The organism is Propionimicrobium sp. PCR01-08-3 (assembly GCF_030286045.1).
GTDB lineage: Bacteria > Actinomycetota > Actinomycetes > Propionibacteriales > Propionibacteriaceae > Brooklawnia.
Map to the genome: position 1 here is coordinate 1 of NZ_CP127391.1, position 40,493 is coordinate 40,493.

Consider the following 40,493-nt stretch of genomic DNA (forward strand, 5'->3'; position numbering starts at 1 on the left):
ATGGTCGCAACTACCGCCGACCTCTCGGGCATTCTGCCCAACCAAATCGCTGACGGAATGGTCGAAAAGGTGAAGTACGGCTCCACCATCGCCGCTCTGTCTGCGTCCGAAGCGATGCGCTTCGGAAACGTGAACATCGTCACCTTCGATGCTGACCCTAAGGCGCAATTCGTCGAGGAGCGCGGTGCAAAGGCGTCGCAGGACATCAAGCCCGAGTTTGTGACCGCCGTCCCTCATAAGACGCAGGTCACCTACCGCACCTCGGATGAATTCCTTTGGGCGGACGACGACTACAAGATCGGGATCCTCCAGAAGTTCTCGGAGAAGGCATCACGAGCCCTGGCTCGTGCACTTGATTTCGGCGCATACCACCGAATCAACCCTCTCAGCGGCACCGCGATCACCGCGTGGACCAATTACCTCGGTGCGACGACTATGCGCGTCACTGCTGGCAGCGATCCCGACAAGGAGATCGAGGCGGCGGCCGGGTTGGTCATCAATTCGGACGTGCTGCCGACTGGTGTGGCTATGGACCCGTCCTACGCCTGGCAAATCGCCACTGCCCGTTACCCAGACGACCGGAAGAAGTTCCCTGATTTCGGACTGTCGGTTGACGTAACCCAGTTCCAGGGACTGCGCGCGTCGGTGTCCAACACTGTGTCGGGCAAGCCGGACTCGGCCGACACCGGAGTTCGCGCCATCGTGGGCGACTTCAATCAGGGCATCCGTTGGGGCATCCAGAAGCAGATCCCTTTCACCGTGATTCCGTACGGCGACCCGGACAACTCCGGTCAGGACCTCAAGGGCCATAACGAGGTCGCGCTGCGCGCAGAAATCCTCTACGCCTGGTACGTCTTCGTGGACCGCTTCGCGATCGTCAGCAGCAACACCGGCAGCTAATCGATCCACCCAAAACAGGCACCCTGGCGCGATAGGACGCCAGGGTGCCCCTACGTGAGGCAGGGCAATGCGCATCCAGGTTGACGGCGTCGATTATGCGCCGGCACGTCCACGCAAGATCGGTGTGGCAATCACCACCCGCAATCGCCGCGACGCGTACAGTAAGTCGCTCGCGGCCTGGATTAAGCATCTGCCCATCGGCGTGACCTTGGTCGTGGTTGACGACGCGAGCGAGGTGCCCGTCGATGTGCCGATCTGGGCCACGCTAATCCGCTTCTCCGAGAATCGGGGCGTGGCCGCGGCCAAGAATGCCGGTATCGCGGCGCTCATGGATGCCGGTTGCACCGATCTCTTTCTTGCCGACGACGACACCTACCCTCTCGTAGATGGCTGGGCCGAGCCGTACCTGTCGAGCCCTGAGCCGATCGCCTGCTACATGTGGGGCGATCCGGTTTATCAGGACGACGACGTGCTCGGCTATTCGTGGCCGCACGGTTGCCTCGTCTACGCCGAGCGTTCGGTTATTGACCGCATCGGCGGCTGGTGGGGTGCCGGCGTCTGGGGCGGCGAGGATTCCGATTTTCTGCGCCGTGCCCACAACGCCGGTTTGTCGCGCTGCGAGTTCCAGGACGTGCACCATGGCCGCATCTTCGAGGCTCTGGACGAGCACGGCAGCGTGGAGTCTTCAGTATCTGAGGATGTGCGCCGTGTCTGGCGCGCAGACCTACTGGAGGCACGCAAAGACTCTGCAGAGTTTGTTCCCTACCGCGAGCATGTGGCGACGGAAGCCAGCCCGGTTTTGAGCGTGCTGGTGCCGTCCGTAGCATCACGGCGAGACACTTTCCTGCCCTCAATTCTCGATCAGCTCTACGGCCAGCACGAGGCACTGTCCGATGTCGACCGGAGCCGGATCGAGATCCTGACTCTCGTCGATGCGAAGGGCGTCTCGCTCGGGCAGAAGCGCAACGACATGATCAACCTCGCGCGCGGCCGCTACGTCGTGTTCGTTGACGACGATGACCGGCTCGAAGACGACTATCTCGTAGCCCTACTTGAGGCTGCCAATTCCGGCGCCGACGTGATCACTTTCCACGTCTCGGTCTCCACTGATGGCGGAAGCCCGACCGTCTGCAAATACGGGCTCGAATATGAGCATAACGAGAACATCGCGAACGAATTCCACCGCATCCCGAACCACATCTGCATGGTCCGCCGGGATCTCGCTTCAAGGTCGCCGTTCCCGGACAAGAGTTTCGGCGAGGACTCGGAGTACGCAGCACGGCTAAGGCCCCTGCTGCTGTCCGAGCACAAGATCGATCGCGTCCTCTACCACTACGACTATGTGCCGTCGCAATCCGAAACACGGGTCGTCAACGAGGCGCAGTCCCGTATCGGGAACGCGACCCGGAAGCCAACCGCCGACCTGGTGATCCTGTCGAAGGCCGACACCGCAAAGTTGCGCGAGATGACGCAGCACACCATCGACACGGCCCGCGAGAATGCTGGACGCAATCCCGATCCGCTCGTGATCAACGTGATCGTCATTGAACAGACTGAGGGCGTCCGCTATCGGGGCGCGACGACCGTCCACATGCCAGGACCATTCGCTTACAACAAGTTCATGAACAACGGAGCCAGGCGAGGTTTCGCCCCCTGGGTCGTGTTCGCCAACAATGACCTGGAGTTCGAGCCCGACTGGCTCGCGGAGCTTCTCGCAGCCGACCATGAGCTTGTTTCCCCGGTCAATCCGGGCGACGACCGTCAGCGCGGCTTCACCGTCAACGAGTCCGGCTGGACGAACGGTCGGCATTTCTGTGGCTGGTGTTTCATGATGAAACGCAGCCTGTGGGAGGAACTACACGGGCTGGACGAGGACTTCATTTTTTGGTGCGCAGACGACGTTGTCATTGAGCAGGCGCGGGCTGTCGGCGTGAAACCCATGCTGGTGTCGGCCGCGAGGGTGAAACATCTGACGTCGAAAACGGCAGGCACCAGCGTCCCCGACGAGCTGACGTGGGGAATGGTCCGCCTGTTTGAGGACAAGTACGGCGTGAAGAAGTTCGAGAACGACTCCCGATATACGGCATGGAAGCGGGCGAACCCGAGATGAGAATCGCTGTCGGCGTGGTCGCGGTTTTATCCCGCTTAGAGCAGGCGATGCGGCTGTCAACCGAGGTGGGCGCCGAGGTTCTGCAGGTCGACGACGGCGGATATGGCGAGCGCGTCAATCATCAGGAAACCCTCAGAAGGCTGGCTGGGACGGGCGCTGACGTGCTGGTGATGCTGGAGGATGACGCGATCCCCTGCACTGGTTTCCGGAGCGCCCTGGACGACTATTTGGTGGCCAGGATGCGCCCGGAGATCGTGTCCCTGTATTTGGGTACCGGTCGTTGGGCGGGTACATCGCCGAGCGTTCAGGGTCCGAGAGTCCAGGCCCTGATTGATCGCGCTGACGCCCGCGGCGATAGGTGGATTTTCGCTGACGCGTTATGGCATGCGGTCGGTTTGGCGATCCCTCAGTGCATTGCCGGATCACTACTCGATTACTTGGCAGGCGACCCGTCGCCGACCGATGAGGCGATCACTCATTGGGCCCGGAAGCGCGGCGAAAAGATCGCGTATACGCATCCGAGCCTGGTCGACCATCGGGACGATGAGCGTGTGGTGGACCAGCCGGAGGACTTCGTCCCACGGCATGCGATCCGATTCAGGGGGTAACCGATGGAGCCGTTCGCGACAGCCGACTATTACACGTCCAACGGTTTTGGCGCGCCGTTCGATCATCTGGACGCCATGCTGGCCAGGGCGTCCCGGATCGTCCGGGCCGAAACTACGGCGCGCGGCTACGACATCGACCAGCTGATTGCGGATGGGAGGGTGGACCACAATCTGGTGGCCGACATTGTGTGCGACATGGTCGCCTACGCGCAGGCCGGCCCCGGTGTTGGCGTCAACAGCATTCAGCAAACCACCGGGCCGTTCCAGAAAACCTTCCAGTACGCCACGTCGGTCGGCTCGTTGAGTTTCACGAAAGTGCATTGGAAGCGTCTCGGCCTGGGTGGTCAGGGCGCGTTTGAGGTTGACCTACTGAAGGGTTCGCGTGATGGATGAGTGGATGGTTCCGGTTGTCCGGTTGCGTGAATCTGAGCCCGAGCATGACGACTACGGCGACCCGATTATCGGGTCTGGGGCAATCTCGTCCACACCCCTACCTGACGCCCTGTTTGCGCCCGGCGGCACCTCGGAGCCGGTCGAGCCGGGAGCAACCCCGGTCATCACCCAGCCAACCGTCTACTGGCCGGATAAACGTCCGGATGTGGTAGCCACCGACGTGCTGGTCATTGACGGCACCAAATACACGGTGGAGGGAAAGCCAGCAGATTGGCCGATGGGCCTATCGGTGACGTTGAAGGCTGTGGAGGCGAAAACATGGCGAAAGTGAATGTGGAACTGAACCACGCGAAGATCGCCCAGTTTTTGAAGGGCACCGATGTGACCAGCGCGGTCCGCTCGGCCGGGAACACGGTGAAGGGCCGTTGCGGTGACGGTTTCGAGGCCGATGTGTCCACGAAGGGGGATCGTTCCCGCGCCTATGTGCGCGCGGTCTCTGCGAAGGCGAAGCTGAAGCAGGCCAAGGATCACGCGATCGAGAAGGCTGTGGGTGAAGGCCTATGAAGCCACCCGATCTGAAGAAGCTCATTTCCGCGTATCTTGCGGACGCGATCGGGGTCCGGGTGGTGTCGACACGGCCGGAGAATGAACCCGAGTTTGTTCGGGTGATCGCTACGGGCGGGCAGGGCCGATCGAATCGGGTTCAGCAGCACGTCCAGTTCACGATCGACTCGTATTCCATCTCGACGCAGAACGCCTGGCAGGTGGCTAACTCGGTAGATGAGGCCATGCACAGCCTGCCGCAATCAGATGTTCCCGTCTCTCACGTGCAGGGGTCCACGCCGGCCGACAATCCGGATCCTGACACGGCTTCACCCAGATATTCGGCCACCTATCAACTCACAACTCTTTGCCGTTAAGGAGGCAGACCAATGGCTGTTGATGTAAGCAATGTTCATATTTTTGGTTCGGATGATGATGCGCTCTATTTGGGCCCGTACACCGTCGACCTGGATTCGCTCACCTTGGATTCTGAGGTTCCCGATACTCTCACCGAGTGCGGGTGGCTGTCGGATGATGGGGCGGCGTTGGGGATGGATGATTCGGTGAAGTCGATTACCGGGCATCAGGGCCACGCCGAGGTCACCCAGTTCATGGATGAGTCCAAAACTTCGCTGACGGCGACCGTGCTGGAAACCAAGCTCGACATCATTTTGTGGAATCTGTCCGCGACCGCGGAACGGGTGGGCGAGTACGCGCGGATCCATGCGAAGAAGAACCGCAAGATTGAGAAGCTGTGCGGTGTTTGGGACACGTTTGATACGGAGCATCCCGGCGTGCAGTATCGGTACATTTTCCCGCTGCTTGCGCTGGGTGAGCGCTCCGATGTTGCGTTCAAGGCGGGCGAAATCTCGGCCTGGGCTCACAACCTGGGTGTGTTGAAGGACTTCGACGTGCTCACGAACGCGCCGCAGATCCTGGATGCCTTGAACACCACGGGCAGCTAGCTAGTCTGCCTGGCCCTGTCGTTTCTCTCGCACGGCAGGGCCGGGCCCAAACCCCTAAGCGAGAGACCACCACAACATTTCATGCGAGAGGAAAAACGATCATGACTGAGAAGAAGACCACTGCGAAGGAAGCCGCGAAAGCTGCCGGGGCGAAAATGCCCGCCGATCATGCGGCGAAGGTTGAAGCGTCCGAGGATGAGTTCGTGGAGATCACCTACGACGGGTTCGATCTTCGGTTTGAGAGGGACGCGGTGAACGATTTCGAGCTGCTGGAGCAGGCCAACGCCGGCGCGCCGTTCGCCATGTTCAATCTGATTGTCGGGGATCAGAAGGCTTCCGTGTTGAAGCATTTGAAGGGCGACAACAAGCGGCTCGGCATGGATGTTGTGAACGAGTGGCTCAACGGCCTGTTTGAGGCCATTCAAGCGGGAAACTGATCAGCCTGCCCGGGCTTCTGGCGGAGTTCGGGCAGGAGATCGAAGCCGACCTGCAACGCGTCTACGGCGTGGACATGCTCGACCTGTATCGGGGACGGATGACCCCACGCAAAGCGTGGGTGCTCATCTCCCAGCTTCCGCCGGGATCGAACCTGGCGCGTGCTGTCGGCGGGAACGGCTACTGGTCCCATGAAGAAGTAGCCATCCACGAGGAAGGCTGGGCGATCCGCTCCTCACTGGCAGGGAAGAAGATCCCGCAACCCAAGCCGCCCGAGGTCGGCTGGCGGGACAAGCAACGCGAACAACAAGAACGATTCGTCCGGAAAGCCGAGGCGCTGCAGCAGCGCAGCACTTAACAGCTACTTCGAGAGTGTGTACGTGATGTAGCCGTTGTTTTGGCCAGTCCAAGTCTGGTCAGCAACCTCGCTGATGACCTCCCAGCCATCGGCCTTGAATTTGGCCAGCTTCTTGGCGTCATTACCGCCACCCAGCCTCTTGCCCATAAACAACCGAACAACTTTGGTCTTCTGCTTACCCATGACCCACATCCTAACTGGCTGCGGGTTTTTTCATGCCCGGGAGGTGTCATGGCTCTCGATCTCGGTACGGCCTGGATTCAGATTTCTCCCAGCATGAAGGGCGTTCGCGCCTCGGTTGAGAAGGAGCTTGGTGGGGTCAACACCACCAAGATGACTTCCAGCATTTCGGGTGCGTTCACGAGTGTGGCGAAGATCGGCGGCGCCGCGCTGGCCACGGTGGGTGGGGCTGTTGCTGGTCTGGCCGCGAAGGGCGGCATTGACCGTGCGCTGAGTATCGAGAATGCGCAGGCCAAGCTGACCGGCTTGGGTCACGACGCCAACTCGGTGTCCGGGATCATGAAGTCGGCCCTGGACTCGGTGAAGGGTACCGCTTACGGGCTCGGTGACGCCGCGACCGTCGCCGCGTCTTTGTCGGCTGCCGGCGTCCAGTCGGGCGAGCATATGACCAATGTGCTGAAGACTGTCGCCGACACCGCCCAGATTTCGGGCCGCTCTCTCACCGACATCGGCACGATCTTCGGGTCTGTCGCCGCCCGCGGCAAGCTGCAGGGCGACGACATGCTCCAGCTCATGAGCTCGGGCGTGCCCGTTCTCCAGTTCTTGTCGGATCAGCTGGGTGTCACCTCGGCGGACGTGTCCGACATGGTGTCGAAGGGTCAGATCGACTTCGAGACGTTCGCGGCCGCGATGGAGGCAGGTCTGGGCGGCGCTGCACTCGCTGGCGGCGACACGTTTGTTGGCGCGATGGCGAACGTTCAAGCAGCCTTGAGCCGTTTGGGTGCCGCTGGGGCCACACCTGCCCTCGAAGCGATCCGTGTCGTGGGTGTCGCGCTCATCCCGGTCATTGATGGGTTGACGACAGCCCTTCAACCCTTGTTTGACAGCTTCAGTGAGTCCGCCCTGGCCGGTGCGGAACGCTTGGCTGGCGGGCTGGAGCGCGTTAGTAACACGATATCCGGCGGCCAGGTGAACATCTCTGGGTTTACGGGCGTATTCGCGGGCCTTGCACCGGTAATTGGTGCGGCGGCTTCAGCACTCGCCCCGCTGCTCAAGGGGATACCGATTCTCGGGCCTGAGTTCGCCAAGCTTGGTGGCCCTGTCGGCCTGGTTGTCGGCCTGTTCGCGTCCATGGTCGCCAGCTCTGAGCCGCTGCGTAGTGCGCTTGGTGAACTGTTGCAGGCTGCAGGACCCGCCCTGTCGTCCGCCTTCCAGATTGTTGGAAGCGTGGCCACGCAGATGGGTGGGGCGTTCGGGCAGGTTGGTGACGCGATCGCCCCGTTCGTTCAGGCGATCGCCGATGCTCTGCCCGGCGTCCTGAACGCGTTGATGCCTGCTTTGGGTGCGGTGCTCGGGATTCTGCCGATGCTGGTGTCTGTCGGCGCCGATCTTGCTTCCTCGGTGATGCCGCTGCTGGTTACTGGTATCACGCTGGCGTCGAGTGTGATCACCGCGATCCTGCCGGTGATCGAATCGTTCGCGAACTGGATTTCGCAGAACACGGGCCTGGTGAGCACGCTCGCTGCCGGCCTGCTCGTCGGGGTTGGGGCGTTTAAGGCTTTCTCCGGGATTACCTCGATTATCTCCACGGTCACGGGTGTGGTGTCGAAGCTCGGTTTGGCTATCAAGGCTGTCACCGCGGCGATGGCCGCGAACCCTGTCGGTCTGGCTATCGCCGCTATCGCTGCCCTGGTTGCTGGCCTGATCTGGGCCTACAACAATGTGGAGCCGTTCCGCAATCTTGTGCAGAACGTGTTCGGGGCGATACGGGACGCGATCGGCGCTGTCGTCAATTGGGTGACCGGCACGGTGATCCCCGCATTCCAGACTGCTTGGAATGCGATCGGCACCGCCATGTCGTGGCTGAACGACAACATTATTCAGCCGGTGTGGACTGCCATCAAGACGGCGATCGCTATCGCAGTGACCGCTGTTGTGGTGATCATCCAGTTTTGGAAGACCGTCATTGAGACGGTTCTCGCCCCGGTGTTCGACTGGCTGTGGCACATCATTATCGAGCCGGTATGGAATGGTATTCAGACGGTTATCGGCGCCGTGGTGGGCTGGTTCCAAAACACTGCATTCCCGATCATTCAGACTGTTGTGAACGCCATATCGACGGCGTTCACGTGGGTGCGGGATCAGATTTCTGCCGTCTGGTCGTGGATTCAGTACAACATTATTCAGCCGGTAATCGACTGGCTGGTCGGGGTCGTCGTCAATTCATTTACATTCTGGCGCGACACGATAGTTGGCGTCTTCAACACCGTGCGCGACGGGATCGGTCTCGCCTGGGATTGGATCCGCTACAACATCGTGCAGCCGGTCGTGGATTGGTTCCAAGGCACGATCGTCCCGGCCTTCACGGGATTCAAGGATAACGTCGTCGGCGCCTTTGAGGCGATGCGTGACGGTATTGATACTGCGTGGACTGCCATCAAGGGCATCGCTGCGAAGCCGGTTGAGTTTGTGATCAACCGGGTGGTTGCACCCCTGGTGGAGACCTATAACGATGTTGCTGGAGTCTTTGGTGTTGACGCTGTCACGGTGCCGCATTTTGAGGCCGACTATTGGTCTGGTGGCTACACAGGGCCTGGCGGCAAGTATCAGCCGGCGGGCACGGTGCATGCGGGCGAGATTGTCTGGTCTCAGGATGACATCGCTGCCCATGGTGGCGTCAAGGCGGTCGAGTCGATGCGGCTGTGGCGCGGGTATGCGAACGGCGGCGTCGTGGTTCCGGTCGACGGGTACACCGTCTCGTCGGGGTATGGCTACCGTAACGGGCCGTTCTATGGCGCGGAGATGCATGACGGCATCGATATGGCGGTCCCGTCGGGGACGCCGGTCAAGGCAGCCGCCTCGGGCATGGTTGTTCGTGCTGGTTGGAATGGTGGCTACGGCAACTACGTCGAGATCAACTCGGGTGCTTTCAGCACCTTCTACGGGCACCTGTCGTCGATCATTGCTTCGGCAGGCCAGCAGATAGCCGCCGGGGCGATCCTCGGTCTCGTCGGATCTACCGGCGCATCCACGGGCCCGCACCTGCATTTCGGCGCGAAGGACGCCTCCGGTGCGTCAATGGACCCGAACCAGCTTTTGGATGGTGCGATTTCGGGTGGCGGGTTCGACGTGCTCGGCATCATCGACAAGATCAAGGGATTCCTCGGCATCATGGACGAGCTGTCCAACAATCCGTTCACCAGCATGGTGAAGGGTGCCGGAACGAGCCTGATCAACGCGGCCGTGGACTGGGTGCAATCGAAGATTGCTTCGATCTTCAGCTTCAGTGGTTCGGACGGCAGTTTCGATAATTGGTGGTCGGCTGCGATAGCTGTTGCCGGAGCCAATTACGCGCAGTATCGGGATGCGGCTCAGATTGTGGCGCAGAACGAGTCGGGCATGAATCCGAATGCTGCCAACGATTGGGATTCAAATGCGGCGGCGGGTATTCCGTCGAAGGGGCTGATGCAGTTTATCCAGCCGACGTTTGATGCGTACGCCTGGCCGGGACACAACAATTGGCTGAATCCGGTCGATCAGATTCTCGCATTCTTCCGGTATTCGCAGGCACGCTATGGCGGGCCGAACAATGTGCCGGGTGTTGTCTCGGTTCGCAATGGCGGCGGATATGTCGGGTACGCGACCGGCACCAATAATGCGCGCCGGGGTCTCGCATGGGTGGGTGAGAACGGCCCGGAGCTGGTGGATTTCGAGGGCGGGGAGCGCGTCTACGACGCCGATGAATCCAAGCGTTTGGGCCGCGGGACCACCGTCGTATTTTCGCCCACCTACAAGGAGGACGATCGCAGCGTTCGCCGCGATCTCGACGACCTGCTGTGGGGTTTGCGAGAGGTGGTTTAGGTGTATTCGATCAAAGTGACCGACGGGCTGGGGGTCGTCCTGCATGCGTCCGCGAATCATACGGACTTGCAGGACGGCGTCCTGACCGATGCCGCCGGGCTCGACGGGACAAGCTCAGAGCTGACCAAGGAGGATCTTCTTGGTGACGGCGCCGCAATCGGAAACATGCGGCGCCCTGGCCGTGAGGTCACGCTTGAGGGGACCTTGGTCGGGTCTGAAGATCAGGTTAAGTCTGCGCTCGCGCGCATACCGGGCCTTTTCAGCGACAAGCAGCTCGGCACGCTTGAGGAGGATCGCGACGGAGCCGTTCGCACGTGCCAGGTTGTCTTGGACGGCCAGCCGAAGGTGTCCGCCGTGTTCAACGACGAGGAGTCTGTCGCAGATTGGCAGCTCCCCCTTTTCGCCCCCGACCCTCACCTTTACGGCTCCCCGCGTCAAACATTGCTGCATCCGGTGGGCTCTGGTGTGGGTTTGCAATACCCTCTGTTTGCGCCGAAGGTCACCACCCGCGAGTCCCGCCGGAATCTGATGGTCTACCCGCGCACCACGGCGTCGCGTGCGGTTGGTGATGCGTCTGTCAGTGCGGGAGCGAGCCAGAACGGTTGGGGCGTCGCTGCAACTCGTGCCATCGTCGTTGCAGACGGTGGTGTGCCGTCCGGCTCTGGGTATGTGTCGCAAATCCGCCCGTCAGGCGCAGGTAGGGCGGCAACAGGTTTGCATTTGGCTATAACCGACCCGTCCGCGTTCGGGGCGGCTGAGGGTGTGACGTATACGGGGTCGATCTACGTCCGTACGTCGATTGATATCTCCATACGAGCGGCGCTGCGCTTCTTGAAGCAGACCGCCCCAGTGGTCGGCAATCTGAAGCAAGAGTACGGCGACCCTCAGCTGGTGCGGGCTGGGCAGTGGGTGCGGCTTTCGGTGTCAAGTAATGCACCCGCGACTACCACTAATGCGCAAGTGTTTTTGTACGCAGCCGCCGTGACCGACTTCCCTGCTGGTACCACTCTGGACCTGGACGCCTGCCTGATCGAGCAGTCGGATGTGCTTGGTGACTATTTCGACGGTGCGAAGGCGTCCACTCCCGAGCATCGTTACGCCTGGGCTGGCACACCGGATGCGTCGGAGTCGATCGAGTTTGAGGTGACGCGCGGCCCCTCGATCCTGAGTTTCGGCGCCGCCCGCAATGTGCAGCGTCAACTCACCAACGACGGCAACGCGACCGCCTACCCGACGTTCACCGTTGAGGTGGATGACGGCTCCGGCTTCCGGCTGACCGACGGCGAGCATGTGGTCGAGTGGGTCGGCGCCTGCTCAAAAACGGTGCCGGTGACGGTCGATATGGGCGGCACAGTGACGGTCAACGGGCTCGATCGCAGTGTGCAGCTGTCGCGTGCCGACTGGTTTGGTGTACCCCCGCACGGTTCGATCACGGTCCGTTTGGAGACGTTGCAGGGCGGCACCGGTAGCGCGCTTGCCACGGTACGAGACACCTGGATTTAGGAGAGAGACATGGGATATCCGCTTGGGCTCGCACCGATCGAGACTGCATCCGGCGACATCCGGGGCACCACCCCGGACGGGATGCAGCGGCTGCTCGGATCACGCTGGGGCAACCCTGGCATCATTGCGGGCTGCCAGGTTGTCGGCGGCAATGACATGTTGTGGCACTACAAGGCCGGCGCTGTGGTTGTGTCCACCGGTGTCGGGCTCGCTGTGGAGGTGCCGCTGGAGTCGGGCACGATCGCTGCGCTTCCGGCCCCTGCGACCGGTTCACGCCGGGACTACATCTATGTCACGGCCACAACAGGCACCAATGGCGATCTGGTCGGTCAGGTGCGGATCGGGTCGGAGATGGCCACGCCGGGCACCACTATCGCGTCCGCGCTCGTGCCTGCCGGTGCGACATCGACCGCGCAGATGGGGGTCGACAAAGCGCAGCGTTTCGCTTTGCCTGTTACGGCGTCGACCGGCAAGATCGCCGAATGGAGAGACGACTACGGCCAGGACGTGCCTTACGACGGGCCGGAGTGGACCGCTTTTCAGGGCACCCTGCCGATCTTCCCGACCGACCGGGAGTTAGAGCTGCGCATCACGCAGTCCATCTCGACCGCCCGATACAACGACCCGTACAAGTGGGATCGGGGCATCTACAAGCACCGCATCAAACTCAACGGAGTCTCGAAGTTTGATTTCGCGGCCGAGTACACGGACGCGTGGGAACCTAAGACATTCATTCTCCCGCTCCAGGTGGCCGCGAACACGCAGAACACGATCACCTACACGGAGGTGTTCGCGTGGGGCTCGAAGCCGTACCGGTTTGTTTCCGGGGTTGATGCCGGCATCCAGATTTGGGATAAGGGCGCAATCCAGTGAGCTGGTCGGTGCATCTGATTGAGACGCTCACCGGGCAGGTGGTGGCCAGGATCGGTCCGACCGCTGCGACGTGGTCGGATGGTCCGCTGAACGGAATCCCCGAGTGCAAAGCGACCGTCCCGAAGTACGGTCTGCCGCGGCGTCGTGTGGACGGCGGTGATCTGCCGGACGTGCTGCGCGAATACTGGGAACGCTCAATCTTCCCGTGGTCCAACGGTCTGCTGGTCTGCTACGACGGGCAGCCGCTCACTGCCGGGCCGATCACCGCACCCCCGGCCGAGAAGCTGCTCACGGTCGACCTGTCCGCTCAGGGCATTGAGGCGCTGCTCAATCAGTGGATCGTGCTCGACAAAAACTATCCGGATGGTGAGGCTCTCGCGAAGGGCGGCAACGTCAAACTGTCGGCCGGCAACCTCTCCAGACTCGCCTGGCTGTACGTGCAGCAGAGCATCCAGCGCAACGGATACCTACCGATCGTGGACGGCATGCCGGACGCTGACGGAACCGCGAACTACCGGGACATGGAGCCCTGGAATTTGCAGAACAACGGGCTGTGGAAACGGCTCACGGAGATGACCGAGGTCATCAACGGCCCGGACATCGCTTTCCGCCCGGAGTGGATGCCGGGCGAGGAGGGCTCCCGTATCCGGTGGCGCATGGTTGCCGGATCGACGGTCAGCCCGTATATCGGGCAGGAGCGGATGCCGCGCATCGACATGACGGCGCCGCACTCCACTATCACCAGCGTCGGCCCCAAGGTTGCGTGGACGCCCTCCACGCGTGTCTACGGCTACGGGTCGGGTGAGGGTGCCGGGCAGATTATCGCGATCGCGACCGCTGAGGATTCGATCCGGTATCGGTTGCCGGTTCTTGAGTCGGTGATGGCTGACGGTGGCGTCGATAACGCCGAGCTGGTGCAGCAGCACACGGACGCCGACGTCGCAGCGAAAGCCAAGCCCACGGTGCAGGTGCCGATCAGTCTCGCCTGCGATGATCCGTCGGCTGGCGTCTCACGCTGGTGGACGGGTGACGCGTGCATGCTCGTGCCGGACACCCGCTGGTGGTCGATCCCCAAGGCTACGAAGCCGTGGCGGTGCATTAACCGCTCGGGCACGGTCGGCGCATCCACGTACACGGTCGAACTTCAGGAGGACTGATGGTGCAGCGCGTCAATTTGAATCCTGATACGCGTGAGGTGGCTCGTCGTCTGGCCTCGCGTATCTCGAAGGCGCAGGCTAAGCAGACCGCGCCCGCCGGCGTGAAGGACCTCGGCAAGCGCGGCGACATGGTGTGGACGGTGCCGACCGGCCAGGTTGATGCTGACGGTAACGAGATTGTTATTGACCGGACGGTCAAAAACGAGGCCGAGCGCCTGACTGTTGTTTCGGAGAAGGCGGAGCAGATCGCCTCTGAGGTCGCGACGATCACTGACGACGTGCAGGCCGCACAGTCCGCAGCCGATCAGGCCGCTCAGGACGCGCTGAGAGCCCTCCAGGAGGGCATTGTGCAGGTGGTTACCGAGTGGGCGGTTTCGAGCTCCGAGACGACCGCACCCACCACCGGCTGGTCAACAACCACACCGGTTCGCACTGCGGGCACCTTCATTTGGGAGCGCGTTACTACCGAGAAGGGCGACGGCACTTCTTCGGTTTCGGCGCCGGTGCTTCTGACGGGCAACGCGGGCGCCCCTGGCGATGATGGGGCTCCGGGGCGCGGGATCGTTTCCTCGGCGGTGGCCTATCAGGCCTCAACCTCAGGCACTGTTGTGCCCTCTGGCACCTGGCAGACCGTGATCCCGGCTGTCGGCGCCTCGCAATTCTTGTGGACACGCACCATCATCACCTACACGGACAACTCCACGACGAACAGTTACTCAGTCGGGAAGATCGGTTCAGATGGAGCTCCAGGTACTCCAGGTACTCCGGGGGCTCCGGGAGCTCCGGGTAAAGACGGAGCTGGAGTGTCCTCCATCACGCCCTACTACATCCTGACAGGTGCTGGAGCTGGGGCCCCGGCAAAGCCCACGGCCAATCCTCCGGGAGGCTCTTGGACGATCACGGAGCCTGCCTACACCACAAGCACAGCTTTGTGGTCCGCACCCCTCACAGTGAAGACGGACGGAACGTTCAGCTGGGGAGATGTGAGCAAGGTCTCTTCTTACACTGCTGCAAGCCAGGCAATGGAGGTCGCCAACCTTGCGGATGCCTCAGCTAAGGGTTTGATCAAGTTCTCCACAACCGACCCTGGCCAAGCTGTTGGCCGGATCTGGGGAGTCACCAACTCATCCGGTCAGCTCATTGGGCTGAAGTATTCCAACGGGACTGCTTGGTCGAGCTACACCATCATGGCTGATCAGATCCTTGTTCCTGGCAGCGCCGGTACGGTATCCATTGCCGATGGGGCTATCACGGCCCCCAAGGTGACCGCAAGTGAAGCTCTACTGGAAAAGCTATTGGTGCGCAAGATTACTGCAGGCGAGATCGACGTGCAAGACCTGCTGCTGTCGGGGCAATTCAAAACCGCTGGTTTCGATGAGGGTCAAGGCGTCCTCATCGACCAGGGTGGCGTGGTGGCGAAGGGGACGGACGCCGACGGCAACGAGAGTTTGGCGATTCTCGGTTCGGACGGCGCCCTCACCGCGGTCGGAGCTAATCTGGTCGGCGGCTCTCTGACGATCAATGCGGAGGACGGCGACGCCACACACTTCGAGGAGGGTTTCGAGTCTGGGGTAATATCCACCGCGTTCAAGCAGCCTAATCGTTGGCTGGAGGTAATTGAGTCGGGATTCTCGGCACCAGGAGTTAGCTCAACAGCACATACTGGCACCAAAAGCCTTACCATGAGCCACAAGCGCACGGTAGGCAATTCCCTCGGGTCGGGGTCATATATTCGGAATGAATCCAAGATTCAAATCGAACTGACCGGTCTCAACTCGTCCCTATCTTCTTATCTCTTGTCTTTCTGGCTATATATTCCGAACTATAAGACGTATGGGGATTTAAGGGCTGTTGAGTCAAAGATTCAGGTGCTGAATTGGAGCCAAGAGTCAGGCAATTTCTATTACCCGTCTACCTCGCTGAGTTTGAGTGGCAGTAGTCTCAGTGATCTTGGCACCGGTTGGGTCCATATCGAGAATGTAAAACTCGTGGCCGCCAACACCCTCCGGGTGATCATCAAAGCCGAATTAAGCCTTGATAATACCAGCACTCCGGCATTGCCCTGCTATCTCGACGATGTGGTGATAGACGGCAACTTTGGTCAAAGCTCGGTTAGAATATCGAGCGCCGATGGTGCTAATATTGTGTGGACCGACGAGGTTGGCGCACAGATTGGCAAGCTGGGCGTGAATCCCGCCTTGGGTACCATCAAAATGACCACGCCGCGACTAGATACCAGCCAAGATGTGGGGCTAGGCGGCAAACTGTATATAGGCAATAACAGCTCGATGTTGTTCGCCAGCCCATCTCAGGTTGGTGATTTACCTGATGGCACGGACCTGAATTATAAGACGGAGCGCGGTTGGTTCGTCACTACCGAAAATCCGGTTGGGATTGCCAATTCTCCTGTGTCCGGCGGGTTCATGCTGCGGGTGGAGCTGTTGTCGCCAACGACTTTTATTACTCCAAGATCAGGGTTTTTGCAAACGTTGGTCACGCCCGACGGTGTCACCTATATCCGAAGCAAGAAGCTGACCGAGTGGGGCAAATGGGGGATTGTCGCCGCCAATCTCACAGATTGGAAAATAGTCCCATCAGCGGTCGGCATATTCGTCGAGGACATCCAAGTGTGCAAGACCGGCAATCTTGTTTCCCTGCGGGGCAGGTCGCCGTCCCGCACATGGGCAGCGGGCTGGACGAAAGTGGGGACCATTCCAGCCGGATATAGACCAGCCGCAGGCCACCAGGTAGCAGTCGACGTGTGCGAGAACTTCGGAAACATCGGATGTAACGCAGCCATCTTCCCGGACGACGACAACTCGCTGTATGTGTGGACCGGCGGCGGTACCGGGACGCTCGTCTTCGGTGGCTCGTGGATAGCGGAGGCGTAAATGATCCCCATGGAGCCGCCCGTCGTCGGCCTGATCAACGATGCCGCCGCCATCCTGGTCGCCCTGGGCGCGCTCCTGGTAGCCGCGCTCGTGATGCTCGGCAAGGTCCACGCGCAGGGCAGAGAAATCCGCGACCAGGTGTCCAACACACACCAAACCAACCTGCGAGACGACCTCGACAAAGTCAAAGACATCGCGGGTGAGGTCACGAAGCTCGGGCCGCAGATGCACGAGATCACCGAGCAAATCCGGGCGATAGCCGGGCGTACAGCCAGCATCGAGGGCAAGGTTCAGTCGATGGCTGACGTCCAGTCGTCGCAGGGCCACCAACTCGGCGACATCAAGCGCGACCTGTCGGACGAGCGAGCAGAGCGCCGCCAAGATTCGGAGCGCATTCAGACCATCGACAGTAACGCCCGGGACGAGCATCAACGCATGTGGCGAGCGATCGGCCGCAAACGCACCAACTGAATATCCGACCAACCCGAGCCCGCCACGTGCGGGCTTTTTTCATGCCCGGAGGCCGCATGCACGCACTGATCATCATCTGCGTCTGCCAATCAATCCTGCTCATCGTCGCCGGCCTCACCATCGCCTACGACATCCATCTCAACCACAAGGAGCAATAACCATGGACTGGCTCAATCTCGAACCCGACGAATACAAGCTGCTGAATGTTCACTACAGCCCCGGCCGTGAGGGTCACGCCATCGACAAGGTGGTAATCCACCACAACGGCGGCAGCCTCTCGATCCAGCAAATCTGGGACGTCTGGCAGACCCGTGAAGCCTCCGCGCATTACCAGGTGGACGTGAACGGGCGCATCGGACAGCTCGTCAACGACTCAGACACCGCGTGGCACGCCGGCGACTGGGGAACCAACCTGACCTCAATCGGTATCGAGCACGCAAACCTGCCCGGCTCGATGGCCATCTCCGATGCCACATACGAGGCGGGCACGCACCTCACGGCTGCGATCTGCCGCCACTACGGACTCGGCCTGCCGACCTGGGGGCAAAACCTGTTCCCTCACCGCAATTTCACAAGCACGTCGTGTCCCGGTGAGATCTGGACCAAGTGGCGCGACTGGTATCAGGAGCGGGCCCGCTGGTACTACAACAACCTCAGCGCGGACACGGGCAGCGCGCCTGCGGTAGCCGCCCCAGCGAGCGGCGGCGCCGTCAGCTTCCCCGCCTACCCGTTCGACCCGAACGGCTGGGACCGGCTAGGCGATATCGAGGGACCGGACCAGGTGCACGGCGGCGACGCCCGATACGACGGCGACAACGTCCGGGCCGCTATCCAGGCCGTCCAGCGCTGGCTCATCATCCACGGATACGCCGAAGTCGACCACGACGACGGATGGGCCGACGGCATCTTCGAGCAGCCCACCATCGACGCCGTGAAGCGTTTCCAGGCGGACTGCATGCCCGGCACCACTTATCCCGGCGAGGTTTGGGCAGACGACTACGCATACATGGCCAGCCATAACAACTAAAAGGAGCAATATGGACGCAACTCAAGCGCTCACCGTCATCATCTCGCTGGCGCTCGTCCCCGCCCTCGTGTGGGGGTTAGCTAAATCTAAGTTGACCGGCGACCAAAAGCGGCTCATCGTGCTGATCGTCGCGATCCTGCTCGGCGTCATCCAGGCCGTCATCACCGGCATCATTGTGCTGCCCGACGCCTGGCTGGACGCCATCGTCCGCGGCCTGATCATGCTCGCCGGCGTCGTCACCACCTCGCAAGCCATGTACGTGCTGCTGCGGGGCAAGCTGGGCGGCGACAGCGGGGACGATACTGACGCACCCGAGGCTCCTGAACGCGCGCTCATCGAGTGATTTGATAGTTGAGGCCCACCATCGCATCTAGCGGTGGTGGGCCTCATTTTTTTGCGTCTACCCTGCGACCCTCACAATCAGCGGGCGCACCTTCGCCCGACTCGCAGCCAGCGCAGCTGCGATCTGCTGTACCTCATGCGGCGTATCCTCCAGCTCGGGGTGCGCCGCCACCAGCGTGTCGTCCGACATGTGCACGATCAGCGGCGCGCTATAAACTTGCTTATATCGACACGCGACCAGTCAATTTTTCGATTTCTGAGCATCGCCGCCGGGGAGTCCTTGCGGCGCGTCTCGTATGCGTCTGGAAGTAACCCGTTCCTGATGGCGTCTTGACGGTTCTCTTGGCAGGTCCCCCACCTTAAATTTACAAGTCGGTTATCTGTCTTTACGTCGTTATAGTGCAAAGCCATGCATCCATCCGGACGCGGGCCGACGAATGCCTCTAACACCAACTGGTGCACTTTGCGCGACTTTGACGTTCCGTCTCTGCAAAGGTGTACCTGCTGGTGCGTGGAATGCCCTGACTTATGCGGCTTGAGAACTCGGCCGACTTTCTTGGCGCCTTGCTTTGTGACTCGATCCAGTGATCTAACTCGGCCGAGATCGGACACCTCATATAACCCCTCGTATTCAACAACGGGCAACCACAATTCTCCCATTTTCAGAACCGCTTTCACTCGCCGTAGAACTTGAACCACACGTGCCCGCCAAACTCCCAGCGGACCCGAAACGCGATAGCCCTCCAAAACGACGCAGGTAGACCAGTTTCAGCACAATCCGCATCCACACGTGGAACCTCGACAGTCGGCCAAGCCGACTTGTCCAAGTCCTCAACATCATCAATGTCGTCCAGGCCGATCTGCCCAAGCGCCGAACTGATCATGTCGTCAGCCGACTGCTCAGCCGAAACTTCGAGGCTCGCCAACTCCAAGCCGCGACGCTCAGGCACAGGCGCGTCCCCATCTTCCCAGCGCCGTATGGCCCGCTCAGACTCAAGCCCCCAATGGTTCGCGAGCCAGCCAGTTGACAAGCCGAGGCTTTCACGGATCGTCTTAAACTCTGCACCATTCATTTTCTTGTGCTCCTTATCGGGTCCACTCGGCATCTTCCCAGGCTTGATCGACGCGAGATTCGATCAACCGTGCGATGCCTTTGGTCGTCTCGTCGGCGCGCATCCAAGCGTTGAAGTCGGCCTTGATCGCGGCGACCGCTTTCGCCTGATCAGCGCTGATGCCGTCGAGTACCTGGGCGATAGTTTCGGGCGAGTAGTACTCGATCCGGTTGGCGAAAGTTGAGCTGTGATGCCATTCACCGAGATTCAGGTTGAGGGCGAGCGCCTCGGCCTTGGTTAGCCCGTGCTTCGCGACTTTGGGAAGCTGACTCCAGGGCATCCGCCCATCAATCTCGGCCCACTTGGCGCGACGGCTCTTGCTGTTTCCGGTGCTGTACGTGCTGGCCATGATCTGTGCCTTTCGGTCTCGGGTATGTCCTGCCGGACTGCCCTTCGTCTTGCTGACATCTCTATTGTAATACCTAAGTTAGGTACCAAGCAACCCCAACCCCCCCTTTTCCCGAACTACTTTCCACGGGCGGGTGGAGGGGTGGGGAGTTCGGGGGCACATCGAGGGCACACTTCCTTGCGCTCGCTTGGCTCTCGTTACGCTCCATTGCGCTACATCGGGCATAGTCAGACCCCACTTACCTGGTACACCGCGTGGGACTCGAACCCACAACCCGCTGATTAAGAGTCAGCTGTTTTACCCCGTTTGACTAGGGGTTTGATACCCTGAGGGCACATATAAGGGCACATCGTCAAAAAGGGCTAGTCAGGATGGCACGCATAGATCGCTGGTACACAGTGCAGGTGGTGGGTGGCAAGCGCCGCAAAGTCCGTACGGCGCAGTACGGCAAAGGCTTGCAGTGGGAGGCGCGGTGGCGCGACTCCGCTGGCGTGCAGCGGAAGAAGCGCTTCCAGTACGCCGACGACGCAGACGACTGGCTCGCCGAGCAGCGCATGTCGCCGAAGGCGCAGGCCGCGAAAACCACCCTCGCCGACCTCTGGGATCCATGGATCGCCGGAAAAGACGCCCTCAAGCCGAAGACCCGCGCAGGCTACGAGTCGAGCTGGCACACACACATCGAGCCCGAGCTGGGCGCCCGGCTCGTATCCACACTGACGGCCCGCGAGATCCGAGACTGGTACCGTCGCATCGGATCTACGGACGCCCGACGCTGTGCGCTGGTAGTCATCAAGGGCATGCTCAAGCTCGCAGTGGAGGACGGCATGCTGCCCGCCAATCCGGCCGCCAACCTATCGGGCGGGCAGTCGGTGAAGCGCCGCGTCGAGTCCCTGGAGCCCGATCAGGTGGACGCGCTGGCGAAGGCGTGCGTCGAGGTCGGCATCGAGGCTGAGTTTTGGACGCTGCTGGCGGTCGGGCTGCGGCTCGGCGAGATGGCCTCGCTCGCGCCGAGGAACGTCGCCAAGGCGGGCTCAGGCTACGTGCTACACATCGAACGCACCGTGCAGCGCATCGGCGGGCAGACGATCTACGGATCGCCGAAGTCGGGCCATCCGCGCGACGTGCCCTGCCCGGCTTGGGTCGCCGAGCGATTCCGAACCTCGGGGCCGCTGTGTCTGCCCGGCTCCGAAGGCGAGCCTTGGGTGTCGGAGACCTGGCGCACACCATGGGAGCAGGCCCGGAGAGCCGCCGGACTGCCCGAGCTGCACACGCACGACCTGCGGCACGTCTTCGCTGCCCGGCAGATCGAGGCCGGCACCGATTTCAAGACTCTCCAAGCCGTCATGGGGCACTCGAAGCTGTCTATAACTTTGGACTTATACGGCTCCATGGCCAGGCCGGACCTCTCGAAGGTCGCGGACATCACCGGCCGATCATGATCACCGTTCGGGCATGACTAAACCCCCGGCCCAACTCGGGCCGGGGGTTGTTTTCGTCTAGTCGTTGTCGGGGCTGACGACCACGTTGCCATAAACGATCGCGCTGATGCGATCCGCTGGGGCAGGCAGGCCAGGAAAATGTCAGAGGATCGTGCAAGAGTATCGAACATGAGTTCGGATAAGTGGTCACACCTCACGGTCAGCAACCTCGGCACACTCGCCCGCCTGCTGGGTATGCCAGCGTCAACGCTTCTCGATTGCGTGCTCAGCGGCATCGAAAATCTCATGCGGACTGACTCCCAGCACTCGGCATAAGTCCATGAACGCGGGCATGGGGATGTCACGTTTTGCGTTTAGGTAGTTCAGCACACTCGTGCGCCCCAGCCCTGACAATGAGGTCAACTGCTCAACCGTGATTTGACGCCGGGCGCGCTGCGCCCGAAGCTCGGCCGCCACGGCCGCATTGAATGAATCTCCATACTCGGTCATACACGTAATGTACACCTATGCAGACTAAAGGTCTACAAAACGATTCAAAAAGTTGTTCTGATTGGGTTGCTTGGTCCGCACATGTGTACTAGAGTGCTCGTATGCACACCAACCAAGAGACCGGCGCGAAGGTCGCAGAGGCGATCCGCCGGGCAGATCGCACCCAAGCTTGGGTCGCCGACAAGGCCGGTATTTCTACCGGCACCCTACGAAAGAAGTTGCGCGGCGGTACGTCGTTTACCGTCGCTGAATTGCGCGACATCGCCGAGGCCCTGAATGTCTCGCCGAGCTCCCTGCTACCCGTTGAATTCGCGGAATCGCGGGCTGCGGCATGACCATCGCGCTCGACGAAAACGGCATCGTCCGACACACGGTGGAGCTGGCCGCACTGTGCGAGATCGAGCAGATCAGCCGCAACACCGCGTATCTGCTGATCCGCCAGGGCGTTCTCCCGGTGCATCGCAAGAACCCGGCCGAGCGGCGCTCGCCGTATCTCGTCTCCCCCGCCGAGCACCGCGCGTATCAGCGCAACGTCTCGGCCGCATGAAAGCGGCGCCCACCTGAGCCAACAGATGAGCGCCGAGAGCACAAATAACTCACGGAAAGCATAACAGATGACCATCACATTCGTAGGCGGCGACAACAGATCGCCGTTCGACCAGATCAAGAAGACCCGCCCGGACGGCTCTGAGTACTGGAGCGCTCGGGAACTGGCTCCGGTTATGGGCTACTCAGCATGGCGCAACCTCGAGGTGCCGATCAACCGAGCTATCTCGTCGGCAATCAACCAAGGAATCGACGTAGCAACCAATTTTGCGGGATCCCGCAAAATTACCGCCACAAAGCCGCAAGAGGATTACGAGCTGTCCCGCTTTGCGGCGTACCTAGTCGCTATGAACGGCGATCCGAACAAGCCGGAAGTAGCAGGCGCTCAGGCGTACTTCGCAGTCCGCACCCGCGAGGCTGAGGTCGCAAAGCCAGCCCTCGACCTCTCGTCCCTGGACAGCATCAGCGCGATCCTGGACGCCGGGAAAGCCGCACTCAATCGTGCGCAGGCTGCCGAACGGCGGGCGCTTGCCCTCGAAGGCCCAGCCGCCCAGGCGCAAACCATGCGGGAAGCGGACGGACTGCGCACCATCTCCGACCTCGCCAACGATCTCAAAGTCCACGCGCAATCGAACTACCCGGGCGTGAAGGTCCTCCGCGATGACATCTTCGACCTCGCCGGACGGTGCGGGCTGATCATCCGGGGCAACACCGTCCGAAACAACCAGCCGACCGCGCAAGCCATCGAGGCGGGCTGGGTCAAGCCGAAAGACCACGAGTACCAAACCAAGCACCACGGCGTGCGCGCCACCTACTATGCGCGCCTCACTCCACGCGGATACGCCCGGCTCTGGGATGCCGCAATAGCCAACCTTCGCACCTATGGCCAGGTGCTCGCACCACGGAAAGAGATCGCCTGATGAACCGCCTATATAAAGCCGCGTACGTGATCGACGAAGAGCAGATCTGGGACGACGACATCGAAATGTACGGCGACGGGTACATCTTCCGCGTGGACGCCAACCCGACGACCGAAGCCGAGGGCGCCCCTGAGGGTTGGGACGAGTACTGCGAAGACAAATGGGGCGAACCACACGAATTCTTCATCCCCTCCGATCGCCCGATCTACCGCTCTCGCTCAGCCGCTCAGGACCGCGTGAACCTCATCAACCGGTGGGGAGGACACGCCGTGCTCATGGAGTGCACGCCCGAGTGGACGACTGTCGCGCAGGCGAACGCCTGGCGGAAACTCGATCGACTGGCCGACCGCATGCTGACCGCGCAAAAGAAGGTCGACGCCCTACACGCGCAGTACAGCGAGATTGCGAGAGGGGCTGCGCTATGACCGGGCTCACACCAATGCTCGCCCTGCTGGGTGCGGCAATCATCATCGCCGTCTGCGTGATCGCGACGGTCGCCATCGGATCGAGGCGGCCATGAAACGCATCCTCATCATCTCCGCAGCCTCGGTCGCAGCCGCCACTGTCGGCGCGCTCGGCCTGTCTATCGCGCTGCTCGTGGTGCTCGTTTTCGATTGCACCGCACACCTGCTTATCACTGATCCACGGAGGAGCGTCTCATGAGCCAGATCACCGTCCACAATCAGTCCGAGCTGGACGCGGCACTCGCCCGCGAGGACATCAAAAAAATCATCATCAACTCACCAGCTGACGTCTGGCTGACGCTCGGATCAAACGGCGCCGGGTCGTCCCGCGTCGTGGCTCGGGACTCGTCCCACGTCGTGGCCTGGGGGTTGTCCCGCGTCGTGGCTCGGGAGTCGTCCCGCATCGAGGTGACTGCGCCGGTCAACTCGATCCGCCCTATCGACCCCACAAAATGCAAGTCTCCGACCGTGCACGTGCTGCGCGAGGTTGACATCGATGGAGAGCCGGTGCAGGCATGAGTGACACACAGCTAGCCCAGATCGCTGCCGCGCTAGAGGCGCTCGTTCAGATGATCCGGGCAGAGATCGACAGGCTGGATGACTCGGACATCATCTACATCAACTGCGAGGGGTGCGGAAAGCAGACCGACGCCGCCGACCTGATCACCGAGGGCTGGCGCGGAGATGAGGACGGCTACATCTGCGCCGAGTGCGCCTCGGTCGAGGACGTGATCGAACGCCAGGTTGACGAGATGATCGAGGAGCGCGTGCTGGGGGTCGAACGATGAACCGCGACACTCCCCGCCACGATGACCACTGCCCGATCTGCCACGGCCGCGGCTACTACCTCGTCGAAATCGACCCCGACAGCGGCCCGGATTATGACCCGTGCCCCATCGCCGAGCAGGTCGAGAGCGATCGCACGCGAGAGCTGGTGGCGGCATGATCGTCACGAAGCCCGGAATTTACAACGACTTCGACGAGGCCGAATATCACAGCGACCCCATCGTCGACGGCTCGCTGTCCGCATCGGGCGCGAAACTGTTGCTCGACCCTCACTGCCCCGCGCACTACTACTACGACCGGACGCACCCGAGTAAGCGCACCAAGGCTCTTGATGCCGGATCTATTGCTCACGGCATGATCCTCGGCACCGGCGCGAAAGCGATCGCGTACCCGGAGAGCGTGCTGTCGTGCAATGGTGCGGCAGGGACCAAGGCGGCGAAAGAGTTCAAAGAGACGCACGAGGCGGACGGCTACATCGTGGTCAAGCAGGCCGAGCTCGACGAGATCACCGCCATGGTCGAGTCGGTGCGCAATCATCCGGTGGCTGGCGGATTCTTCCAAGCGGGCACCGGTAAGGCTGAGCAGTCGCTGTTCTGGAAAGACACCGCGCACGGCATCTGGCGCAGAGCTCGCCTCGACTGGCTGCCGACCATCAAGGAGGGCACCCGGTCAATCACCATCGCTGACCTGAAAACGGCGCGCACAGCCAACCCTCGCGACTGGCTGAGACATGCGGTCGACTTTGGATATGCGATGCAGGCAGCGAACTACATCGACGGCGTCAGGTCGCTGACCGGCATTGAATCGGTGCGGTTCGTGTTCGTGATCGTCGAAAAGGATCCGCCGTACGTGCCGGTCGTGATCGAGCTGGACGACGAGTCACTTCAAGCCGGCGCTGAGCTCATGAACAGGGCAGCCGACGTGTTCGCCCGCTGCAAATCAACCAACACCTGGCCCGGATACTGCGACGACCAGATCGTCACCGGCTCACTACCCGGCTGGTATCTCGACCACATCTACGACGACGCAATTGAGGTGTGACATGGACATGACCGACACCATCGCCCCGAAATCCGATCAAATGGACTTCGAGGACTTAGTTGGAGGCGAGCGGACGTTCACCATCACTGGAGTCCGTAAGGGGCCGTCATCTGATCAACCGGTGCAGATCGACCTGGAGGGCTTCGATCGGCCCTGGAGGCCAGCAAAGACCGTCCGCCGGATCCTGGTGCACGCATGGGGCACCGACGCGACGAAGTACGTCGGCAAGCGCGTCACGTTGTTTGGTGACCCGACCGTCAAGTGGGCCGGGAAGCCGGTGGGCGGCATTCGGGTGAAGGCGCTGTCGGGTATCGAAAAGTCGCTCACAGTGAATCTCACGGTCACTCGCGGCAAGCGTGAGCCGTTCACTGTCGACCCTCTTCCAGACGCCCCACAGCCTCGCTCAGACGGCCTGGCGGACGAGCGCATCGCCGAATGCACGGACACTGAGCTACTGCGCGACTGGTGGCGGCTGCATCCGGGTAAGCGCGACGCAATCAACGCCCGCGTGGCCGAGCTGCAGAACGCCGAGCAGGTCGACATCGAGACCGGCGAGATCCCGATGGACGACGGCCCGATGTTCCCGGAGGCGTCGTGAGCTGGGCAAGGTGGCGCGACTCGCCCTTGTGTGGATTCGACGTCGAGACAACCGGCACACACCCAGAGCAGGCGCACATCGTCACCGCGACGGTCGGCATCGCTCAGGGCAGTGATTGGCAGCCGACGAGCTGGCTACTAAAGACCGATCGGCCCATCCCTGACGAGGCTCAGCGCGTCCATGGCATCAGTACCGAGCAGGCGAACCGTGACGGCAGGGATCGAGCCGAGGTGGTCGCGGAGATCGCTGGCATGATCAGCGCGGCCTGGCTCGCCGGTGCCGCGGTCGTGGCTTATAACGCGGCATTCGATCTGACCGTCCTCGACCGGGAGCTTCGGCGGCTGAATCTCGGCTCGCTACGGCTCGGCGGCATGGTGATCGATCCGCTGATTGTCGATAAAGCCACCGATCGTTACCGCAAAGGCAGCCGCAAGCTCGCTGACGTCTGCGCGCACTACGGCATCACGCTGGACAACGCACACGACGCCGGAGCGGACGCTCTCGCAGCGGCACGTCTCGCCTGGACGCTCGCACCTCGGCTGCCGACCCGGACGGACGACCGGCTGGCATCCATCGATCTCGGCATGACGCAGCAGCGCGATTGGAGCCGTGAACAGCGGCTCGGATTGGCCGACCACTTCCGCACCAAAGATGACGAGCAAGTCGCCCGCGAAATCGAATCACATCTCGAATGGCCTATTTGGCCTGTGCAAGAAACCCTCACCGAAAAGGAATTAGTGGCATGACTAGGGATGAGATTGTGCCGAAATTAGCTGGCTTGATCGAGGCGACCGAACTAATGAACGGCATGCACGAGGAGGCAATAGCGAAAGACTGCGCCACGTTTATGGACGACCTTCGCAATTACTCGTCTCGCGCATATCAGGACTCGCACGGGAGACAAACCGCACTCGTGTACAGCATGGCCGGGACACAGAAAGCGACCATCAAACAACTACGAGCCCTACTGGACACAATCGAACAAAAGGAGGATGCATAATGCCTAGCCGCACCTACATCAACCCGCAAACCGGGGAGATTCACGAAGATATCAATCCGAGACAATTTGACGAAGTGCTCAGGGAACTGGGTGAAGGAAGCACCGTTTCCGAGTTATCTGAGAACTTCTGGGACCTGATTCAGCGGGTGCAGGAAACCGCGAAAGCCGGAACGTTGACACTATCTCTGCATGTCGCTTTCGATAAGCAGAACCGCATCACCGTAAAGGATGAAGTCAAGGTCAAACTGCCCGAATTCTCGCGCCCCGAAACAAGGTTCTTCCTCGACGGCCAAGGTAATGCCAGCCGCCGCGATCCGAACCAACCACTATTGCCGAGCCTCGATGACCGGCGCAACCAAAAGGAGCGAAACGCATGAGCTACCGCAATCCCGAAACCATTGAATTCGAAGACAACGCCTACGCGATGCCGAATCCGACGCCAACACTGATCGCCTCGCTCGCACAGCAGGCCGCGAACCCGCGACTGCTGGAGGAGGGTGTCTACAGCGTCCTCGACGCAGACGGCGCAGTGCAGATCGTCGAGACTAGCGGCTACCAGCATGATCGCAAAGAATCCGAATCACCGGCACCTCGTCGAATCAAGCGCACCATGATCGTGCGCGACGTGGAGTCGCTGCTCGACGCGATCGCTTCCAGCACCAACACAGAAAAGACTGAGCAGTCCATCGGGGAAGGCAGGGGCTGGTTGGAGGTGTGGGCCGACATTGACCGGCGGACCGTCACGGCGATCACCGATGGCGTGGACGGCTGGCGTGAGCATCGAATCCGGCTGGAGCTGCGGCACTCCGCCGAGTGGGAGGACTGGGTAGATATTGACGGGAAACTGCTGGATCAGGTGCCGTTCAGCGAGTTCGTCGAGGACCACATGTCTTCGATCGCTCATCCGGACGGCGCTCAGTTACTCGACATCTGTCAGACGCTGCAGGCTCACACCGGGGTCGCATTCAAGCAGCAATCCATCCTCGCCAATGGGCAGCGAGCTTTCCAGTGGGAAGAGACTGTCGAAGCCAAGGCTGGCCAGAAGGGCGACCTCAGCATCCCCAACGAACTGACCTTGGCGCTGAGGCCATTCCAAGGCAGTGAGCCGGTCGCGATCACCGCACGATTCCGATTCCGTCCCGCCTCGGACGGTCTGCGGCTAGGCGTTCGCCTGGTCGAAACGCCTCGGATCGTCGAGGAAGCGTTCGACGACATGGTGGCCGAGGTGTCCGCCAGCATCCCCGTCGCTGTGCGCTTCGGACGCCCCGAAGCCTAACCCCACTACCCGCGCCCGACTGCCGACAACCCCCGGCAGTCGGGCGCACCCTCAAACGAAAGACCCGCTCATGAAAACCGTCGTCCTCACTTACGTTCCTTGCCAGACCCTTAATCCAGACATCTGGTTTCCGAACCCCGCAGATGTCGAGGTTCGTCAGGCCGCAATCAACCTGTGCCACGCCTGCCCCATGCTCGCCGCCTGCCGGAAAGCCACCGATGACCTCGAAGATCGTATCGGCCCGCAATTAGGAATCTGGGCGGGGCAAACCAGATACCAACGCAGACAGCGCACCGGCCGCGTGAAATTCGCCAACGCCTGCGTCGACTGCGGTGCCCGAATATCGCGTGCACGAGCCGCCGAGAGCTATTGCAAAGGCTGCGCCGAGCGGCACCACGTCTACACCCCGAAACAATCCACACACCGCCTGAAAGGACAAAGTCGATGAAAGCACTCGACGACATTGAGGCCAGCTGGACGCGGGTCACCACCATGGATGACCACGGCACACCCGAATACGCGGAGGCAGTCGATGAGTCGGTACGTGACGTACCGCAGCTGGTGAAGGCACTGCGGGCGGTGCTGGAGCTGCATGTCAGTGATGGTGAGTCCCAGGGCTATACGCCTGATGGCTACAGGGTAATCCCCAGCGCATGCAGTCAGTGCGGCACGCCGGGAGAGTATGGGATTCCCTGGCCGTGCGCCACGGTGCGCGCCATCGAATCTGCCCTCGCTCCCCGCCCGCAGATCACCAACGAGCAGGTAGAGGCGGGCGCTGAGGGTCTTTGGTGGTCGCTGAGTGAGGTCCACAACGCAGCTTGGGAAGACCTGCGTGACAGCACGCGGGCGATGTACCGCAGGCAGGCCCGTGCCGCGCTTGAGGCTGCTGCGGAGGTGCAGAGATGAGCCGGCTCGGTGGCGTGGTCGGCCATGTCTACCTCGAAGTCGGCACCGCGCGACTAGACCTCGGGAATATTGATATCCCGATAGAGGCGGCATGCGAGGCGCACAACGGCGATCTCGTGATCCATATGGCCCCGAACCTGCGCGAGGTTCGCGAGTGTATCGAGACCATTTTCAGGCAATCCGTCAAGGACGAGGAGGCAGGACTATGAGCAAGCTCCGCGTCTACAAGCAGGGCGTCGCGATCATCGTAATTGGCACACAGGACACCTACGAGGCCTGTCTCGCCGCTGGCCTTAGCCCCGAAATTCACCGATGGGGCTCCACCGAATGGGGCATGTACGCGAGACGCAAGTACGGCTGGACGGCGTACGACAACGACCAACACCCGAAGGATGCCCGGCCCGGTGTTCGATTCAACGGACCAGTTAGAGCACGCGACGACGCAGAGGTACATCGATGAGCGGACACGCGATATTTGCGATCGGCGGCAATGAGTCCGGCAAAACCGTCTACTGCACCTGTGGGGCCAACATTCACGAGCCGTCTAATACGCCGATGCTGAGCGCATGGTCTAAACACGTTGAGCAGGTGGTGCGCGAGGAGGTTATGCGGGAAGCTGGCGTCTCTGTGCACGCCGAGCAGGCCGCGATGTCAGCCGACGTGTCATGTCGTTTAGTGCGCGAGGACAAGATCAGGGAGCTGATCGCGCAAGAGATCGAGTCTGAGCGCGGCGCCGGAAACGCCTTTCGCGACGCGACTATCGACCGCGCCGCCGCTATCGCGAGGGGGGAGTGGTCGTGAATAACGAGTATCTGATCCTAGATGAGGCACCCTGTCTCTCTATCAACAACCCTGATTGTGATGCGTGCTGCGTCGAGGTGGACTCCGACGGAGATGGATACATCTGTCCCTCGTGCGGCACCTTCTGGGGATATAGCTGTGGGGACGGAGAAGCCGGAGAACTACTGGAGGAGTGGGCCGGCGAGGTGCCTGAAGGGCCGCGAGTCTCGAATGGAGACGCGTGGCTAGTTGCGCGCTTCCGGGGTGAGGAGCGAGTCGCTGAGGCTGAGCGGGTCAATGCCATGCGAGACCGGAAGGCTGAGTCGTGAACTACTGGCATGGCGGTATTCGCCCGAAAGACGGTCTGCTCACACCCCAGCCGATGGCTCGCTGTGGCGAGCCCGGTGACGGCTACGTATACATCACCACCGACCGGGATCTCGCGGCGACCTACGCAGCTACCCTGCCCGGCTCATGGGTGATGGAAGTGGAGCCGGTCGGCGAGGTCGAGCGCGACCCCGGGAGCATCCTCGCCACATCATTCCGGTGTAGATCGGCGCGGGTGCTGTGGTCGTACTCGATCTCCAATGCAGAGCGGGAGCAGCGCGTCCGGTCGGTCGGGAGGTTCGCGTGATTCAGACGTTGACGCTCGCTATTCCGTCCAGCGACTGGATGACGAGTAACCAAAGGCTCCATTGGGCGGAGAAGGCGCGCAGGACGCGAGCTGTACGCCTAATGGCCGCGTGGGCGGCACGGCGTCAGGGATTAGCCCCGATGCGATGCCCTGTGCACGTGACAGTCACCGTACAGCCCCGAACCAAGATCCGGTTCGATCCGGGGAACGTGAGTCCGATATCGAAAGCGGCTCTCGACGGACTGACGGACGCAAAGATTTGGCCCGACGACTCGGCCCAATTTGTGATCGGTCCGGATCACCGAGCCGGCCAGCCGGACCCCGAACTGCGACCCGGCTGGCACCGAATAATCATCGACATCGAGGAGATCAACCAATGAGCATCCAAACCATCATCGTCGGCAACCTAACCGGCGATGTTTCTCTGCGGTTCACGCCAGCAGGCCAGGCGGTGGCGAACTTCACCATCGCACAAACCGACCGGAAGTTTGATCGGCAGACCAACGAATGGACAGACGGCGACACCTCGTATCTGGACTGCACGATCTGGCAGCGCCCGGCCGAGAACGCCGCCGAGACCCTGCGCAAGGGAATGCGGGTGGTCGCAACCGGCCGTTTGCTCCAGCGCAACTACGAGGACCGCCAGGGAAACAAGCGGTCCAAGTTCGAGCTCCAGATAGACGAGGTAGGCCCGTCGCTGAAAACGCAGGTCGGCGAGATCCGCAAGGCTGGCTCAGCCCGTCCTCAGACCCAGCAGGCACCCGCGCAGTATCCGGGTAACGATCCGTGGGCGGACACCAAACCCGTCGACGCACCGCCGTTCTGAGGGGGCCGGATATGGACTGGTTTGTGCAGGTGTTTTCGTCGCCGTTCGCAATGGTGGCGCTCTATGCCTGCTGCTACATCCTCGGGCGCCATCGTGGATACCAGCGAGGGCACGAGGCGGCAGAGAGGTCTTATGCGAGGCGCGAGTCGTTGACGCTCAACGTAGGTGACGCAGTACTCTGCGCGCTCGAAAACGACAACGTTGCCGCCGTCACGGTCACCAGAAGCGACCAGGACCAGGAGTTCACTGTCTGGCCGGAAAGGTTGCCGTCGTGAACGAGGTAGACCTACCTTCAAAGGACGATAGGCCGGGCATTCTGATTGCACATGAGATGCCGGACCATCCGAAGATTGCACCGCTATCTGATGCCGCGTTTCGTCTACTGATTAAGGCGTGGGCGTACTGCTCGCGGCTCGAAACAGACGGGCGTATCCCGAACGTCATATGGCAGAGCATGGGCCCGGCGAAAGCACGTAAGGAATTGCTCGCCCCGCCGGTCGCCATGCCTGACAAGACGCCACTAGTAATTCAGCGCGAAGGACATGTCGAATGCCATGACTACCTGGCGCATCAGCGATCCTCGGGCGAAATTGAGGCGATCAAGAGCAGCCGATCAGAGTCCGGTGCCCTCGGTGCTCACAAGCGGTGGCACGTCGCAAGACGGGTCCATGTCGAGTCGTGCCCTTACTGTAACCCGAGTAGTTCGGTAGCTAACGCATAGCAAACGCTATAGCAAGTGCTATGGCAAACGCCATGATTTCGATGGCAAACGCTATAGCAAAACGATGGCGATGCGATGGCATATACATAGTCATAGACATAGGCATGTATTTATTACTTACCTAAGGCGTACAGAGTTACGTCTGTAGGTGGTTAAGATCTAAATCACCAAATCCAAAATCGTCACTTAGCTGACGTGCGCGCGAGCAACGTTTTGGATTTGGAAGGAGGGAATTATGGATACCGCCGAGATCGACCGCTTGGCCCACGCCATCGCGGTCTTGAGGCCCGACTGGCCGGTAGGCAGCCTGCGAGCCTTCATGACTTCCAACTTGGCTACCCGCCCATACCTGGACGCCGCCGTTGTCATGTCGTGGGTTGCGTGCGATCCGAAGACCAGAACCCCCAAGCGCGTCCTCGAAAGCGGCCCATGGTGGGAAGCGTTGAGGCCAACCGACGTCAAACCGGAGCGTCCGAAGTTGAGCGATGCCGAGACTTGCGCCGGGTGTTTCCGGAGCAGGGAGGGGCACGACAAGGCCGAGGCGCTCGTTTCGGAAGAGGCTCGCCACGCCTGGATCTCTGTCGCTGATCGCAAGCGGCAGCAAGCTGTGCGGCCAGACGAGACCCGTGGTTTGGATCATCACGTGCCAGCTGATGTACCGCTGTCGCAGATTGGGAGAGGACGGGCAGCATGAGCGAGCGAGCGGCAGGCACGCTGACGGCAGACGACCTCGGGCACGAGGTGACGACGCCCGCGTTCGCCAGCGATTGCAGCATCACCGGCGCCCTCGTCGAGGTGCAGCACTGGGCGTTGGGTGCAGATCGGAGGACCATCGTGCATGTCGAGCATGACGGGCATCGCACGCAGGTCTACCTGCCGGCAGCTGCCACGGTGGTGGTCCGGTGAGAGGAGGACGAGTGAGTCAGAAATACCCCTCAGGCTGGCGTAACCGGGTCCAGGACGCGAGCACGGCTCGAAACCGCATTCGTGTACGTCATGGCCTTAGAACGGCTCACAGCGTCGAATTTGGGGACGAGTGATGGTAGAATTGAGTTCACAGACAAAAACGGCTCGGACAAGTGCAGCAACACTCGCCGAGCCTAACCACAGCGACTATCCAGGAGTCGGAATGGCTAATGCCAAGAGTACCTTCGATTGCATCATCTCCGCCATTGCGGACAGCTGGTACCAGCAGCAGGCGCGGTTGGCGTTCCAGCAAGAGTACGATCGGGAGCTAGATCCTCTGGTTTGGGTTCGGACCACGTGCAAGAACCGTTGCCTAAACCCACAACACCTCGTCATTCACCAGCCCGTCAAGATCAAATACCCGGCCGGTGTTTGTGTCTATTGCGGGTTTCCGTCAGGCACGAAAGACCACCTGATTCCGAGGGCCTGGACCGGCGAGGCTAGACGTTCGCAGACTGCGGTCGTCCCGGCGTGCGCCGAATGCAACTCGCGTATCAATGACTTCGGTAGCCCCAACGTTCAGCGCCGCCGGGAACGTGTTCGTGAGTTGATGTGCAGGAGATATCGGAACATCCTCTCAGCTCCCGACTGGTCGAAGTCTCAACTCTCCGAGCTGGGACGCACGCTGCGGAACGGAGTAGAGTTGCGACAAGCCAAGAAGCAGGCTGTTCTCAGCAGGCTCCAATGGCCAGAAGATCCGTTCTACGACCTTCGCGCATTTCAGTTATCTGGGATTGACGATCCGGTAATTCTTGACCTGTGCGATGACCCAACTATTTCCCGCGATGCCGCATGAGTGACCAGCGGTGCGAGATGACGGATCTTCCGACGATCATGTGTGCTCACTGCTCGGGAAATACCGGCGACGACTCCGAGATTCCAGAGATCAACCCCAACCGTCAGGAGCGGATCGTTCACGTCAGCGGCGCACTCCAGGGGTACAGCGGTCTGCCGTACTATCCGCCGTCGGAGCGGCGAGCCTCGAACGTGGACGGCGGCCGGACATGCTCTTGTGGCCAGCCGTGCGGCGACGCCTTCGTCTGCTCCTCGTGCGCCGACGACATTGATCGTTGCCTCGGTGACGTGCCGGCGTTGGTGGAGGATCTCGACATCGCGGCCGCGAGACTGGACAACGTCCGCTCGTGGCCACGGGCACCGAGACTGAAAGACTCACCATCATTGCTCGGGAAACCGGTGCGCGAGTGGACGTTCGAGGATTCGGACATGACCCTGCGCGACGACATCACTGCCCGGACTATGCGCATTCTCGGCCGGGGCAGACCCGACAACCCTGGACCTGCTGCAGCACGTGACCAGCTGGACAGGATCTTGGTGACTGCGGTTGCTGTGGTTGAGCCGACAGTTCCGGGCCCGCACGATCCGGTCACGATGTCGAGATGGATGCTCCGCAATTTGCAGCGCATCATTCACCATCCGGAAGCACCCGGCATTGTGGAGCAGGTCACCAAGGTCCACGACCGCTGCATGCGCCTGGTCGACAACGCACCAGACCGTACTTTGTGGGGATACTGCTCCGTCATTCTCGACGATGGCCTGCCGTGTGACGCGCCGGTCAGTATCCCGAACGGTGCTGATGTGTGGACGTGCGAGTGCGGCACACAGTATCGGGTGGAGGATCTGTCGGCGGCCAGGATCGATAAGGCGCGGGATTCGGTGCTGACAATGAGGGAGCTTGCGTTGATCTCGGGCAAGACGGTGAACGCGGTGAAGGGTGTGCTGCGTCGGCGTGGCATTGAGCCTGTCGGATCGAGGGATGTGGACGGCAAGCAGGTAGCGACGTTCCGTGGTGCCGACTTCCTGGACACGCTCACGGCGAGTGCTTGACATGCTGCGACCAAACCTTGTGGTACGCTTCGGCTGTAGCCGGAACTGTGGAACCAACGGGATCGGCTTTCTTCATGTCATAGTCCCCTCGCCGGGCCTCTCAGCGATTGCACAAATGGCGAGGGCCTATTCGACCCGTACCCGGTGAGACTCGGCGCGCCACACACGCAGTGCGCCGAGGGGTTACTCCCGTGGTGCGGGATCATCGTCCCATCCCGGGCTGGACACCATCGCGCAGTGGGGACGCGATGAATGCAGATCCCCCGGGATGGGCGGCAAGTTTGGAGGTCCGGATGAGCACAAGCCGGACCGGTACCGCCGCATACAAGCGGTGGCGCACCGCAGTGCTCCGACGTGACCGGCTCGCCGGCGTGAGCCGCTGTCCAATCTGTGGAGTTGAGATGGATTACGACGTTGGACTAAAGCCGAACTCAGCTGAGCCTGATCACATACTCGCAGCGGTGTTCGGTGGAAGGAACGAGATTGAGAATGGTCGCGCGATCTGTCGTCAGTGCAATCAGCGTCGAGGAAATGGTTTGAATGATCGCAAGCCAAAGACAACAAAGGTTGTGACAAACCTGGTCGCCTGGTGACCGACTGACAAACCTCGACCGACCAACCGGGGCCGGGGCGACTGATGACTGACCATGGGGGAATACCCCTTCCCCCGCCTCAGCCTCGCCCCCGAAGGCATAGCGAAATATCTCCCCGGCTCGATTTCCCATAGGAGGCCCCGCCATGGCAGAGGACCCTGAGCCAAGGAAGCGATCGAAGACCATCCTTCAAGCAGCCTCCGATGGCTCGCAAAAGGACGTTCTTATCGCTCTGCGCCGACGGCTGGCCAGCTCGATTCAATCGAAAGACACGCCTCCCCGAGATCTCGCTGCCCTATCCCGCCGACTCATGGAGGTCATGGACCAGTTGGAGGCGATCGAGGCGCAGAGCCAAAAGGGGGACGGCGTTGTTGAGGTCCCCGTCGATGCACCATTCGACCCCGAAGCTATCTGAGGCCGCCCGCCACCTGAACATCCCGTCCGGCATCGTCTCAACGGCCTGGCCGTCGGTGCAGGCGCAGTGTGCGAAGCTCGATGTCGGCTTCGACAATTGGCAGATCGGTATCGGCTCGTTGACGTTGTCGAAACGCAAGGACGGGCTCTACGCGTGCGGCGTCGGTGGCGCAGTGCTATCGATCCCTCGACAGACCGGCAAGACCTACCTGCTCGGCTGGATGATCTTCGCGTTGTGCATCATGTATCCGGGCCTCACGGTCATCTGGACAGCACACCGAACGCGCACCGCCTCAGAAACCTTCGGGTCAATGAAGTCGATGGCCCGCAAGCCGAAAGTGAAACCGCTCATCGCCAGCGTCCGGTCGGTCAACGGCGAGCAAGGCATCGAGTTCACCAACGACTCGCGCATCTTGTTCGGTGCTCGCGAGTCGGGGTTTGGCCGCGGTTTCGCTGAGGTCGACATCCTCGTCCTAGACGAGGCGCAGATCCTCTCTGAGGATGCCATGTCGGATATGGTTCCCGCGACGAACGCGGCGCCGAACGGCCTGGTCATCCTGGCCGGCACACCCCCGCGGCCGAAAGACACGGGCGAGGTATTCCGCAACCGCCGCGCTGACGGCCTTAATGGTGATCCAGACACGCTGTATGTCGAGTTTTCGGCCGACCGCGGCGCATCCCTGGACGACTGGGGTCAGTTAGCGAAAGCTAACCCGTCTTATCCGCACCGAACCGGCAAGACAGCGATCCTGCGCATGCGGAAGTTACTCGGTTCAGACGACAACTTCCGCCGCGAGGCATTCGGCATCTGGGACGAAGGCGGCGCTCGCCGCGCCATCTCCGAAGATCTTTGGGAAACCACCGCCGTCGACGAGGCGCCCGAAGGCATCAAGTCGTTCGGCGCCGCATTCAGCCTGGACGGCACTCGTCAGGCAGTCGCAGGGGCGGTTAAGTCGGACGACTCGATCCACATCGAGATGATCGACGCATGCACAGGCTCGACCGAATGGGGCGTAGCCGCAACCGCATCCTGGCTGGCGAAACGCTGGCGGGACGCCGCGATGATCGCAATCAGCGGTGCTGCAGGATCTCAGGCTCTCGTCGACGCGCTGATCAAAAAGGGCGTGCCAAAAAACGTCATCCACGTGATGACGACGACCGAATACACGGCCTCCTGCTCAACATTCCTGGACGGCCTGCGAAACGGCTCCATCACCCACCCGAAAGCCGAGGAGGGCGACATGCTCGAAGACTCGGTAGCCGTCTGTGACCAGAAAAGGCGCAGCGCATCAGGTGCATGGGGCTGGCAGGCGACCACGGTAGACGGAGACGAAACGCCGATCGAGGCAGTGAGCGTCGCAGCCTGGGCCGCGCGCACATCGAAGCGACGCCCGATCGGAGCAACTAAAAGGAGGTCGATTCTGTGATCACTACACCTCCAGCAATCAAAGGCCTCACTGAGTATGAAACTGTTGCCTTTGCCAAGATGTGGCAGCAATGGCAAGCGAAGCGGGTAAAGAATCAACTTCTCGATTGCTACTACGACTTCCACCGAATGTTTCGCGACCTAGGCATCTCGATTCCGCCGCAGATGGTTAACGTCAAGGCCGCGCTCGGCTGGCCGTCGAAGGCTGTGCAGGCCCTTTCTCGTAAACACGTGTTCGAGGGGTACGCAATCGACGGGCAGTCTGACCCGTTCGATATCGGCGAAATACTGGTGCGTAATAACTTCGATGTCGAGCTTCCGCAGGTGATCAACTCTGCATACAAGAACTCCTGCGCGTTCGTCACTGTGACCTCTGGAGATGAGTCGATCGGCGATCCTCCAGTGGTGATTCAGCCGCGCGATGCCAACTGGTCAACTGGACTGTGGGATAAGCGCCGGCGCCAATTCTCGGCCGCAATGACAATCACCGACACCAAGGACGATGAGCCGTCCGAGGTGATCCTGTATTTCGCCCACGACATTGTCGCACTTCGACGAGATCGAGCGCAATGGTCAATCGACAGGCTAGGAAACTCAACGGGCCGCGTTTTGGTCGAGATGCTCTCGTATGACCCGCAACTATCGAGGCCATTTGGGCATTCCCGAATTACTCGCGAGGTGCGTTACCTAACCGACGCTGCTATTCGGACCTTGGTTCGGACCGAAACGTCGGCAGAGTTTTTCTCGTCGCCTCAGCGGTACGTTCTGGGGGCAAGTGAGGCCGCATTCCAGGGCGAGAGCCGCTGGACAGCTATCACTGGGCGCATTTGGAACCTCGATATCAACGAGGAGGGCAATAACCCAACTGTCGGGCAATTCCCTCAAATGTCGATGGACCCGCATTTGTCGATGTATCGGCAACTAGCACAGAATTTCTGTGCAGCCACGAATTTGCCTCAATCGTCGGTCGGTCTCTTTGCTGACAACCCGTCATCCGCCGAGGCGATGCAGGCGGCCGAATATGCGCTATCCGACGAGGCAGAGTATCAGTGGAGGATCTTCTCGGGACCCCTTCGCCGCGTCTTGGAGGATGCGGTGATGGTGCGCGATAAATTGACCGAGCCGCCTTCCGAATCGTGGAAAACGCGCGTCAACTGGACGCCGGCCCGGTACGTCTCGCCGCAGGCATCCTCGGACTATATCGTGAAGATCGTGCAGGCGTTGCCGCAGGTCGCAGAGACTTCTGTTGCTCTACGACGTGCCGGATTCTCGCAGGGCGAGATAGACGAGATCAATGCTCAGGTGCGCAAGGGGCAAGCGCGATCCCAGATCGCCGCGCTTGCTGGCGCACCTGAGTCTGCCGCAGTGACCAATCAGGAGTCGCAGCAGACTTCTGGACAAGACGAAGCTGCCGATCTCAAGGCAAAATTCGATGCCCTTGGTGTTGCTGTCCGCGCGGGCGTCGACCCGGACGATGCTGCAACCCGTTTGGGTCTGGCGGGTGTGCGGTTTACCGGTGCAGTCCCTGTTTCGCTGCGCATGCCAGAGCAGGACGCTAAGGGTCTTGAGGAGAAATAGTAGTGCCGTCGGCGAGTGAGGTTGAGCAGGTTAGGCGTGCGCTGCAACGGCTATCGCAAGCGGCACAATCCGACTGGCGTCAAATCTTGGCCTCGCTTGGATCTGACGATCAAGCGTTGGTTTCGAAGGCTCTGGCCGAGTCGTGGACCGGAATTATCGAGTACTACGGCGACATGGCCTCCACCCTGGCCGCGGATCTGGTCGAGGAGCAGCTGGACAAGTGGGGTATGCAGGCGCGAACCGACATGGTTCCAGGTGTTGACCCAAAGCGTGCCACGGCACGTCTAGGGTGGGCGAATTCACAGCCGGACAAGCTCGGAAACATGCTCGTGTTGCTGGACGAGCTGGTGAAGCAGCCGTACCGGTCGACGCTTCAGGATTCAGCTATTAAATCGGGTGCTGGCTGGGCTCGTGTGCCGACCGGCGCCGAGACGTGCGAGTTTTGTATATTACTCGCCTCTCGCGGGGCCGTATATAGCTCGAAAAGGGTGACGATCTACGGATTCTCGGGTAAGCGATATCACGGTGATTGCGACTGCACACCGGCCCTTGTGCGTGGCCCTGAGGATTATCCGAGGGGTTACAACCCCGATGATCTATATGACCGGTACGACGCCGCAACCTCTGCGGCTGGCCGGAACGACGTAAAAGACATCTTGGCGCAGATGCGCCGCGACGCCCAGGCGAGCGGTTAATCGCTGACCATTTCCGAAACTCCCGAACTGGAGGAAACTATGCCCGAATCCAACGAACAGCAGCAGAACGATCCTGAGGCGAAGTTCACGCAGGCCGACATTGACCGGATTGTCACCGAACGGTTGTCTCGGCAGCAGAAGCAGTTCGCCGACTATGACGAGCTGAAAGACAAGGCTTCGAAATACGACTCGATGGCGTCCGAGCTGGCCGAACTGAAGGCGAGCAATCAGCTCGCCGACTGGAAGTCGCAGGTCTCGAAAGAGTTGGGCGTTCCGATCGACCTGCTGCGCGGAGCAACGCTCGAAGAGATTCAGGCGCATGGGGAAAGCTTGAAGCCATTTGTGACCGGAACGCCGGTAGCGCCAGTGGTGCCAAAAGCCGGCGATCAGCCGGAATCCAACGATAAAGAATCACCCGAGATCGAGCTATTGCGCGATATCGGGCTTTCCGAATAGCCAAGGAGGCTGAAAA

At 61.1% G+C, this 40,493-nt stretch carries 52 protein-coding genes and 1 tRNA gene; 47 read left to right on the forward strand and 6 right to left on the reverse strand.

Annotation, left to right across the window (positions count from 1 at the left end):
• Positions 1 to 57 precede the first annotated feature (57 nt).
• The 10 genes from QQ658_RS15050 (at position 58) to QQ658_RS15095 (ending at position 6,312) form a co-directional block, all read left to right on the forward strand.
• Positions 58 to 900 carry a DNA-3-methyladenine glycosylase gene (locus tag QQ658_RS15050; RefSeq protein WP_353057974.1) on the forward strand — a complete coding sequence of 281 codons (843 nt, stop codon included), beginning with the start codon at positions 58 to 60 and terminating at the stop codon, positions 898 to 900.
• Between the two features lie 67 nt (positions 901 to 967).
• Positions 968 to 3,010: a glycosyltransferase gene (locus QQ658_RS15055; protein ID WP_286027178.1), complete on the forward strand. Its 2,043-nt coding sequence runs from the start codon at positions 968 to 970 to the stop codon at positions 3,008 to 3,010.
• Complete coding sequence (locus QQ658_RS15060; RefSeq protein ID WP_286027179.1) at positions 3,007 to 3,618, forward strand: hypothetical protein; 612 nt, start codon at positions 3,007 to 3,009, stop codon at positions 3,616 to 3,618. Before QQ658_RS15055 ends, QQ658_RS15060 begins: the two co-directional genes overlap by 4 nt.
• A gap of 3 nt (positions 3,619 to 3,621) precedes the next feature.
• Entirely contained in the window at positions 3,622 to 4,011 is a 390-nt protein-coding gene (locus QQ658_RS15065) for a Gp19/Gp15/Gp42 family protein (RefSeq protein ID WP_286027180.1), read from the forward strand.
• 4 nt (positions 4,012 to 4,015) lie between these two features.
• Entirely contained in the window at positions 4,016 to 4,342 is a 327-nt protein-coding gene (locus tag QQ658_RS15070; RefSeq protein ID WP_286027181.1) for a hypothetical protein, read from the forward strand.
• Complete coding sequence (locus QQ658_RS15075; RefSeq protein WP_286027182.1) at positions 4,330 to 4,575, forward strand: hypothetical protein; 246 nt, start codon at positions 4,330 to 4,332, stop codon at positions 4,573 to 4,575. Before QQ658_RS15070 ends, QQ658_RS15075 begins: the two co-directional genes overlap by 13 nt.
• Entirely contained in the window at positions 4,572 to 4,931 is a 360-nt protein-coding gene (locus tag QQ658_RS15080) for a hypothetical protein (protein WP_286027183.1), read from the forward strand. The genes QQ658_RS15075 and QQ658_RS15080 overlap by 4 nt, the downstream gene beginning before the upstream one ends.
• A gap of 12 nt (positions 4,932 to 4,943) precedes the next feature.
• Complete coding sequence (locus QQ658_RS15085; RefSeq protein ID WP_286027184.1) at positions 4,944 to 5,519, forward strand: hypothetical protein; 576 nt, start codon at positions 4,944 to 4,946, stop codon at positions 5,517 to 5,519.
• A gap of 101 nt (positions 5,520 to 5,620) precedes the next feature.
• Positions 5,621 to 5,956 (forward strand): hypothetical protein, encoded by a 336-nt coding sequence (locus QQ658_RS15090; protein WP_286027185.1) that lies wholly within the window; start codon positions 5,621 to 5,623, stop codon positions 5,954 to 5,956.
• Positions 5,957 to 6,054: 98 nt separating this feature from the next.
• Positions 6,055 to 6,312, forward strand: coding sequence for a hypothetical protein (locus QQ658_RS15095; protein ID WP_286027186.1), 258 nt, complete (start codon positions 6,055 to 6,057; stop codon positions 6,310 to 6,312).
• A 3-nt stretch (positions 6,313 to 6,315) separates the two neighbouring features.
• Here QQ658_RS15095 and QQ658_RS15100 read toward each other — a convergent pair whose 3' ends face one another.
• Entirely contained in the window at positions 6,316 to 6,495 is a 180-nt protein-coding gene (locus QQ658_RS15100; RefSeq protein ID WP_286027187.1) for a hypothetical protein, read from the reverse strand.
• Positions 6,496 to 6,543: 48 nt separating this feature from the next.
• On the opposite strand from QQ658_RS15100, the gene QQ658_RS15105 reads away from it, so the two are divergent.
• The 8 genes from QQ658_RS15105 (at position 6,544) to QQ658_RS15140 (ending at position 18,618) form a co-directional block, all read left to right on the forward strand.
• Positions 6,544 to 10,353: a peptidoglycan DD-metalloendopeptidase family protein gene (locus QQ658_RS15105; protein ID WP_286027188.1), complete on the forward strand. Its 3,810-nt coding sequence runs from the start codon at positions 6,544 to 6,546 to the stop codon at positions 10,351 to 10,353.
• Entirely contained in the window at positions 10,354 to 11,856 is a 1,503-nt protein-coding gene (locus tag QQ658_RS15110) for a hypothetical protein (RefSeq protein ID WP_286027189.1), read from the forward strand.
• A gap of 9 nt (positions 11,857 to 11,865) precedes the next feature.
• Positions 11,866 to 12,729, forward strand: a complete 864-nt coding sequence (locus tag QQ658_RS15115; RefSeq protein WP_286027190.1) for a hypothetical protein — start codon at positions 11,866 to 11,868, stop codon at positions 12,727 to 12,729.
• The gene (locus tag QQ658_RS15120; RefSeq protein ID WP_286027191.1) at positions 12,726 to 13,886 is read left to right on the forward strand and encodes a hypothetical protein; all 1,161 of its coding nucleotides are present in this window, start codon (positions 12,726 to 12,728) and stop codon (positions 13,884 to 13,886) included. The genes QQ658_RS15115 and QQ658_RS15120 overlap by 4 nt, the downstream gene beginning before the upstream one ends.
• A complete protein-coding gene (locus tag QQ658_RS15125) occupies positions 13,886 to 16,777 on the forward strand; it encodes a collagen-like triple helix repeat-containing protein (protein WP_286027192.1) in 2,892 nt (963 codons plus the stop codon). Before QQ658_RS15120 ends, QQ658_RS15125 begins: the two co-directional genes overlap by 1 nt.
• Positions 16,778 to 17,248, forward strand: a complete 471-nt coding sequence (locus QQ658_RS15130; RefSeq protein WP_286027193.1) for a DUF2746 domain-containing protein — start codon at positions 16,778 to 16,780, stop codon at positions 17,246 to 17,248. It abuts the gene before it with no gap.
• Between the two features lie 160 nt (positions 17,249 to 17,408).
• Entirely contained in the window at positions 17,409 to 18,275 is an 867-nt protein-coding gene (locus QQ658_RS15135; protein WP_286027194.1) for a peptidoglycan recognition protein family protein, read from the forward strand.
• A 10-nt stretch (positions 18,276 to 18,285) separates the two neighbouring features.
• Positions 18,286 to 18,618 carry a hypothetical protein gene (locus QQ658_RS15140; protein WP_286027195.1) on the forward strand — a complete coding sequence of 111 codons (333 nt, stop codon included), beginning with the start codon at positions 18,286 to 18,288 and terminating at the stop codon, positions 18,616 to 18,618.
• 197 nt (positions 18,619 to 18,815) lie between these two features.
• Here QQ658_RS15140 and QQ658_RS15475 read toward each other — a convergent pair whose 3' ends face one another.
• The 4 genes from QQ658_RS15475 to QQ658_RS15155 all read right to left on the reverse strand — a co-directional run bounded on the left by QQ658_RS15475 (position 18,816) and on the right by QQ658_RS15155 (position 20,392).
• Positions 18,816 to 19,277 (reverse strand): NUMOD4 motif-containing HNH endonuclease, encoded by a 462-nt coding sequence (locus QQ658_RS15475; protein WP_353057975.1) that lies wholly within the window; start codon positions 19,275 to 19,277, stop codon positions 18,816 to 18,818.
• A gap of 14 nt (positions 19,278 to 19,291) precedes the next feature.
• Positions 19,292 to 19,690 (reverse strand): helix-turn-helix domain-containing protein, encoded by a 399-nt coding sequence (locus QQ658_RS15145; RefSeq protein ID WP_286027196.1) that lies wholly within the window; start codon positions 19,688 to 19,690, stop codon positions 19,292 to 19,294.
• Between the two features lie 13 nt (positions 19,691 to 19,703).
• A complete protein-coding gene (locus tag QQ658_RS15150; RefSeq protein ID WP_286027197.1) occupies positions 19,704 to 20,078 on the reverse strand; it encodes a hypothetical protein in 375 nt (124 codons plus the stop codon).
• A gap of 243 nt (positions 20,079 to 20,321) precedes the next feature.
• Positions 20,322 to 20,392 (reverse strand) — tRNA-Lys (locus QQ658_RS15155).
• 57 nt (positions 20,393 to 20,449) lie between these two features.
• Between QQ658_RS15155 and QQ658_RS15160 the strand changes: the two genes are divergently transcribed.
• Positions 20,450 to 21,517, forward strand: coding sequence for a tyrosine-type recombinase/integrase (locus tag QQ658_RS15160; protein ID WP_286027148.1), 1,068 nt, complete (start codon positions 20,450 to 20,452; stop codon positions 21,515 to 21,517).
• 243 nt (positions 21,518 to 21,760) lie between these two features.
• Here the strand turns inward: QQ658_RS15160 and QQ658_RS15165 are convergent, their stop codons facing one another.
• The gene (locus QQ658_RS15165) at positions 21,761 to 22,006 is read right to left on the reverse strand and encodes a helix-turn-helix domain-containing protein (protein WP_286027149.1); all 246 of its coding nucleotides are present in this window, start codon (positions 22,004 to 22,006) and stop codon (positions 21,761 to 21,763) included.
• Between the two features lie 101 nt (positions 22,007 to 22,107).
• Here QQ658_RS15165 and QQ658_RS15170 point away from each other — a divergent pair, with 101 nt between their 5' ends.
• From QQ658_RS15170 to QQ658_RS15300, 28 genes are all read left to right on the forward strand, one after another.
• Positions 22,108 to 22,341 (forward strand): helix-turn-helix domain-containing protein, encoded by a 234-nt coding sequence (locus QQ658_RS15170; RefSeq protein WP_286027150.1) that lies wholly within the window; start codon positions 22,108 to 22,110, stop codon positions 22,339 to 22,341.
• Positions 22,338 to 22,553 (forward strand): hypothetical protein, encoded by a 216-nt coding sequence (locus tag QQ658_RS15175; protein ID WP_286027151.1) that lies wholly within the window; start codon positions 22,338 to 22,340, stop codon positions 22,551 to 22,553. The genes QQ658_RS15170 and QQ658_RS15175 overlap by 4 nt, the downstream gene beginning before the upstream one ends.
• A gap of 67 nt (positions 22,554 to 22,620) precedes the next feature.
• On the forward strand, positions 22,621 to 23,472 hold the full coding sequence (locus QQ658_RS15180; protein ID WP_286027152.1) for a phage antirepressor KilAC domain-containing protein: 852 nt from the start codon (positions 22,621 to 22,623) through the stop codon (positions 23,470 to 23,472).
• Entirely contained in the window at positions 23,472 to 23,897 is a 426-nt protein-coding gene (locus tag QQ658_RS15185; RefSeq protein WP_286027153.1) for a hypothetical protein, read from the forward strand. Before QQ658_RS15180 ends, QQ658_RS15185 begins: the two co-directional genes overlap by 1 nt.
• 234 nt (positions 23,898 to 24,131) lie before the next feature.
• Positions 24,132 to 24,455, forward strand: coding sequence for a hypothetical protein (locus QQ658_RS15190; protein ID WP_286027154.1), 324 nt, complete (start codon positions 24,132 to 24,134; stop codon positions 24,453 to 24,455).
• Positions 24,452 to 24,724, forward strand: coding sequence for a hypothetical protein (locus QQ658_RS15195; protein ID WP_286027155.1), 273 nt, complete (start codon positions 24,452 to 24,454; stop codon positions 24,722 to 24,724). Before QQ658_RS15190 ends, QQ658_RS15195 begins: the two co-directional genes overlap by 4 nt.
• Positions 24,721 to 24,882 (forward strand): hypothetical protein, encoded by a 162-nt coding sequence (locus QQ658_RS15200; protein ID WP_286027156.1) that lies wholly within the window; start codon positions 24,721 to 24,723, stop codon positions 24,880 to 24,882. The genes QQ658_RS15195 and QQ658_RS15200 overlap by 4 nt, the downstream gene beginning before the upstream one ends.
• Positions 24,879 to 25,763, forward strand: coding sequence for a PD-(D/E)XK nuclease-like domain-containing protein (locus QQ658_RS15205; protein ID WP_286027157.1), 885 nt, complete (start codon positions 24,879 to 24,881; stop codon positions 25,761 to 25,763). The genes QQ658_RS15200 and QQ658_RS15205 overlap by 4 nt, the downstream gene beginning before the upstream one ends.
• 7 nt (positions 25,764 to 25,770) lie before the next feature.
• Positions 25,771 to 26,361, forward strand: coding sequence for a hypothetical protein (locus tag QQ658_RS15210; protein WP_286027158.1), 591 nt, complete (start codon positions 25,771 to 25,773; stop codon positions 26,359 to 26,361).
• On the forward strand, positions 26,358 to 27,107 hold the full coding sequence (locus tag QQ658_RS15215; protein WP_286027159.1) for an exonuclease domain-containing protein: 750 nt from the start codon (positions 26,358 to 26,360) through the stop codon (positions 27,105 to 27,107). The genes QQ658_RS15210 and QQ658_RS15215 overlap by 4 nt, the downstream gene beginning before the upstream one ends.
• Before the next feature lie 253 nt (positions 27,108 to 27,360).
• Complete coding sequence (locus tag QQ658_RS15220) at positions 27,361 to 27,738, forward strand: YfdP family phage-associated protein (RefSeq protein WP_286027160.1); 378 nt, start codon at positions 27,361 to 27,363, stop codon at positions 27,736 to 27,738.
• Complete coding sequence (locus QQ658_RS15225; protein ID WP_286027161.1) at positions 27,735 to 28,637, forward strand: DUF2303 family protein; 903 nt, start codon at positions 27,735 to 27,737, stop codon at positions 28,635 to 28,637. The genes QQ658_RS15220 and QQ658_RS15225 overlap by 4 nt, the downstream gene beginning before the upstream one ends.
• Before the next feature lie 70 nt (positions 28,638 to 28,707).
• A complete protein-coding gene (locus tag QQ658_RS15230; protein WP_286027162.1) occupies positions 28,708 to 29,085 on the forward strand; it encodes a WhiB family transcriptional regulator in 378 nt (125 codons plus the stop codon).
• Positions 29,082 to 29,543 (forward strand): hypothetical protein, encoded by a 462-nt coding sequence (locus tag QQ658_RS15235; RefSeq protein WP_286027163.1) that lies wholly within the window; start codon positions 29,082 to 29,084, stop codon positions 29,541 to 29,543. The genes QQ658_RS15230 and QQ658_RS15235 overlap by 4 nt, the downstream gene beginning before the upstream one ends.
• Positions 29,540 to 29,752: a hypothetical protein gene (locus QQ658_RS15240; RefSeq protein WP_286027164.1), complete on the forward strand. Its 213-nt coding sequence runs from the start codon at positions 29,540 to 29,542 to the stop codon at positions 29,750 to 29,752. Before QQ658_RS15235 ends, QQ658_RS15240 begins: the two co-directional genes overlap by 4 nt.
• On the forward strand, positions 29,749 to 30,003 hold the full coding sequence (locus tag QQ658_RS15245) for a hypothetical protein (protein ID WP_286027165.1): 255 nt from the start codon (positions 29,749 to 29,751) through the stop codon (positions 30,001 to 30,003). The genes QQ658_RS15240 and QQ658_RS15245 overlap by 4 nt, the downstream gene beginning before the upstream one ends.
• On the forward strand, positions 30,000 to 30,344 hold the full coding sequence (locus QQ658_RS15250) for a hypothetical protein (RefSeq protein ID WP_286027166.1): 345 nt from the start codon (positions 30,000 to 30,002) through the stop codon (positions 30,342 to 30,344). The genes QQ658_RS15245 and QQ658_RS15250 overlap by 4 nt, the downstream gene beginning before the upstream one ends.
• A 304-nt stretch (positions 30,345 to 30,648) precedes the next feature.
• Complete coding sequence (locus tag QQ658_RS15255) at positions 30,649 to 30,957, forward strand: hypothetical protein (RefSeq protein WP_286027167.1); 309 nt, start codon at positions 30,649 to 30,651, stop codon at positions 30,955 to 30,957.
• A gap of 376 nt (positions 30,958 to 31,333) precedes the next feature.
• Entirely contained in the window at positions 31,334 to 31,783 is a 450-nt protein-coding gene (gene ssb, locus QQ658_RS15260; RefSeq protein ID WP_286027168.1) for a single-stranded DNA-binding protein, read from the forward strand.
• An 11-nt stretch (positions 31,784 to 31,794) separates the two neighbouring features.
• Positions 31,795 to 32,058 carry a hypothetical protein gene (locus QQ658_RS15265; RefSeq protein WP_286027169.1) on the forward strand — a complete coding sequence of 88 codons (264 nt, stop codon included), beginning with the start codon at positions 31,795 to 31,797 and terminating at the stop codon, positions 32,056 to 32,058.
• Between the two features lie 1,136 nt (positions 32,059 to 33,194).
• Entirely contained in the window at positions 33,195 to 33,410 is a 216-nt protein-coding gene (locus tag QQ658_RS15270; RefSeq protein WP_286027170.1) for a hypothetical protein, read from the forward strand.
• A gap of 223 nt (positions 33,411 to 33,633) precedes the next feature.
• Positions 33,634 to 34,266, forward strand: a complete 633-nt coding sequence (locus QQ658_RS15275) for an HNH endonuclease (protein ID WP_286027171.1) — start codon at positions 33,634 to 33,636, stop codon at positions 34,264 to 34,266.
• Positions 34,263 to 35,315, forward strand: a complete 1,053-nt coding sequence (locus QQ658_RS15280) for a hypothetical protein (RefSeq protein WP_286027172.1) — start codon at positions 34,263 to 34,265, stop codon at positions 35,313 to 35,315. The genes QQ658_RS15275 and QQ658_RS15280 overlap by 4 nt, the downstream gene beginning before the upstream one ends.
• Before the next feature lie 293 nt (positions 35,316 to 35,608).
• The gene (locus QQ658_RS15480; RefSeq protein ID WP_353057973.1) at positions 35,609 to 35,908 is read left to right on the forward strand and encodes an HNH endonuclease; all 300 of its coding nucleotides are present in this window, start codon (positions 35,609 to 35,611) and stop codon (positions 35,906 to 35,908) included.
• 734 nt (positions 35,909 to 36,642) lie between these two features.
• Positions 36,643 to 37,749 carry a hypothetical protein gene (locus tag QQ658_RS15285; RefSeq protein ID WP_286027173.1) on the forward strand — a complete coding sequence of 369 codons (1,107 nt, stop codon included), beginning with the start codon at positions 36,643 to 36,645 and terminating at the stop codon, positions 37,747 to 37,749.
• Entirely contained in the window at positions 37,746 to 39,326 is a 1,581-nt protein-coding gene (locus tag QQ658_RS15290; RefSeq protein ID WP_286027174.1) for a phage portal protein, read from the forward strand. Before QQ658_RS15285 ends, QQ658_RS15290 begins: the two co-directional genes overlap by 4 nt.
• A gap of 2 nt (positions 39,327 to 39,328) precedes the next feature.
• The gene (locus tag QQ658_RS15295; RefSeq protein ID WP_502928977.1) at positions 39,329 to 40,021 is read left to right on the forward strand and encodes a VG15 protein; all 693 of its coding nucleotides are present in this window, start codon (positions 39,329 to 39,331) and stop codon (positions 40,019 to 40,021) included.
• Positions 40,022 to 40,060: 39 nt separating this feature from the next.
• A complete protein-coding gene (locus QQ658_RS15300) occupies positions 40,061 to 40,477 on the forward strand; it encodes a hypothetical protein (protein WP_286027176.1) in 417 nt (138 codons plus the stop codon).
• Positions 40,478 to 40,493 lie beyond the last annotated feature (16 nt).

Excerpts from the sequence above, each read along its gene's own strand:
- QQ658_RS15050 (WP_353057974.1), top strand. The coding sequence starts at position 58 with ATGGTCGAAAAGGTGAAGTACGGCTCCACCATCGCCGCTCTGTCTGCG.
- QQ658_RS15055 (WP_286027178.1), top strand. The coding sequence starts at position 968 with ATGCGCATCCAGGTTGACGGCGTCGATTATGCGCCGGCACGTCCACGC.
- QQ658_RS15060 (WP_286027179.1), top strand. The coding sequence starts at position 3,007 with ATGAGAATCGCTGTCGGCGTGGTCGCGGTTTTATCCCGCTTAGAGCAG.
- QQ658_RS15065 (WP_286027180.1), top strand. The coding sequence starts at position 3,622 with ATGGAGCCGTTCGCGACAGCCGACTATTACACGTCCAACGGTTTTGGC.
- QQ658_RS15070 (WP_286027181.1), top strand. The coding sequence starts at position 4,016 with ATGGTTCCGGTTGTCCGGTTGCGTGAATCTGAGCCCGAGCATGACGAC.
- QQ658_RS15075 (WP_286027182.1), top strand. The coding sequence starts at position 4,330 with ATGGCGAAAGTGAATGTGGAACTGAACCACGCGAAGATCGCCCAGTTT.
- QQ658_RS15080 (WP_286027183.1), top strand. The coding sequence starts at position 4,572 with ATGAAGCCACCCGATCTGAAGAAGCTCATTTCCGCGTATCTTGCGGAC.
- QQ658_RS15085 (WP_286027184.1), top strand. The coding sequence starts at position 4,944 with ATGGCTGTTGATGTAAGCAATGTTCATATTTTTGGTTCGGATGATGAT.
- QQ658_RS15090 (WP_286027185.1), top strand. The coding sequence starts at position 5,621 with ATGACTGAGAAGAAGACCACTGCGAAGGAAGCCGCGAAAGCTGCCGGG.
- QQ658_RS15095 (WP_286027186.1), top strand. The coding sequence starts at position 6,055 with ATGACCCCACGCAAAGCGTGGGTGCTCATCTCCCAGCTTCCGCCGGGA.
- QQ658_RS15100 (WP_286027187.1), bottom strand. The coding sequence starts at position 6,495 with ATGGGTAAGCAGAAGACCAAAGTTGTTCGGTTGTTTATGGGCAAGAGG.
- QQ658_RS15105 (WP_286027188.1), top strand. The coding sequence starts at position 6,544 with ATGGCTCTCGATCTCGGTACGGCCTGGATTCAGATTTCTCCCAGCATG.
- QQ658_RS15115 (WP_286027190.1), top strand. The coding sequence starts at position 11,866 with ATGGGATATCCGCTTGGGCTCGCACCGATCGAGACTGCATCCGGCGAC.
- QQ658_RS15125 (WP_286027192.1), top strand. The coding sequence starts at position 13,886 with ATGGTGCAGCGCGTCAATTTGAATCCTGATACGCGTGAGGTGGCTCGT.
- QQ658_RS15130 (WP_286027193.1), top strand. The coding sequence starts at position 16,778 with ATGATCCCCATGGAGCCGCCCGTCGTCGGCCTGATCAACGATGCCGCC.
- QQ658_RS15135 (WP_286027194.1), top strand. The coding sequence starts at position 17,409 with ATGGACTGGCTCAATCTCGAACCCGACGAATACAAGCTGCTGAATGTT.
- QQ658_RS15140 (WP_286027195.1), top strand. The coding sequence starts at position 18,286 with ATGGACGCAACTCAAGCGCTCACCGTCATCATCTCGCTGGCGCTCGTC.
- QQ658_RS15475 (WP_353057975.1), bottom strand. The coding sequence starts at position 19,277 with ATGGGAGAATTGTGGTTGCCCGTTGTTGAATACGAGGGGTTATATGAG.
- QQ658_RS15145 (WP_286027196.1), bottom strand. The coding sequence starts at position 19,690 with ATGAATGGTGCAGAGTTTAAGACGATCCGTGAAAGCCTCGGCTTGTCA.
- QQ658_RS15150 (WP_286027197.1), bottom strand. The coding sequence starts at position 20,078 with ATGGCCAGCACGTACAGCACCGGAAACAGCAAGAGCCGTCGCGCCAAG.
- QQ658_RS15160 (WP_286027148.1), top strand. The coding sequence starts at position 20,450 with ATGGCACGCATAGATCGCTGGTACACAGTGCAGGTGGTGGGTGGCAAG.
- QQ658_RS15165 (WP_286027149.1), bottom strand. The coding sequence starts at position 22,006 with ATGACCGAGTATGGAGATTCATTCAATGCGGCCGTGGCGGCCGAGCTT.
- QQ658_RS15170 (WP_286027150.1), top strand. The coding sequence starts at position 22,108 with ATGCACACCAACCAAGAGACCGGCGCGAAGGTCGCAGAGGCGATCCGC.
- QQ658_RS15175 (WP_286027151.1), top strand. The coding sequence starts at position 22,338 with ATGACCATCGCGCTCGACGAAAACGGCATCGTCCGACACACGGTGGAG.
- QQ658_RS15180 (WP_286027152.1), top strand. The coding sequence starts at position 22,621 with ATGACCATCACATTCGTAGGCGGCGACAACAGATCGCCGTTCGACCAG.
- QQ658_RS15185 (WP_286027153.1), top strand. The coding sequence starts at position 23,472 with ATGAACCGCCTATATAAAGCCGCGTACGTGATCGACGAAGAGCAGATC.
- QQ658_RS15190 (WP_286027154.1), top strand. The coding sequence starts at position 24,132 with ATGAGCCAGATCACCGTCCACAATCAGTCCGAGCTGGACGCGGCACTC.
- QQ658_RS15195 (WP_286027155.1), top strand. The coding sequence starts at position 24,452 with ATGAGTGACACACAGCTAGCCCAGATCGCTGCCGCGCTAGAGGCGCTC.
- QQ658_RS15200 (WP_286027156.1), top strand. The coding sequence starts at position 24,721 with ATGAACCGCGACACTCCCCGCCACGATGACCACTGCCCGATCTGCCAC.
- QQ658_RS15205 (WP_286027157.1), top strand. The coding sequence starts at position 24,879 with ATGATCGTCACGAAGCCCGGAATTTACAACGACTTCGACGAGGCCGAA.
- QQ658_RS15210 (WP_286027158.1), top strand. The coding sequence starts at position 25,771 with ATGACCGACACCATCGCCCCGAAATCCGATCAAATGGACTTCGAGGAC.
- QQ658_RS15220 (WP_286027160.1), top strand. The coding sequence starts at position 27,361 with ATGCCTAGCCGCACCTACATCAACCCGCAAACCGGGGAGATTCACGAA.
- QQ658_RS15225 (WP_286027161.1), top strand. The coding sequence starts at position 27,735 with ATGAGCTACCGCAATCCCGAAACCATTGAATTCGAAGACAACGCCTAC.
- QQ658_RS15230 (WP_286027162.1), top strand. The coding sequence starts at position 28,708 with ATGAAAACCGTCGTCCTCACTTACGTTCCTTGCCAGACCCTTAATCCA.
- QQ658_RS15235 (WP_286027163.1), top strand. The coding sequence starts at position 29,082 with ATGAAAGCACTCGACGACATTGAGGCCAGCTGGACGCGGGTCACCACC.
- QQ658_RS15240 (WP_286027164.1), top strand. The coding sequence starts at position 29,540 with ATGAGCCGGCTCGGTGGCGTGGTCGGCCATGTCTACCTCGAAGTCGGC.
- QQ658_RS15245 (WP_286027165.1), top strand. The coding sequence starts at position 29,749 with ATGAGCAAGCTCCGCGTCTACAAGCAGGGCGTCGCGATCATCGTAATT.
- QQ658_RS15250 (WP_286027166.1), top strand. The coding sequence starts at position 30,000 with ATGAGCGGACACGCGATATTTGCGATCGGCGGCAATGAGTCCGGCAAA.
- ssb (WP_286027168.1), top strand. The coding sequence starts at position 31,334 with ATGAGCATCCAAACCATCATCGTCGGCAACCTAACCGGCGATGTTTCT.
- QQ658_RS15265 (WP_286027169.1), top strand. The coding sequence starts at position 31,795 with ATGGACTGGTTTGTGCAGGTGTTTTCGTCGCCGTTCGCAATGGTGGCG.
- QQ658_RS15270 (WP_286027170.1), top strand. The coding sequence starts at position 33,195 with ATGAGCGAGCGAGCGGCAGGCACGCTGACGGCAGACGACCTCGGGCAC.
- QQ658_RS15275 (WP_286027171.1), top strand. The coding sequence starts at position 33,634 with ATGGCTAATGCCAAGAGTACCTTCGATTGCATCATCTCCGCCATTGCG.
- QQ658_RS15280 (WP_286027172.1), top strand. The coding sequence starts at position 34,263 with ATGAGTGACCAGCGGTGCGAGATGACGGATCTTCCGACGATCATGTGT.
- QQ658_RS15480 (WP_353057973.1), top strand. The coding sequence starts at position 35,609 with ATGAGCACAAGCCGGACCGGTACCGCCGCATACAAGCGGTGGCGCACC.
- QQ658_RS15285 (WP_286027173.1), top strand. The coding sequence starts at position 36,643 with ATGGCCCGCAAGCCGAAAGTGAAACCGCTCATCGCCAGCGTCCGGTCG.
- QQ658_RS15300 (WP_286027176.1), top strand. The coding sequence starts at position 40,061 with ATGCCCGAATCCAACGAACAGCAGCAGAACGATCCTGAGGCGAAGTTC.